Annotated in this window: 40 protein-coding genes (1 of these 40 running past the window's edge); 8 read left to right on the forward strand and 32 right to left on the reverse strand. The window is 57.1% G+C overall.

The window, feature by feature from the left end; genetic code table 11:
- Together H4J77_RS13050 and amn are read right to left on the reverse strand one after the other, a co-directional pair.
- A partial coding sequence (locus H4J77_RS13050; RefSeq protein WP_182248750.1) for a metallophosphoesterase occupies nucleotides 1-736 on the reverse strand: 736 nt, incomplete at its 3' end.
- A 187-nt stretch (nucleotides 737-923) separates the two neighbouring features.
- The gene (gene amn / locus H4J77_RS13055; RefSeq protein ID WP_123890290.1) at nucleotides 924-2,396 is read right to left on the reverse strand and encodes an AMP nucleosidase; all 1,473 of its coding nucleotides are present in this window, start codon (nucleotides 2,394-2,396) and stop codon (nucleotides 924-926) included.
- A 301-nt stretch (nucleotides 2,397-2,697) separates the two neighbouring features.
- On the opposite strand from amn, the gene H4J77_RS13060 reads away from it, so the two are divergent.
- Nucleotides 2,698-3,606: a TauD/TfdA family dioxygenase gene (locus H4J77_RS13060; RefSeq protein WP_123890292.1), complete on the forward strand. Its 909-nt coding sequence runs from the start codon at nucleotides 2,698-2,700 to the stop codon at nucleotides 3,604-3,606.
- Nucleotides 3,603-4,394 carry a 2-keto-4-pentenoate hydratase gene (locus tag H4J77_RS13065; protein WP_123890294.1) on the forward strand — a complete coding sequence of 264 codons (792 nt, stop codon included), beginning with the start codon at nucleotides 3,603-3,605 and terminating at the stop codon, nucleotides 4,392-4,394. The genes H4J77_RS13060 and H4J77_RS13065 overlap by 4 nt, the downstream gene beginning before the upstream one ends.
- 256 nt (nucleotides 4,395-4,650) lie before the next feature.
- On the opposite strand, the gene H4J77_RS13070 is transcribed toward H4J77_RS13065, so the two are convergent.
- Together H4J77_RS13070 and H4J77_RS13075 are read right to left on the reverse strand one after the other, a co-directional pair.
- Complete coding sequence (locus H4J77_RS13070; protein ID WP_123890296.1) at nucleotides 4,651-6,438, reverse strand: acyl-CoA dehydrogenase C-terminal domain-containing protein; 1,788 nt, start codon at nucleotides 6,436-6,438, stop codon at nucleotides 4,651-4,653.
- Nucleotides 6,439-6,696: 258 nt separating this feature from the next.
- Entirely contained in the window at nucleotides 6,697-8,487 is a 1,791-nt protein-coding gene (locus H4J77_RS13075) for an acyl-CoA dehydrogenase C-terminal domain-containing protein (protein ID WP_182248751.1), read from the reverse strand.
- Between the two features lie 262 nt (nucleotides 8,488-8,749).
- Here H4J77_RS13075 and selO point away from each other — a divergent pair, with 262 nt between their 5' ends.
- Nucleotides 8,750-10,180 (forward strand): protein adenylyltransferase SelO, encoded by a 1,431-nt coding sequence (gene selO / locus H4J77_RS13080; RefSeq protein ID WP_123890299.1) that lies wholly within the window; start codon nucleotides 8,750-8,752, stop codon nucleotides 10,178-10,180.
- Nucleotides 10,181-10,267: 87 nt separating this feature from the next.
- Nucleotides 10,268-12,124: an SLC13 family permease gene (locus tag H4J77_RS13085; RefSeq protein WP_182248752.1), complete on the forward strand. Its 1,857-nt coding sequence runs from the start codon at nucleotides 10,268-10,270 to the stop codon at nucleotides 12,122-12,124.
- A gap of 165 nt (nucleotides 12,125-12,289) precedes the next feature.
- On the opposite strand, the gene H4J77_RS13090 is transcribed toward H4J77_RS13085, so the two are convergent.
- The 13 genes from H4J77_RS13090 to H4J77_RS13150 form a co-directional block, all read right to left on the reverse strand.
- Nucleotides 12,290-13,564 carry a bifunctional O-acetylhomoserine aminocarboxypropyltransferase/cysteine synthase gene (locus H4J77_RS13090; RefSeq protein ID WP_123890303.1) on the reverse strand — a complete coding sequence of 425 codons (1,275 nt, stop codon included), beginning with the start codon at nucleotides 13,562-13,564 and terminating at the stop codon, nucleotides 12,290-12,292.
- A 99-nt stretch (nucleotides 13,565-13,663) separates the two neighbouring features.
- Nucleotides 13,664-14,434, reverse strand: coding sequence for a ParA family protein (locus H4J77_RS13095; RefSeq protein ID WP_182248754.1), 771 nt, complete (start codon nucleotides 14,432-14,434; stop codon nucleotides 13,664-13,666).
- 80 nt (nucleotides 14,435-14,514) lie between these two features.
- Complete coding sequence (gene hemE, locus H4J77_RS13100) at nucleotides 14,515-15,597, reverse strand: uroporphyrinogen decarboxylase (RefSeq protein WP_123890306.1); 1,083 nt, start codon at nucleotides 15,595-15,597, stop codon at nucleotides 14,515-14,517.
- A gap of 125 nt (nucleotides 15,598-15,722) precedes the next feature.
- Nucleotides 15,723-17,141: an FAD-dependent oxidoreductase gene (locus H4J77_RS13105; protein WP_123890308.1), complete on the reverse strand. Its 1,419-nt coding sequence runs from the start codon at nucleotides 17,139-17,141 to the stop codon at nucleotides 15,723-15,725.
- A 103-nt stretch (nucleotides 17,142-17,244) separates the two neighbouring features.
- The gene (gene gltB / locus H4J77_RS13110; RefSeq protein WP_182248756.1) at nucleotides 17,245-21,693 is read right to left on the reverse strand and encodes a glutamate synthase large subunit; all 4,449 of its coding nucleotides are present in this window, start codon (nucleotides 21,691-21,693) and stop codon (nucleotides 17,245-17,247) included.
- A gap of 268 nt (nucleotides 21,694-21,961) precedes the next feature.
- A complete protein-coding gene (locus H4J77_RS13115; protein ID WP_182248758.1) occupies nucleotides 21,962-23,533 on the reverse strand; it encodes an AAA family ATPase in 1,572 nt (523 codons plus the stop codon).
- Nucleotides 23,530-24,609, reverse strand: coding sequence for a 3-dehydroquinate synthase (gene aroB / locus H4J77_RS13120; RefSeq protein ID WP_182248760.1), 1,080 nt, complete (start codon nucleotides 24,607-24,609; stop codon nucleotides 23,530-23,532). The genes H4J77_RS13115 and aroB overlap by 4 nt, the downstream gene beginning before the upstream one ends.
- 174 nt (nucleotides 24,610-24,783) lie before the next feature.
- The gene (gene aroK / locus H4J77_RS13125) at nucleotides 24,784-25,293 is read right to left on the reverse strand and encodes a shikimate kinase AroK (protein WP_123890315.1); all 510 of its coding nucleotides are present in this window, start codon (nucleotides 25,291-25,293) and stop codon (nucleotides 24,784-24,786) included.
- Nucleotides 25,294-25,298: 5 nt separating this feature from the next.
- On the reverse strand, nucleotides 25,299-27,434 hold the full coding sequence (gene pilQ, locus H4J77_RS13130) for a type IV pilus secretin PilQ (RefSeq protein ID WP_182248791.1): 2,136 nt from the start codon (nucleotides 27,432-27,434) through the stop codon (nucleotides 25,299-25,301).
- Between the two features lie 56 nt (nucleotides 27,435-27,490).
- Nucleotides 27,491-28,018: a type 4a pilus biogenesis lipoprotein PilP gene (gene pilP / locus H4J77_RS13135; protein WP_123890317.1), complete on the reverse strand. Its 528-nt coding sequence runs from the start codon at nucleotides 28,016-28,018 to the stop codon at nucleotides 27,491-27,493.
- Nucleotides 28,018-28,641 carry a type 4a pilus biogenesis protein PilO gene (locus tag H4J77_RS13140; protein WP_123890319.1) on the reverse strand — a complete coding sequence of 208 codons (624 nt, stop codon included), beginning with the start codon at nucleotides 28,639-28,641 and terminating at the stop codon, nucleotides 28,018-28,020. The genes pilP and H4J77_RS13140 overlap by 1 nt, the downstream gene beginning before the upstream one ends.
- Nucleotides 28,638-29,216, reverse strand: coding sequence for a PilN domain-containing protein (locus H4J77_RS13145; protein ID WP_123890321.1), 579 nt, complete (start codon nucleotides 29,214-29,216; stop codon nucleotides 28,638-28,640). The genes H4J77_RS13140 and H4J77_RS13145 overlap by 4 nt, the downstream gene beginning before the upstream one ends.
- A complete protein-coding gene (locus H4J77_RS13150; RefSeq protein ID WP_123890323.1) occupies nucleotides 29,216-30,280 on the reverse strand; it encodes a pilus assembly protein PilM in 1,065 nt (354 codons plus the stop codon). Before H4J77_RS13150 ends, H4J77_RS13145 begins: the two co-directional genes overlap by 1 nt.
- A 185-nt stretch (nucleotides 30,281-30,465) precedes the next feature.
- On the opposite strand from H4J77_RS13150, the gene H4J77_RS13155 reads away from it, so the two are divergent.
- The gene (locus H4J77_RS13155; protein WP_182248762.1) at nucleotides 30,466-32,865 is read left to right on the forward strand and encodes a penicillin-binding protein 1A; all 2,400 of its coding nucleotides are present in this window, start codon (nucleotides 30,466-30,468) and stop codon (nucleotides 32,863-32,865) included.
- Here H4J77_RS13155 and H4J77_RS13160 read toward each other — a convergent pair.
- Complete coding sequence (locus H4J77_RS13160) at nucleotides 32,823-33,770, reverse strand: LysR family transcriptional regulator (protein ID WP_182248764.1); 948 nt, start codon at nucleotides 33,768-33,770, stop codon at nucleotides 32,823-32,825. The genes H4J77_RS13155 and H4J77_RS13160 overlap by 43 nt on opposite strands.
- Before the next feature lie 177 nt (nucleotides 33,771-33,947).
- On the opposite strand from H4J77_RS13160, the gene H4J77_RS13165 reads away from it, so the two are divergent.
- Together H4J77_RS13165 and H4J77_RS13170 are read left to right on the forward strand one after the other, a co-directional pair.
- A complete protein-coding gene (locus H4J77_RS13165) occupies nucleotides 33,948-35,624 on the forward strand; it encodes an AMP-binding protein (protein ID WP_235869741.1) in 1,677 nt (558 codons plus the stop codon).
- Between the two features lie 2 nt (nucleotides 35,625-35,626).
- A complete protein-coding gene (locus tag H4J77_RS13170; RefSeq protein ID WP_182248766.1) occupies nucleotides 35,627-38,911 on the forward strand; it encodes a carboxyl transferase domain-containing protein in 3,285 nt (1,094 codons plus the stop codon).
- Between the two features lie 6 nt (nucleotides 38,912-38,917).
- Here the strand turns inward: H4J77_RS13170 and H4J77_RS13175 are convergent, their stop codons facing one another.
- From H4J77_RS13175 to H4J77_RS13240, 14 genes are all read right to left on the reverse strand, one after another.
- The gene (locus H4J77_RS13175) at nucleotides 38,918-40,561 is read right to left on the reverse strand and encodes an amino acid ABC transporter ATP-binding/permease protein (protein ID WP_182248768.1); all 1,644 of its coding nucleotides are present in this window, start codon (nucleotides 40,559-40,561) and stop codon (nucleotides 38,918-38,920) included.
- On the reverse strand, nucleotides 40,558-42,276 hold the full coding sequence (cydD, locus tag H4J77_RS13180) for a thiol reductant ABC exporter subunit CydD (protein ID WP_310734978.1): 1,719 nt from the start codon (nucleotides 42,274-42,276) through the stop codon (nucleotides 40,558-40,560). Before cydD (H4J77_RS13180) ends, H4J77_RS13175 begins: the two co-directional genes overlap by 4 nt.
- Nucleotides 42,254-42,367: a cytochrome bd-I oxidase subunit CydX gene (gene cydX / locus H4J77_RS13185; protein ID WP_123890335.1), complete on the reverse strand. Its 114-nt coding sequence runs from the start codon at nucleotides 42,365-42,367 to the stop codon at nucleotides 42,254-42,256. Before cydX ends, cydD (H4J77_RS13180) begins: the two co-directional genes overlap by 23 nt.
- Nucleotides 42,368-42,377: 10 nt before the next feature.
- Nucleotides 42,378-43,517, reverse strand: a complete 1,140-nt coding sequence (gene cydB, locus H4J77_RS13190) for a cytochrome d ubiquinol oxidase subunit II (RefSeq protein ID WP_177412350.1) — start codon at nucleotides 43,515-43,517, stop codon at nucleotides 42,378-42,380.
- On the reverse strand, nucleotides 43,517-45,073 hold the full coding sequence (locus H4J77_RS13195; RefSeq protein WP_182248770.1) for a cytochrome ubiquinol oxidase subunit I: 1,557 nt from the start codon (nucleotides 45,071-45,073) through the stop codon (nucleotides 43,517-43,519). Before H4J77_RS13195 ends, cydB (H4J77_RS13190) begins: the two co-directional genes overlap by 1 nt.
- Nucleotides 45,074-45,370: 297 nt before the next feature.
- Nucleotides 45,371-47,032 (reverse strand): thiol reductant ABC exporter subunit CydC, encoded by a 1,662-nt coding sequence (cydC, locus tag H4J77_RS13200; RefSeq protein WP_182248772.1) that lies wholly within the window; start codon nucleotides 47,030-47,032, stop codon nucleotides 45,371-45,373.
- Complete coding sequence (cydD, locus tag H4J77_RS13205) at nucleotides 47,025-48,704, reverse strand: thiol reductant ABC exporter subunit CydD (RefSeq protein ID WP_182248774.1); 1,680 nt, start codon at nucleotides 48,702-48,704, stop codon at nucleotides 47,025-47,027. Before cydD (H4J77_RS13205) ends, cydC begins: the two co-directional genes overlap by 8 nt.
- On the reverse strand, nucleotides 48,688-49,695 hold the full coding sequence (cydB, locus tag H4J77_RS13210) for a cytochrome d ubiquinol oxidase subunit II (RefSeq protein WP_123890342.1): 1,008 nt from the start codon (nucleotides 49,693-49,695) through the stop codon (nucleotides 48,688-48,690). The genes cydD (H4J77_RS13205) and cydB (H4J77_RS13210) overlap by 17 nt, the downstream gene beginning before the upstream one ends.
- Before the next feature lie 2 nt (nucleotides 49,696-49,697).
- Entirely contained in the window at nucleotides 49,698-51,101 is a 1,404-nt protein-coding gene (locus tag H4J77_RS13215; RefSeq protein WP_182248777.1) for a cytochrome ubiquinol oxidase subunit I, read from the reverse strand.
- A 238-nt stretch (nucleotides 51,102-51,339) separates the two neighbouring features.
- Complete coding sequence (locus H4J77_RS13220; protein WP_123890346.1) at nucleotides 51,340-52,059, reverse strand: LrgB family protein; 720 nt, start codon at nucleotides 52,057-52,059, stop codon at nucleotides 51,340-51,342.
- Nucleotides 52,059-52,418 carry a CidA/LrgA family protein gene (locus H4J77_RS13225; protein WP_123890348.1) on the reverse strand — a complete coding sequence of 120 codons (360 nt, stop codon included), beginning with the start codon at nucleotides 52,416-52,418 and terminating at the stop codon, nucleotides 52,059-52,061. Before H4J77_RS13225 ends, H4J77_RS13220 begins: the two co-directional genes overlap by 1 nt.
- Before the next feature lie 248 nt (nucleotides 52,419-52,666).
- Nucleotides 52,667-53,809, reverse strand: a complete 1,143-nt coding sequence (locus tag H4J77_RS13230; RefSeq protein WP_182248779.1) for an acyl-CoA dehydrogenase family protein — start codon at nucleotides 53,807-53,809, stop codon at nucleotides 52,667-52,669.
- A 19-nt stretch (nucleotides 53,810-53,828) separates the two neighbouring features.
- Nucleotides 53,829-55,007 carry an acyl-CoA dehydrogenase family protein gene (locus H4J77_RS13235; protein ID WP_182248781.1) on the reverse strand — a complete coding sequence of 393 codons (1,179 nt, stop codon included), beginning with the start codon at nucleotides 55,005-55,007 and terminating at the stop codon, nucleotides 53,829-53,831.
- Nucleotides 55,008-55,147: 140 nt separating this feature from the next.
- Nucleotides 55,148-56,179, reverse strand: coding sequence for an AraC family transcriptional regulator (locus H4J77_RS13240; protein ID WP_123890354.1), 1,032 nt, complete (start codon nucleotides 56,177-56,179; stop codon nucleotides 55,148-55,150).
- A 99-nt stretch (nucleotides 56,180-56,278) separates the two neighbouring features.
- On the opposite strand from H4J77_RS13240, the gene H4J77_RS13245 reads away from it, so the two are divergent.
- Nucleotides 56,279-57,671 carry the 5' portion of an NAD(P)/FAD-dependent oxidoreductase gene (locus H4J77_RS13245; protein WP_182248783.1) on the forward strand. The gene runs 83 nt beyond the window's last position, so 1,393 of the gene's 1,476 nt are visible here — the first part of the coding sequence; its start codon is at nucleotides 56,279-56,281; its stop codon lies beyond the right edge, outside the window.

Consider the following 57,671-nt stretch of genomic DNA (forward strand, 5'->3'; position numbering starts at 1 on the left):
TGGCGAGATAGCGCGATGGCTTCGCGCTTGAATTCAGGGCTGTATTTTCTGCGTTTGGACATGAACACTCCTTTGGCACATTGTGCCTCTTTTCAAGAGTGTCCGCAGTAACGGGGTAGAACCCCTCTCGAATATTGCCGTAGCGCGAGCCCACCATGGTGTTATGGGTAGACACAATAATGTGATCGACCTGATCGCGATAAGTCTCAATCATTTCGCGCGTGAAGTCGTAGGTGAAGGGCAACTGCCCATAAGAGAGCGTGATAATAAGCACGTTGCCGCGGACAACGGCGTAGTTCTTGTCGCGCTGCCCGGTCATTTGAATGGCATCGGCCGGAATCAGATCGCTGACGTTGTCGTACCAATCCTGGTCAGTGCCCTTGATGTCATGATTACCCTGCAGCGGCAGCATGACAAAGTCGTCACGATAATCATCCACCACGCTGCGCCACTGCGCGTACTCTGCTGGCGTAGCCTCTTCTGACAAATCACCAACCAACAGCAGCAGATCAACATCTTGCTCGCGATAAAACTCCATCAGCGCGCGCATTGGCATAATCGACGAATTCTGACCACCGCCCTGGGTATCAGGAATGACACCAACCCGCAGCGCGGCCTGCACCGCTGGCGGCGCTGGCTGGCTGACATTTTCATCATTGTCGCTACTGCTGGAGGACAGACAACCGGTCAGCAAACCTCCGGCAGCCAAACAAATAAATCCCGTTCGAATAAACATCTTAATTCCCTTTCAGACTGCGTTTATAGAGTCTGGAAGGCTATGAGATGCGTGTGAGAGGCCCGAGACAGAGCGGTTACATTACGATGGCGAGATGTAACAGGATAATTCAAAAAGATTACTGCTCAGCGTACATTGGAGGGCAAGATCACCTTGGCACGCTCTTGCTGCGCCAGGGTGACGTATTTCAGCGAAATGGCGGCTCATCAAAACTGCGCAGCTTGCGTGAATGCAGCGAGTCCAACTGACTGCGCAACAGCTCCAGCGCATGAATGCCAATGTGCAGATGCTGGGTAACCGCGCGTTCGTAGAAGGCGCCGGCAGCACCGGGCAATTTGATTTCGCTGTGCAGCGGTTTATCCGAGACGCACAAGAGCGTGCCGTAAGGCACCCGCAGGCGATAACCCTGAGCGGCAATGGTGCCGCTTTCCATGTCGACGGCAATGGCGCGCGCCATATTGATCAGCGGACGCTCCTGCGCCCAGCGCAGTTCCCAGTTACGATCATCGTAGGTCAGTACCGTACCGGTGCGTAGCCGACGCTTGAGTGCATCACCCTGCTCGCCGGTAACCTCGGCAGCGGCCTGCTGCAGCGCCTGCTGTACTTCGGCCAGCGCCGGCAACGGAATGTTCGGTGGCAGCACGCGGTCGAGAATACCGTCGCGGCGCATATAGGCATGCGCCAGAACGTAGTCACCGATAGTCTGCGACTGGCGCAGGCCGCCGCAATGACCAATCATCAACCAGCAATGCGGACGCAGCACGGCCAAATGATCGGTGATGTTCTTGGCGTTGGATGGCCCAACGCCAATGTTAACCAAGGTGATACCCTCTGCCGGATTCTCTGCCTGCAGGTGATACGCCGGCATCTGGTAACGGTGCCAGACGACTGTCTCGATAATGGCCTGCATCTCGCCTTCCGCCATACCACGCTCAATCACCACATTGCCCGGCAAGACCATGCGTTGAAAGCGCGAGTCAGCTTGCAACATGTCCAGCCCGTGGCGAATGAACTGGTCAACGTAGCGATGGTAGTTGGTGAGCAGAATCCAGGGTTGCACGTGCCGCCAGTCGCTACCGGTGTAATGCACCAGCCGGCGCAGCGAGAAATCGGTGCGCGCGGCGTCGAATAGCGCAAGTGGCAGCGGATCGATATTTTCCCAATCGTAAAGCCCATCGGCAGTGCCGTCGTTGGCGGCCGACAAATCAGTACTCGGGAATACCCGTGCCAACTCAGCCGCGGTCACCCCTGAGGCGCCCAGCTCATCTCCCTGCTCGACCACGTAGGGATAAGGGATATTGGCTTGACTGGAGCCGACCTCAACCGTGACGGTAAAATCGCTCATCAGGGGCCGCAACTGATCCAGCAGATAACGCCGGAAGGCGGCTGGCTGGGTAACGGTAACGCTGTAGGTGCCGGGCACCTGCACCTTGGCATAGGCGCGCACGGTGCTAGGCACCTCGCCCTGGCAGTGATAGATCAAACGCAGCTCCGGATACCTGAAGGCGCAGCGACTCTCAGACGGGTGCGTACGGTCTGCCAAATACTTCTTGAGCGCCTCGCGCAAGGCACTAGTGGCCTGCTGATACAGAGCTGCTAGGCGATCAACCGCCTCTTCAGGACTGGACACTACAACAAAATCGTCTGGGCAAGAATTCATGGAGTACCTCGGCTGTTCACATGCCCCTATCTTGCCTGCTGCGACGCCTGCACGCCAAGCGCTGTGCTCAGATCGCTGAATCGCCAACTAATGCCCCGCCCACAACACGAGCGCTTTCGCGCTGCACCGACCAAGTATGCGAATGCTTTATTCGCGCACCGGCTAGCGCTGCAACAGGCACCACTCCCGAGCCTGATTGGCAGAAAAGATCATCTTATGGCAGATTCGATCATGGCTGAGCGCTAATGGTTACGGCAAGCTGGGCTAACTACCCCAACAACAAAAATATAGAGGCGAGACTATGCCCGAATTCTTCTACACCCACGCAGGCAACAATCAGGCACGTCCCAGTGAGCATTTCACCGTGACGCCGGTTGCCGGGTCACTGGGCGCCGATATTCACGATATTGACCTTAACAACCTCAGTGAGCGAGGCCAGATAGCGCTGCGCCAGGCGCTTATGGATCACGGCGTGCTCTTCATTCGCGATCAGCAACTCAGCGTTGAGCAACTGGAAGCCGTTACCCAGCGCTTCGGTGAATTTGGTACCGAGCCCTACGTCAAACCCATGCCTGAACATCCGCATGTAGTGCACGTAGTAAAAGAGGCGAGTGAGCAGACACCGGTGGTATTTGGCGGCGCCTGGCACTCGGACTGGTCCTTTCAGGAAAAACCGCCGGCCTTCACCCTGCTTTATGGCAAGGATGTTCCGCTTACAGGTGGCGACACTCTGTTCAATAATATGTATCTGGCCTGTGAGTGGCTGTCTGACACCCTGCGCAAAACCCTGCATGGGCTGGATGGCATACACAGCCCGGAATTTGGTTACGGCCCCAATGCCAAACACAACGCGGGTCTGGAGAGCATGAAAATTGTCTACGGCGAAAACGTAGACGACAATGTCCGCAGCCATCCGCTGATTACCCGTCACCCGGAAACCGGGCGCAACGTACTCTTTGCCAATCCGGTCTACACCCTTGGGATTTCCGGCATGAAAGCCGAGGAGTCACGCCCAATCCTTGATTACCTCTATAGCGTGGCACTGGCCCCGGCCTTTACCTGCCGCATGCGCTGGACGCCTGGCACGTTGGCGATCTGGGACAACCGCTGCGTCTGGCATCAACCCGTATCAGATTATTTTGGCGCGCGCCGCGAGATGTATCGCACCACCGTCGTTGGCGAGAAACCCACCCGAGGAAGCATTGCATGAATCAGTCTGTGAATAACCACGCCATCGCCGCCGAGCTGCTACTGGCTGCCCGCGCTGAACGCGCGCCCCGCGCAGCAATAGCCGAGACCCACCAAATCGCCAATTTGCAGCAGGCCTATTCGGCGCAACAACATTGGCAGCGTCTAAGTCTTGCGCAGGGTGACAGCGTCAGAGGTTATAAGCTCGGCGTCAGCAACCCGGCAGTGCAAGCCAAGCTCGGTTTGCCCGGTCCATTGCAGGGCGTATTGATGGCCAGCGGTCTGCGCCAAGCGGGGCAAGAGCTGAACTACCGTGACTTTATCGCGCCACGTGCCGAAATCGAGGTAGCGATGGTATTTGCGCATGAGCTGACTGATCCCGAGCTGGACAGAAGTCAACTGATCGCGGCGCTACAAACCGTCGTGCCCGCCCTTGAGATCTGCGACTCAGCGATCGCAGGCTGGCCCACCACAATTTTTGACGCCGTAGCAGACAACCTCTCTTCCGGCGCATACGTGCTGGGCAACCAGCAGAACGTGCCCGGTGCGCTGGACCTAAGCCAACTGATTGCCACACTGGAAATCAATGGCGAGCAGGTTGCCGAGGGCAATACCGGCAGTGCAATGGGTGACCCGCTAGAGGCGTGCCTGTGGCTGGTGCGCGACCGGCTGAAGCAAGGCATAAGCATCAAGACCGGCGACATCATCCTGACTGGCGCCTTGACCGGACTGCATCCGATTGCCGCAGGAGATCAGTTGACGTTGCGTATGGGCGAGCTGGGTGAGGTGAGCTGCAGCTTCAACGCTTGAAGCTGAGATTGTAGTGCAGAAAAGAAAAAACCCCGCCGAGGCGGGGTTTTGCAGAATAGTTCCTGATCATCCGTAATAGCAGTGCCTCCGAGGCACTATCCCTATTCCCTGTTGTTTGAGTCGCTTCCTGCGATGCTCCTAGCGCGATTGATACTACGCAGGTCCGCAGGAAGTGCCCATAAGCCATTGTCATCACAGCGTGTAAGCATTTGCTTACATTTAGTCGACTCTGCAGTTAGCCGGCAGAGTCGATCGCTCAGAACTGCACCGCGTCCAACTCGTACAAGGACTCACTGCCCGCGTTGACCGACTCACTCAGCGAGTGAATGCGTGGTAGCAAACGCTGGAAGAAGAACTTGGCAGTGCCCAGCTTGGCGCTATAGAAACCGATTTCATCCGCCTCTGCCTTGGATAGCGCAACCTTGGCCATCTTGGCCCACATATAAGCGTAAGCGGTATAGCCAAATACATGCAGATACTCGACCGAAGCCGCGCCTACTTCGTTCGGGTTGCTCTTGCTGCGCTCAATCACGCCAGCGGTCAGCTCTTCCAGATTAGCTATCGCCTTGGCCAACGGCTGAACAAACTCGGCCATGGCGTCTGCGGAATTTTCGGTAACGAAATTGCGGACTTCCTCGGCAAATACCTTGAAGAAAGCGCCGCCATTGGCAACCGTCTTGCGTCCCATCAAGTCGAGCGCCTGAATGCCGTTGGTGCCTTCGTAGATCTGCGCGATACGCACGTCACGCACCAACTGCTCCTGGCCCCACTCACGAATGTAGCCGTGGCCGCCAAAGACCTGCTGGCCGTGCACACAGTTCTCCAGACCGACGTCGGTAAAGAATGCCTTGGCTACCGGCGTCAGCAGCGCAACCAGATCCTCGCCTTTCTTTTTCGACTCTGGCTCATCAGCATACTTGCTGATATCCAGTTGCATGCCCACATAGGTAGAGAACGCACGACTGCCTTCGGTCATGGCTTTCATGGTCAGCAACATACGGCGCACGTCGGGGTGGACGATGATGGGATCGGCCGCCTTTTCTGGCTGCACGGCACCCGTTGGCGCCCGGCTCTGGATGCGCTCGCGAGCATAGTCAACCGCGCTCTGATACGACGCTTCTGAGCAGCCGATGCCCTGAATACCAATAGACAAACGCTCATAGTTCATCATGGTGAACATGGCATTAAGGCCTTTATTGACCTCCCCGACCAGATAACCACGGGCAGAATCAAAGTTCATAACGCAGGTAGCTGAACCCTTGATGCCCATCTTGTGCTCGATGGAGCCGCAGTTGACCGGATTGCGCTCGCCCATAGAGCCGTCTTCGTTGACCAGGAACTTGGGCACCAGGAACAGAGAGATGCCCTTGGGACCCGCCGGCGCGTCGGGCAATTTCGCCAGCACCAGGTGAATAATATTCTCGGTCAGATCGTGCTCACCGCCGGTGATAAAAATCTTGGTACCGGTCACCAGGTAGCTGCCGTCCGCTTCGGGCACGGCCTTGGTGCGGATGATACCCAGGTCAGTACCACAGTGCGGCTCAGTCAGACACATGGTGCCAGACCAGATGCCTGCGTACATGTTCGGCAGGTAAGCCTGCTTCAGCTCTTCACTGCCGTGGGCATCAAGCGCCAGACAGCAACCGGCGGTCAGAGCCGGATAGAGTGCAAAGCTGTTGTTGGCACCGTAGACCATTTCCTCGACCTGCACACCCAGCGTCTTGGGCATGCCCAGTCCGCCGTACTCGGGGTTGCCGCCCAGGCCAACCCAGCCACCTTCGGCATAGGTTTTGAACGCGGCCTTGAAGCCGCTTGGCGTAGTGACTTCACCGGCATTCCACTGCGCACCTTCCTCGTCGCCACTGCGGTTCAGCGGAGCAATGGTCTGCGAGGTGATCTTGCCGGCTTCCTCGAGCATGGCATCGGCCGTTTCCGCATCGATGGCACCGTCCAGTCCGGGCAGGCTCTGCCACAGAGCATCGGCCTCAAACACTTCATTGAGCACGAAACGGATATCACGCAAGGGGGCTTTGTAGTCAGCCATCAAAATCTCCTCATCAACAGATTTGTCCGGAACATACCGGAGCAGAGCAAGGATTGTATCCCGGCAACGAAAAAACCTGTAGCGTCTTTTTATGACTTTTTGCAAAGAATCAGTCACGCGCCTGACAAACCATTCTTCAACCACTCAATCGCAACGGCTCGATGGCATCGGCTGCGCCTGAGCGCCAGCCAGAAGACGAAAAAAAGCCCCGAACCAGTCGGGGCTTTTTGTTTACCGCTTAGCGCTTACAGCGAAGCTTCAGAACTGCTCGGCAGTCATATCCATCAGGCTGTCGGCACCGGAGTTCAGCGCTTCAACGTGAGCCTGAGCGCGCGGCAGCAGGCGCTTGAAGTAAAAGCTCTGCGTAGCCACCTTGGCTTTGTAGAAATCCTCTTCAGAGGTGCCGGCGGCCAGCTGCTGCTGCGCCACAATGGCCATCTTCAGCCACATGAACGCATGGATCACATAACCCGAGAACATCAGGAAGTCCATGGAGCAAGCGCCCACTTCTTCCCGGTTCTGCATCGCGCGACCAGCGATGCTTTGCGTGATCTCGCCCCACTGTGCATTCAGCTGGTTCAGCTTGGCCAGCTCGCCAGCGAACTGGCTGTTGCCCTCGTTAGCCTGGCAAAACTTGTGAACCTGTTTGGTAAAGGCAGACAGCAACTTGCCTTGGCTACCCAGCACCTTGCGACCCAGAAGGTCCAGCGCCTGAATACCATTGGTACCCTCATAGATGGGCGCGATGCGGCAATCACGCATCTGCTGCTCCTGGCCCCATTCACGAATGTAACCATGGCCCCCAAACACCTGCATACCCAGGCTGGTTACTTCCATGCCGGTTTCGGTCATGAACGCCTTACAGATTGGCGTCAGGAATGCCAGCTGGGCATCAGCATTGGCGCGCTCACCTTCGTCTTTGGAGTAATGAGCCTGGTCGAGCAGTTGCGCGGTGTAGTAGGTCAGCGCGCGGTTGCCTTCATTAAAGGCTTTCATGGTCAGCAGCATGCGACGCACATCAGGATGCACGATGATCGGGTCAGCGGCTTTCTCTGGCTCTTTAGCGCCAGTCAGTGAACGCATCTGCAAACGGTCTTTGGCGTATGCCAAGGCCGACTGGTAAGAGGCTTCGCCATGACACAGCCCCTGCATGCCGGTACCCAGGCGCGCGTGGTTCATCATGGTGAACATGCAGTTCAAGCCCTTGTTGGCTTCGCCGATCAGATAACCAGTGGCGTCATCAAAGTTCATGACGCAAGTGGCGGATGCCTTGATACCCATTTTGTGCTCAATGGAACCGCACTTCAGGGTATTACGCTCGCCTTTCTCGCCGTTGGCATCGAGCAGGAACTTGGGCACGATGAACAGTGAGATACCTTTGGTACCGGCAGGCGCGTCGGGCAGTTTGGCCAGCACCAAATGGACGATATTCTCGGCCATGTCATGCTCACCGCAGGAGATAAAGATCTTGGTGCCGGTAATTTTGTAACTACCATCGGACTCGGGTACTGCCCGCGTCTTGATCAAGCCCAAATCGGTACCGCAATGCGGCTCGGTCAGACACATGGTGCCAGTCCAGGTGCCGGGAGTCAGCTTGCTTAGATACTGATCCTTCTGCTCCTGCGTGCCATGTGCACTGATGGCCGCGGAACAACCGTGGGACAGACCCGGATACATACTGAAGGCATAGTTTGCCGAGGCAACCATTTCACTGATCACCAGGCCCAGCGAGAAAGGCAAGCCCTGGCCGCCGTACTCGGTAGAGCCAGTCATGGAGCCCCAACCGTTATCGACATACTGTTGGTAGGCTTCTTTAAAGCCTTTGGGCGTGGTGACGACGCCATCATCGATATGGCAACCTTCTTCGTCACCAGTGCGGTTCAGCGGCGCAAGTACTTCGCCAGCGAACTTGCCACCTTCTTCAAGAATGGCGTTGACCAGATCCGGCGAGGCATCTTCTAGACCGTAGGCCTCATAACTGGCGGCAAAATCGAGCACTTCATCCATAACGAAGTGCATGTCACGTAAAGGGGCTTTGTATTCGGGCATGTCGGCTCTCCAAGTGCAGCCGGACCATACCGGCGGCAGCTATTCATACAGGTGTTTGAACACTAGGGATCTGCAGCCACCAGGTCAAGCTGCGGTAGGGACCATTATCTCGCTTGATGCTAGGCCATAACACAGGACCAAGCACCCTGATTGCGCCTGACTGATGAACCTTAAAGCGCCAAGTCCCTTGCGGTCGCAGAGCAAGACCCCCTAGCATGGTCACCTCGTTTTCCAGCCTGCGCCTGACGCAGAAGGATCTATCTTGGCTTCACTTGCGGACCTGCAGTTCGACAACCGCTTCGCCCAACTGGGCGACACTTTTTCTACTCGAGTTACGCCGGAACCGCTGCAAAACCCGAGGTTGGTGATCAGTAGCCCCAGCGCCATGCGTCTAATCGACCTGACGCCAGAAGAAGCCAATAGCGAGCTATTTACCGAACTCTTCTCCGGGCACAAGATCTGGAGCAGCGCAGAACCACGGGCAATGGTTTACTCCGGCCATCAGTTCGGCGGCTACAACCCCAAGCTGGGTGACGGCCGGGGCCTGTTACTGGGCGAAGTACTCAATCAGGCCGGCGAACACTGGGACCTGCACCTCAAGGGCGCGGGCAGCACCCCCTATTCGCGCATGGGCGATGGCCGCGCAGTGCTGCGCTCATCAATTCGAGAATTCCTTGGCTCGGAAGCGCTGCATGCGCTCGGCATACCCACCAGCCGCGCACTCTGCGTCACCTTGGGTGACAATCCCGTTTACCGCGAACGCGAGGAGCGAGCAGCCATGCTGCTGCGGCTATCACAGTCGCACATTCGCTTTGGTCACTTCGAATACTTTTATTACACCCGCCAGCATGATGCCCTCCGCGAGCTGCTTAACTTTACCCTGCGTACTTGCTACCCAGAATGCCTCACAGACGCACAGCCAGAACTGGCTATGTACCGTGAAGTGCTGAAACGAACCGCTGAGATGATTGCCTGGTGGCAAGCCTACGGCTTCTGCCACGGCGTGATGAACACCGACAACATGTCGATTCTGGGCATTACCTTCGACTTTGGCCCCTACGCCTTCCTCGATGCATTCGACGTACGCCACGTCTGCAATCACTCCGACCATGAAGGCCGTTACGCCTTTCATCGCCAGCCCGCCATAGCGCAATGGAACCTCGCCTGCCTGGCGCAGGCACTAACTCCCTTTATTGATGTAGAAACCCTGAAGACCGAAGTCGCCAGCTTTATGCCGACCTTTGAACAGCACTATCTGGAGCTGATGCGACGGCGACTGGGGTGGGCAGATGCCCAACGCGGAGATGGCGATCTTATAGAACAACTACTGCAGCTGATGCAGGACAGCGGGAGCGACTTCACTCTCTGCCTGCGCCTTCTGGCAGAAGACAGTACAGCGCTGCGCGATCACTTTGTTGACCGTGACGCCTTCGATCGCTGGCATGCCGAGCACTTGCACCGCAGGGGTGGCAACGCAGAACAGGCCGAAGCCTTGCAGGCCAACCCGATTTACCTGCTACGCAATTACTTGGCGCAGAACGCGATTGCTGCCGCTGAGCAAGGTGACTTCACTGAGGTCAGGAAGCTGCACGACCTGCTGACAACGCCCTTTACCAGGCAGACCGACGCCGAAGAATACGCTGCAGCTCCACCGGACTGGGGCAAACACCTGGAGATCAGTTGCTCATCCTGAAGCTGGTTAAATAGACACCGTTTTTTATTCTTTTTAAGCATATAAAAATCAGTTTTTGTACTTGGACAAACTTAAGAATCCCTCTTAATGTGGCGCCCATACGGGTTCCGACAGGTGGAGCCGAATACCTCACACGAGATTCAGGTAACCATGAGCTGGGATTCGCTGCCATTGATTGGCGTCGCACTACTACTGTGCTGGGTGTTTTACTCCTTTGCACGGGAGAAGTTCAGCCCCGATGTGGTGGTCGGGATTGCTGTCGCCGTACTACTGGTAAGTCAGCTGTTATCACCCGCCGATGTTCTGAGTGTGCTGTCCAACAGCGCACCCATCACTATTGCCTGCATGTTTATCTTGTCCGGCGCGCTGGAACGCACCGGTTGCGTAGAAACCCTGGGTAACTGGTTGTCGCGCATGGGTGGCGGCAGCCCGTGGCGCACCCTGTTCAGTCTGATGATGACAGCGATGCTGCTATCCACCTTCATCAACAACACGCCAGTGGTCGCCATCCTGACGCCGGTCGCCATTGCACTGGCCACGCAGGTTGGCAGCAAGCCATCGAAGATGCTGATCCCATTGTCCTACGCCACTATATTGGGCGGCACCATGACCATGATCGGCACCTCGACCAACATTCTGGTGGATGGTGTGGCTCGGCAAATGGGCATGGAGCCCTTCGGCATGTTCGACATTACCCTGCCCGGCGCCATCCTGGCAGCCATCGGCATGGTCTTCATTCTGCTGATCGGTTATCGACTGCTGCCCGAGCGCGAGAGCCTTTCGCGTCAGTTACGTCCGGATCAGGCGCGCACCTTCATGACCGAGCTGCTGGTTCCGCATGACTCGCCAGTGGTCAATCAAACCATCAGCCAGGCCAGCCTTAACGGCAACAGCGGCATCAGCGTACTAAAGATATTCCGTGGCGATGAGGAGTTATCCACTCCGCTAAACGACACCCTGCTGCACGCGGGCGACCGCCTGGTGCTGCATACCACCATGCGCGATTTTGTTGAATTGCGGCAAAACGGCCTGCTCGCCTTTAACCGCGAAGACAGTGCCAACTTTGAAACCATCTCGACCCGTGATGTGATGCTGGCAGAGGCTATAGTTGGGCGCAATTCGCGATATAGCCACCGCCCCATGCGCGACCTCAACCTGACCGCCCGTTACGGTATTCACGTATTAGCGATTCACCGTCAGAACGAGAACATTCAGAACAACCTGGATGAGTTCCAGCTGCAGTTTGGCGATGTCATGCTGGTAGAAGGCACGCCCGCCCAGATCAAGAAATTCGCCGACAACGGCGAATTAATCAGCCTGAACTCGGTGCAGGAGCGGGCTTACCGTCGCAACAAGGCACCGATCGCGATAGCCGCCGTGGTTGCGGTGATGGTGCTGGCCGCGCTGAAGGTCATGCCGATAGAAGGCCTGGCCATGATCGCGGCCGCGCTGGTGGTTGCCACCGGCTGCCTGGATACCGAAGACGCCTACAAGGCCATCGACTGGCGCATTCTCACTCTGATCTTCGGCATGCTGGCCATCAGTATCGCCATGAACAAGGTCGGGCTGGTCGATACGGTGGTCAGTCATGTGATGACCTTAGCGCCGTTACTCGGTCCGCTGTTCATGCTGTCCTTTATTTACTTGCTGACGTCAGTGCTTACCGAAGTGATCAGCAACAACGCGGTGGCCGTGCTGGTCACACCCATCGCCATTGGTGTCGCGCAGCAGCTGGGCGCGGACCCTCGCCCCTTTGTGGTGGCGGTGATGTTTGCGGCCAGTGCCAGCTTTGCGACGCCCATTGGCTACCAGACCAATACCTTCGTATACAGCGCCGGTGGCTACCGCTTCAGCGACTTCATGCGCATTGGTGTGCCACTCAACCTCATCATGTGGGCCACTGGCTCGCTGATCATCCCCTTGATCTGGCCTCTGTTCCCATAAGGGTCGCGCTGGCGCGTGCAAGCTGCAAGCTGCAAGCTGCAAGAAGCGTGGATGCTGCCGCGCGGTCGTCCAGGGGTTTCTACCAACGTATGCGCTACCTAGAACCAAAAAAACCCGCAGGTCGGAACCCGCGGGTTTACTTCTAGCTTCTAGCTTACCGCTCGCCTAGCGCGAGGCGTCCAGCGCCTGCTGCAGGTCAGCCAGAATGTCATCGATGTGCTCGATACCGATCGACAGCCGCACCATATCGCGCGGCACACCCGCCTTGGCGAGTTCCTCATCATCAAGCTGGCGATGGGTCGTTGAGGCCGGATGACAGGCCAGAGATTTGGCATCACCGATGTTGACCAAGCGTACCACCAACTCTAGCGCATCGATAAAACGCGCTCCTGCTTCCTGTCCGCCCTTGATGCCAAACGACAGCACTGAAGCAGGCTTGCCGCCCATATAACGCTGCGCCAGCGCGTGCTCGGGATGGTCCTCCAAACCCGCGTACTGCACCCAAACAACCTGGTCATGGTCTTTCAGGTACCGTGCTACCGCGATCGCATTGTCGCAGTGCCGCTCCATACGCAACGCCAGCGTCTCCATCCCCTGCAGAATCATGAAGGCATTGAAGGGCGACAGAGCGGCGCCCATGTTGCGCAACGGCACAACCCGGCAGCGGCCAATAAAGGCAGCAGGACCAAAGGCCTCGGTATAGACCACACCGTGATAGGACGGATCAGGCGTATTCAGCAAGGGAAAACGCTCTGCCTGCTGCGTCCAGGGGAAGCTGCCACCGTCAACCACGATGCCGCCCAGTGTGGTGCCGTGGCCGCCCATGTACTTAGTCAACGAGTGAACCACGATATCGGCGCCGAACTCAAACGGACGACAGAGCGCTGGCGTCGCGACCGTGTTGTCCACAATCAGCGGCACGCCATGCCGATGGGCAGCGTCAGCCAGTGCCTGAATGTCCAGAATATTGCCCGAGGGGTTACCGATTGATTCGCAGAACACTGCCTTGGTACGGCTATCAATCAATTGCTCCAGCGCCGCCACATCGTCATGCGCCGCAAAACGCACCTCGATACCCTGACGCGGTAGCGTGTGGGCAAATAGGTTATAGGTGCCGCCATAGAGCTTGGCCACCGAAACGATGTTGTCGCCCGTCTCCGCCAGGGTTTGAATGGCCGCAGTAATAGCTGCCATACCCGATGCCATAGCCAGTGCGCCCACGCCGCCTTCCAGCGCAGCAACGCGCTGCTCCAGCACGTCGTTGGTCGGGTTCATGATCCGCGAGTAGATATTACCCGGCACTTTCAGGTCGAAAAGGTCGGCCCCGTGCTGAGTATCATCAAAAGAGTATGAGGTAGTTTGGTAAATAGGTACGGCCACCGCATGAGTGGTGGGATCGGGGGTGTAACCAGCGTGTATGGCGAGCGTTTCCAGTTTCATGGCGCTGTCCTTGTTATGAAGTCCAGCACCGAGCATGCAGAAGGTAACGCAATCGGTCAATCAAACTACCGTTGCGTTATGGCACGCCAAAACCGACGCTTACTGGCCTTCGATATGATCGTGCAAGGCAATGAACTGTTGCGTCAGCTTATGCCGGCCATCGAGAAAGATCAGCGGCGTAGCTGCCTGGTGCGACTCGCGCATACGCACCGAGCTATTGAGATAAACCGGTAATACCGGCAAACCTTCGGCTATGAGCTCGTCCAGAATCTGCTGTGGCAAAGCGGCACGCGGCTGAAACTGATTAACTACAATACCTTCTACCTGCAAGTCTTCGTTATGCTCTTCACGCACATCTTCCAGCTCCGCCAACAGCCCGTAAAGCGCCTGCCGCGAAAACGCATCACAGTCGAACGGGATCAATACACGATCTGCGGCAATCAGTGCTGACATGGTGTAGAAGTTGAAGGCGGGAGCGGTATCAATGTAGATACGCTCATAACTGTCCTTCAGATCCTTGAGCAGCTTGCGCAACTTCTGAATTTTGTAACGTGACTCCAACTTGTGCTGCAGGTCGGCCAGCTCAGGACTACCGGGCATCAACCATAGGTTTTCGAAGGGCGTTTCCACCACGAACTGCTCGGCTTTTTTGCCAAACAGTCCGCTGGTCAGGGTTTGCGTAAAGAACTCGGCGATGGTGGTGTCGATATCCGCCATGCCCTCACCAAGCAAGTAATGGCTTGAGTTGGCCTGCGGATCCAGATCGATGACCAGCGTCTTGTATCCTGCCGCCGCGCTTACTGCGGCCAGGTTGCAGGCAATACTGGATTTACCGACACCGCCCTTCTGGTTGAATACCACCCTGCGCATACGCCTCTCCTTGTTCCGATAGCCTGTTGGTGAACAACCGGTTCAGTATCTGGCCCGGCGGGCCAGATACGCAACCTTTCTCAGCCTACGATAGCAGCCGGATCATGATAAATAGCTGACATTTCGTGCACTGCCTCAATAAAGGCACCCGCATGCGCCGGGTCTACCTCAGGCGTGATGCCATGGCCCAGGTTGAATACATGACCATTACCCTTGCCATAACTGGCCAGAATACGCGCCACTTCAGCGCGGATGGCCGCAGGCTTGGCATAAAGCACGGTCGGATCCATGTTGCCCTGCAGGGCTACCTTGGCACCAACGCGTGAACGAGCTACCCCCATATCCATGGTCCAGTCCAGCCCCAGTGCATCCGCGCCAACATCGGCAATGCTCTCCAGCCACAAACCGCCGTTCTTGGTGAACAGGATAACGGGCACTTTACGGCCATCATTCTCGCGAATAAGACCGGCGACAATCTTGCGCATGTATGCGAGCGAGAACTTCTGATAGGCATCGGACGACAGATTGCCGCCCCAGGTATCGAAAATTTGCACCGCCTGAGCGCCAGCCATGATCTGGCCGTTCAAATAACTGATAACCGAATCAGCCAGCTTGTCGAGCAGCAGATGCATGGCTTCAGGTTGATCGTAAAGCATCGCCTTGGTCTTGCGAAAATCCTTGGAGGAGCCGCCCTCAACCATATAGGTCGCCAGCGTCCAGGGACTGCCAGAGAAGCCAATTAGCGGCACCCGACCATTCAACTCGCGGCGAATTGTACGCACGGCACCCATTACATAACCCAGGTCTTTCTCGGGATCGGGGATCGGCAACGCCTCGATGTCCGCCGGGGTATCGATAACCTTGCGGAAGCGCGGACCTTCGCCGGTCTCGAAATAAAGACCCTGACCCATTGCATCGGGAATGGTCAGAATGTCGGAAAACAGAATGGCGGCATCCAACGGATAGCGCTCCAGCGGCTGCAGGGTTACCTCGCAAGCCATATCCGGATTGGTGCACAGTCCCATGAAATCACCTGCGCGTGCGCGCGACTCACGGTACTCAGGCAAATAGCGCCCGGCCTGCCGCATCATCCATACCGGCGTGACATCGACCGGCTGACGCTGCAGGGCACGAAGAAAGCGATCATTCTTGAGTTCAGTCATGGGGTAGTTATCCAGTTACCATATCAGCGGGCATTGTACCGGGAATGCGGACAAAGATCAGGCGCCCTGAAATAACAAGGGCGCCCTGAGGCGCCCTTGTTGAACTGCGATGGATAAACAGCTGATTACAGCTCGAGATATTCGAGAATACCTTCAGCAGCCTGACGGCCCTCCCAGATGGCGGTCACGACCAGATCAGAGCCGCGAACCATATCACCACCAGCGAAGATCTTGGGGTTGGTCGTCTGGAACTTGTACTGACCTTCCTCAGGCGCGACTACGCGGCCCTGGCTATCGGTACCCACTTCCTTCTCGGAGAACCAGTCTGCAGGACTGGGACGAAAGCCAAAGGCGATGATTACCGCATCTGCTGGCAGCACTTCTTCCGAGCCAGGGATCGGCTCAGGACTGCGACGGCCACGTGCATCGGGCTCACCCAGGCGCGTTTCTACAACCTTGACGCCTTCGACCCGATCTTCACCGACGATGGCGATAGGCTGACGGTTGAACAGAAACTTGACCCCTTCGTCCTTGGCGTTCTTCACTTCCTTTCGCGAGCCCGGCATGTTGGCCTCGTCGCGCCGATAGGCACAGGCGACCGAAGAGGCACCCTGGCGGATCGAGGTGCGATTGCAGTCCATCGCAGTATCACCACCACCCAGCACCACTACTTTCTTGCCTTTCAAGCCAATAAAGTCTTCCGGCGCTTTCTCAAAACCCAGGTTGCGATTGACGTTGGCAACCAGGAAGTCCAGCGCGTCGTGTACACCTGGCAGGTCTTCGCCCGGGAAGCCGCCCTTCATGTAGGTATAAGTACCCATACCCATAAAGACCGCGTCGTACTCCTCAAGCAGGTCGTCAATACTGACGTCCTTGCCGATCTCGGTGTTCAGGCGAAACTCGATGCCCATACCCTCAAAAATCTCGCGACGCCGCGACATGACCGTTTTTTCCAGCTTGAACTCGGGAATACCAAAGGTAAGCAGACCACCGATTTCAGGATAGCGATCAAATACCACCGGACTCACACCAGCTCTTGCCAGCACATCTGCACACCCGAGACCCGCCGGACCAGCACCGATGATGGCGACGCGCTTACCGGTAGGAACAACCGCGGACAGATCGGGACGCCAGCCCATCGCGAATGCAGTATCAGTGATGTACTTCTCGACGTTGCCGATAGTCACCGCACCAAAACCATCATTCAGCGTGCAGGCACCTTCACAGAGGCGGTCCTGTGGGCAAACCCGACCACAGACTTCCGGCAACGTATTGGTCTGATGCGACAGCTCGGCCGCTTCCAGGATGTTGCCTTCAGACACCAGCTTCAGCCAGTTGGGAATGAAGTTGTGCACAGGGCACTTCCACTCACAATAGGGGTTGCCGCACTCCAGACAACGATGTGACTGATCCGCAGCCTCTTCCGGCTTGAACTGCTCGTGGATTTCTACGAACTGAGTCTTGCGCGTGCGCAGCGCGCGCTTTTTCGGGTCTTCACGACCAACATCGATAAACTGGAAGTCGTTACTTAAACGGTCTGCCATATCTAAACCTCATCAGTGCAGCGCAACCATTACCTGTGGCGCTGCCGAATCTCTATCGCTGACCGGGCGGCACGGGCTGCCCGGTCGCAGGTATTCCCGCTGATTACTGCGGGTTGGCTCTGGTGCTGGTCAAGAGCGCGCGCAAGCTGGCTGCCTTAGGCTTGACCAACCAGAAGCGACGAATAAAGTCGTCCAGGTTGTCCAGCACCTCAGCACCCCATGGGCTGCCCGTCTCGGCTACATACTCGGTCAGCACCTGCGTCAAATGACTGCGGTAGACTTCCATTGACTCGCTACTGATGCGATGCAGCTCGACCAGCTCATGGTTCAGCTTGTCAAAGAAACTGTTGTCACGATCCAGTACGTAGGCGAAACCACCCGTCATACCCGCACCAAAGTTGTGACCAGTACTGCCTAGCACACAGACCATGCCGCCAGTCATATACTCACAGCAGTGATCACCGGCACCTTCAATGACTGCGTGGCAACCGGAGTTGCGCACCGCAAATCGCTCACCCGCAATACCGGCAGCAAACAGCTTGCCACCGGTCGAACCATACAGGCAGGTATTGCCGATAATAGATGTATGCTCGGAGCGGAACGGACTGCCCTGTGGCGGCACTATGACCAGCTTACCTCCGGTCATGCCCTTACCGACATAGTCGTTGGCATCACCTTCCAGGTACATGTTCAAGCCACCGGCATTCCACACACCGAAACTCTGACCCGCAGTACCCTTGAAGCGATAGGTAATAGGCGCACTGACCATGCCCTGGTTGCCATGCACCTTGGCGATCTCGCCCGAGACGCGTGCGCCAATGGAGCGATCGCAATTGGTCAGCCTCATCTCAAACTCACCACCGGTGCGCCCATCGATACAGGCACGCGCCATTTCGACCATCTTCTCGGCGGTCTCGCCCTTGTCAAAAGGCGGATTGCGCGGCTGCATGCAGAACTGCGGCTTATCGGCCGCCACATCCTTGCTGAACAGCAGCGGCTCAAGATCCAGGTTCTGCTGCTTGCTGGTGCTGCCTGGCAGAATCTCCAAAAGATCAGTACGACCAATAAGCTCTTCCAGAGAGCTCACACCCAGCTTGGCTAGCCATTCACGGGTTTCGGTAGCGACATAGGTGAAGTAATTCATCACCATCTCGACAGTACCAATATAGTGGTTGTCACGCAGGTGCTCATTCTGTGTTGCGACACCGGTTGCGCAGTTGTTCAGGTGACAGATGCGCAGGTACTTACAACCCAGCGCGATCATCGGGCCGGTACCGAAGCCAAAGCTTTCGGCGCCAAGAATGGCTGCCTTGATCACATCAAGACCGGTTTTCAAGCCACCGTCTGTCTGTACCCGAACTTTGCCGCGCAGGTCATTACCACGCAGCGTCTGATGCGCTTCAGACAGCCCAAGTTCCCATGGCGAACCGGCATAACGAATGGACGTCAGCGGCGAAGCACCAGTGCCGCCGTCGTAACCGGAGATGGTAATCAGGTCAGCGTAAGCCTTGGCCACGCCCGCGGCGATAGTGCCAACACCAGGCTCGGATACCAGCTTGACCGACACCAGCGCAGCCGGATTAACCTGTTTCAGGTCAAAGATCAGCTGAGACAAATCTTCGATGGAATAGATGTCGTGATGCGGCGGTGGCGAAATAAGTGTGACGCCAGGCACAGCATAACGCAGGCGAGCAATCAGCTCGTTTACCTTACCACCCGGCAACTGACCACCTTCGCCGGGCTTGGCACCCTGCGCGACCTTGATCTGCAGCACATCGGCGTTAACCAGATACTCAGGCGTCACACCAAAGCGTCCGGACGCAATCTGCTTGATACGCGAGGTACGCTCGGTACCGTAACGCGCAGGGTCTTCACCCCCCTCACCGGAGTTGGAGCGAGCGCCAAGACGGTTCATTGCCTCGGCAATGGCCTCATGCGCCTCAGGCGACAAGGCTCCGAGCGAGATACCCGCCGAGTCAAAGCGCTTGAATATCTGCTCAAGGGGCTCAACTTGGTCGAGCGCGATCGGCGCCTGATCATCACGCACTTTCAGGAGGTCACGCAGCGACGCCACCGGGCGGTTGTTTACCAAAGCCGCGTATTCAAGGTACTTATCGTAGCTATCACCCTGCACGGCATCCTGCAACGCACGTACCACATCAGGGTTGTACGCGTGGTACTCACCACCGAAGACAAATTTCAACAAGCCACCTTGCTGAATCGACTTGCGTGGATTCCAGGCTTCCTTGGCCAGCAGTAGCTGTTCATCCTGCAGGTCGCAGAAACGCGCGCCCTGAATGCGGCTGGCGACACCCTTGAAACAAAGGTCAACGATCTCATCGGCCAAGCCAACGGCTTCAAACAGTTGCGCACCCCGGTAAGAGGCGATGGTCGAGATACCCATCTTCGACAGGATTTTCAACAAGCCTTTTGAGATACCTTTGCGGTAGCTCTTGAAGACCTCGTACAAATCGCCGATGACCTCACCGGTGCGCAGCAGGTCACCCAGCACTTCATACGCGAGGTATGGATAGACTGCAGAGGCACCAAAACCGATCAACACCGCATAATGATGTGGATCACGCGTGGTCGCCGTCTCAACCAGGATGTTGCACTCGGAACGAATACCGACCGCGGTCAAATGGTGGTGCACAGCACCCACTGCCAGTGCAGCGTGCACTGGCAGTTTGCCCGTTTCAATTAAGCGGTCACTGAGCACGATGAGTGACTTGCCTTCACGTACTGCGGCTTCAGCCTGCCTGGCGATATCACTTACCGCATCGCCCAGCGGCATGGACTCGTCCACGTTGAGATCGATCGTGTGTACAGAGAATCCAGGGCGCTCCAGATGCATCAGCGTGCGCCACTTCGCAGGCGAAATCACAGGAGAGCTCAGGATCGCACGGTTAGCGTGATCAGCAGTCTCTTCAAAGACATTACGCTCAGCGCCAAGACAGGTCTCAAGGGACATGACAATGGCTTCGCGCAGCGGATCGATAGGCGGATTGGTCACCTGGGCAAACTGCTGACGGAAGTAGTCATAGACCGAGCGAACCCGGCTGGACAATACCGCCATCGGGGTATCGTCGCCCATGGAACCAACCGCTTCCTGACCATTCTCGGCCAACGGACGCAGTACCTGATCACGCTCTTCGAAGGTGACCTGGAACATTTTCATATACTGCTTCAGACGTTCGGCGCCCAAAAAGTCGGAGCCGTGATCGCGGTCATCAAGCTTTGCCTGAATACGCAGGGCATTTTCTTTCAGCCACTTGCGGTAGGGGTGGCGCGATTTGAGGCGATCCGCAACATCATCGGTATGCAGCACTTCACCGGTTTCGGTATCGACTGCCAGAATCTGACCAGGACCAACGCGGCCTTTACTGATCACGTCTTCAGGCTGGTAATTCCACACGCCGATTTCTGAGGCGAGCGTGATGTAACCGTTCTTGGTTACAACGTAGCGCGCAGGGCGCAGACCGTTGCGGTCGAGCAGACACACTGCATAACGACCTTCGGTCAGTACGATACCCGCCGGACCATCCCAGGCCTCCATGTGCATGGAGTTGTATTCATAAAATGCACGCAAGTCGGCATCCATGGTCTCTACGTTCTGCCATGCGGGCGGAACAACCATGCGAATGGCGCGGAACAAATCCATACCACCAGTGATCAATAACTCAAGCATATTGTCCATGCTTGAGGAGTCGGACCCGGTGGTATTGACCAGCGGAGCCAGACTTTCCAGATCAGGCATCAAATCGTTGGTGAATTTGTTACGACGTGCATGAGCCCAGTTGCGGTTAGCGGTGATGGTATTGATCTCACCGTTGTGCGCGACCAGACGGAATGGCTGTGCAAGCGGCCACTTTGGCAAGGTATTGGTAGAGAAACGCTGATGGAACACGCTGATGGCGGTTTCCATGCGGTCATCGCCCAAATCCGGATAAAACTTATCCAGATCGGCCGGCATCATCAGGCCTTTGTAGGAGATAACTTTGTGCGACAGACTACAGACGTAAAAATTGCTATCGGCCTGCATGGCGATTTCCGCCTTGCGACGCACATAGAATAGCTTGACGCCAAACTGCTGCTCGTCGAGGCCATCACCGGAAACGAACAACTGCTCAATGCGCGGCATGCTGCTCAGCGCCAGTGGCCCCAATACCGTCTGGTCAACGGGCACCTCACGCCAACCCAGACTGGTCAGCCCTTGATCCGCAAGCGCGTCGGCAAATGCCTGCTTCGCAGCAGCGGTTGCCGCCGCATCGGCGCCCATAAAGACCATCCCGACAGCGTATTGCTCGGGTAGCTGCACGGACAATTGCTCCTGCGCCACTGCGCGCAGAAAACGATCAGGCTTCTGAATAAGCAGACCACAACCGTCACCGGTCTTGCCGTCGGCATTGATACCGCCACGGTGTGTCATGCATGTCAGGGCTTCAATAGCCGTCTGGAGTAAGTGATGACTGGGCTGACCTTCCATGTGGGCAATCAAGCCGAAGCCACAGTTATCCTTGAACTGATCAGGCTGGTATAAACCTGCTTTCATAGGCACGCTCTCAAAAAGCTATTGAATTCAAGCGCTTACAAGAATCAAAAAAGCATTGATCTGGCCAGGCGCCGGACAAAAGGGGGGTAATTGTACACAGCGACATACCTGGCCACAATTTTTTTTGAGGCCAGCATGCCGCATTCGCATATTCAAATGTCGTAAATAGGCAAGTTTGCGCTTTACTATAGCGCTAATTCAAACACTGATCCAAGCCCTCTTCAGCGAAGCAGAGACGCCATCAAATCGACGTCTCTGCCCTCTGAAATCAACGCAGCGACTTTTGGATATCGCCGAAACTGCGCGGCCAAGGTTTACTGTTGCGCAATGCCTGCGGCAAGCCAGCAATTCCGTCCTGAGCGGCTTGGCGGCCGCCATAGCTACCTTGAGTAACAACGAACCACGGAGCACCCTGATGGGTTGTTTCGAAGTAACCAATATCATTTAGCTGCGCGTGCGCTTCAACAAAGCTGACCGCCGACTGCTCGGCGCGCGTCCCCAATAGCTGAATCGCATAGCGGCTGGCGGCCTGCTCTCGATACCACGGTGTCTGACGCGCGCCTGTGCTGCCTTGAGCTACCGAGCTTGCCTTGGGCGGATCGTTGCTCGCAGCAACAGCAGTAGCCGCAGGACTCGCTGGAGCAGGCAACGCTGGAGCAGCGACCGGAGCGACCGGTGGGCTGCTCGCTGCAGACTCAGCAGCGCTTGTTGCCGCAACCACTGGCGGCGGCGACTCTGGCTCTGGCTCTGGCTCTGGCGCGGGGGCAGCTTCAACTACTTCTGGAACATCAGCATCATCAGTTTCTGCAACGGGAGAAGGCGAAACACCTGTCGCCATATCACTACCCGCAGGCAGCGGTGCAGTTGGCGGCACGGGACTCTCAAGCTCAGCATCCCCATTCAAACGCACTTCCGGGATAGGCTCAGGCAACGCCAAAACAGTCGTTTCCGGTTCTTTGGGCTGATCGCCCATGTACCATGCAACGCCCACACCCAGCGCTACCAAGGCCAATGCGGCCAAAGTACCAATCGGCAGCCCACCGCGCTTGGCCCGCTCGGCAGCAGCCAGAGGTGCTTGCTCCATGGATTCGAGCATAATCCGACGACCTGCTTCATTAATAGCGCCCGGCCAGCCTCCCGACTGATCATGGACAGCAGCAATCTGCTCATCTGACAGCAACTCAATGCCTTGACCAGCCCCTTCGAGGCGCTGCCCGAGGTAATCGCGAGTCTCATCCAGATCAAGCGGCTGCAGCGCAGCAAGGTGGAACGCACTGTCTTCCGGAGATGCCTGCAACGACTCTAATGCAGGCGCGATTAGCTCTGCATCCGCAAACAAAAACACGCGAGGGGCGGTCTGACCCGCTTCGGCGATTTCAGTAAGCATACTGAGAGCAGATGGCTCCAACGCTTCCGCATCGTCAATAACCAGATAAAGCTGAATACCTACAGCGTCGCTAGACTGCGACTTATCCAACAGGCTTCCAACATCACGGCCGTCGGCATTGACCGCTTGGCAGACATAACCCAGCAAGGCATCTTCAGCGGAAAATTCGCGCGCAGACAGCACAACGCATTGCACGCTCTCCTTGTTACTGCTGGCGACCAAGGCTTGGCGTAACAAGGTTTTGCCACTACCTTCTGGCCCCGTAACCACGAGCATTTGGCTACTATAGCGAGCCAGATGATGCAGCTCTGCTAGAACGGGCTTGCGCTTCGGCGTAAAGAACTTGAAGCCCGGCGTACGAGGAGCAAAGGGATCGTGGCTGAACTGATAATAATCCAGCAACCGGTCGATTTCGTTCATTGAGGTGAAACCCTCTTCCTTGTTTGACGTCATTCTGGCGACATCGCCAAGCAGTCTGATAGTGCCGTTGTATCAAAATCCGCGGTTACGATCGCGTCGCCCAGCCCCTTAAGCAGAACCAAGCGTAGCTGCCCATCCAGCACTTTTTTGTCTACCGCCATAAGACGCCTGAAGTCTGCTGCCAACATGCTTTGGGGAGGTGTCACCGGCAAGCCCGCCGAGGCAACTATATCTTTGCCGCGAGCAAGCTCGTCAGAACCAATCCAGCCCATACGCGCAGAAAGATCCAGCGCCATGACCATCCCAGCACCTACCGCCTCACCGTGTAACCAAACGCCATAGCCCTGATGCGTTTCGATGGCATGGCCAAAGGTATGCCCAAAATTCAGCAGCGCGCGCACACCGCCCTCTCGCTCGTCTTCCGCCACCACCTCGGCTTTAATCGAACAGGAGCGCTCAATCGCCTCAGTCACTGCACCGGGATCAAGCGCACGCAGGCGCGGCATATTGGACTCTAGCCACGTCAAAAAATGAGCATCACGAATAAAGCCGTATTTGATGATTTCCGCCAAGCCCGCGCTAACCTCACGCGGAGGAAGCGTTTGCAAGCTGGCGGTATCGATCAATACCGCTTGGGGCTGATAGAAAGCACCAATCATGTTTTTGCCGGCAGGGTGGTTAATGCCGGTTTTCCCGCCTACTGACGAGTCAACTTGAGATAGGAGAGTCGTGGGTATCTGAATGAAATCCACACCTCGTTGATAGCACGCAGCGGCAAACCCCGTCATATCACCTATTACGCCGCCACCTAATGCAATCAAGGTAGTCCTGCGATCATGTCTGTCAGTCAGCAGCGCATCAAATATCTGCTGCAGGGTAGTCCAGTTCTTGAACGCCTCGCCCGTAGGCAATATTACTCTGGTGATCCTGTAACCACTCAAAGCCGATTCCAGGGCATCCAGGTAAAGAGGCGCGACCGTATCGTCGGTGACGATACAAACCTGCTTGCCCTTGATGTGCGACGCCAAAAGACCAGGCTTTTCAAAAAGGCCCGACCCTATATAAATAGGATAACTACGGTCACCAAGATCGACATTCAAACACTGCATCCAACTTCTCCCTCTAGCGTTCGCGAAGCATACAACATACGGCCTTCGCGCGGATATGCCGCCCACGCAAAAGCCTTTAAAGCGAAGAAATCAGATCAGGGAGAAGTGAGCTACTTAAAGGGCAATGCAATCAATCAAGCACGAAAGGCATCCAGCCCGCACACCAGGTGCGAGCTATCCCTCCAGCAACTTGGTCACTATGGTGTTGACTACGTTTTTGGGGCCACGCTGATCTGTCTCTATCACCAGGTCAGCTATATCCATATAAAGCGGATCGCGCTTGGCCATCAGGTCACGCAAAACGCTCTCCGGATCGCTAGTCTGCAACAAGGGACGTTGCCGATCTTTAGCTGTGCGCTGCAATTGCTGTTCGACGCTGGTACGCAGGTAAACCACTAAGCCATGTGCCGCCAATGCAGAGCGATTTGCATCACGCATAACGACGCCACCGCCGGTAGCGAGCACTATCCCGTCTTCTTGCACGAGCTCGGCGATCATAGCCTCTTCACGCTGCCTGAAGCCTTCTTCACCTTCAACATCAAAGATCCAGGGAATATCCGCACCCGTTCGCACCTCAATCTCACGATCAGAGTCCTTGAACGGGTATTTGAGTTCCTTGGCAAGAAGACGCCCGATGGTGCTTTTACCTGCCCCCATCGGGCCTACCAGAAAAACGTTATTCAAGCCCATTATCTTGCAAGGGTAATGGCGCCGTTGTTAATAATGCGCGGAGTGAGGAAGATCAACAGCTCGCTTTTACTTTCTGCAGTCACATCGCGACGGAAAGCTCTTCCCAATATCGGCAAATCGCCAAGGAAAGGAACTTTTTCCTGCGAAGTTTGTGTATCGCTGCTAAAAACACCACCGATTACGATCGTCTCACCATCAGCTACTAGGACTTTCGCATCGACCTCATTCTTCCTGATGGTCGGAACACCATTAACCTGGTTGGTAAAATCAGGCTCATCCTTGGTTACTACCACTTCCATGATTACCTGATTATCTGGCGTAATCTGAGGCGTCACCTCAAGTGATAACACAGCTTCTGCAAAAGAGGTGGTCGTTGCACCGCTTGAGCTAGCTTGCTGGTAAGGGATCTCTGAACCTTTGAGGATCTTTGCCGTCTCCTTGTCGGAAGTCACAACTTTAGGCTGAGAGATGATCTCACCATTACCGGTGCTCTCCATCGCTGAAAGCTGCAAATCGAGAATAGCATTGTCAGTGATAAAGCCAATGCCAATTCCTGAGGTGGCGCCAATCACACCCATATCTACAAAGGGTGAATTCGGATCTCGTTCAGCTACACCGTAGTAACCGCCTGTACTCGTGCCTTCAGGAGCAAAATCTGGAGCATCACCGATAGATGTTTGAGTATCTTTACCGAATGCATTAAATCGGCTACCCAGATTCAAGCTCCCTCCCCAACGAACGCCGAGCGCCTTATCAAAACCGACACTCGCTTCAACAATACGAGCTTCGATCATTACCTGTCGGACAGGAATATCCAACTGGGTGACAATACGGCGCAGCTCGTCAAGCTTGTCCTGAGTTTCCAACGCGATGATGCTATTCGTACGCTCATCAACGGTTAGCGAGCCTCTCTGGCTATCCACGTCCTGCCCAGTTACAGACTGAAACAAGTCCGCAATTTTTTGAGCATTAGCATAGTTCACCTGAATTAACTCACGACGCAGCGGAGCCAACTCTGAAATCTGCTTCTGCGACTCCAGCTCCTGACGCTCGCGAGCGGCAATCTCGTCAGCTGGCGCAACCAGTAATACATTACCTATTTGGCGCTTATCCAAGCCCTTGGTTTTCAGAACCAAATCCAATGCCTGATCCCAAGGCACATTCTGCAGGCGCAAGGTAATGCTTCCCTGCACAGTGTCACTGGCAACCAGGTTCAAATCAGTAAAGTCCGCAATCAACTGCAACACCGAGCGAACCTCAATATCCTGAAAATTCAGCGACAACTTCTCACCCGAGTAAGTGAAGGAGTCAGCACGGCGCTGATCCACTTCTGCACGAGTAAGTGGCTTAAAGCTAATTGTCAGGCGACTATCCGTTTGATAAACCAAGTGCTCATACTGGCCAGTTGGCTCAATAACGATACTGGCATTGTTACCGTTGCTGGACGCGTTGATAAAGTTAACCGGCGTAGCGAAGTCCTTAACATCCAACTGGACTCGCAACTCATCAGGCAAGCGAGTATTTGGAAAGTTAAGCTTGACTCGCCCACCCTGCTCTTCAACATCCACACGGATTGAGGGATCGGTCAGATCAACGATAACGTTACCTTCACCTTCAGCGCCGCGCTGAAAGTCCAGGCTGCTAATGGCACGCCCCGAAGACGCTGCGCTGGAGACCGCAGGCTCAGATTCAGCACGCCAATTGCCATTGCGCGCGATAGCTGTTTCGGAGGCGGAGGCATTCGTGGAGGTTACAGGAGCGCCACCCACCAGCACGAACAGGCTATTGCCTTCAGCACGCGTTGTGTAAGGTGCCAAATCGGCCAGATTGATAATCAGACGAGTACGATCGTTCGCCTCTACGACGGTAACGCTGCGGGCGTTACCCAGTCCCAATTCACGATTACGCTCACCCAACTTGTTCTTAACACCCGGCAAATCCAAGGCGATACGAGCTGGTTCGTCAATGGTATAACCTTTAGGCGACCCGTTAACCGGTTCATCAAACGTCAGCTTCAGCTCAACGCGATCACCCGGCAGAGACGCAACGTCCATCTTCTGTAAATCTGCGGCCAGGGCCAATGGGCTCAGCAGCGCGAGTGCGGCTGCCAACGATAGTTTTCTGGTTAGAGGCATTTGCTTGCGTTCCACGCGTGACTGTTTGCAGTTCATATTATCTCTCCCTGGTTGACCTATCCGCGCTCAGGCAAGCTGAGAGTCCGCGGGCGCTCCAACCAACCCCCTTCACCGTCCGGCACGATCTCGACCACGTCGACCCGGTTATCCTGAATCCCCGTAATGCGGCCATAGTTACGCCCCAGATAGTCACCAACCTTGACTCGATGCACACTTCCAGCACCCTGAATAAGGGCCTGCATGCCGTTGTTATTGCTCAAAGTACCAACCATTTCGAAGCTTTCAATATTAAAGCCTTCAAGAAACTGCTTTACGCGATTCTCGTCCGGCTTAATGTCCTGAGAGCCACGCTGACGCTGGGTTAGATCTATGCGAATGGGCGGCTGAAAGGGACTTCTCAAAGAAGCTGCGCTGTAAGTGAAAGCCTCATAGGGCTCAAAGCGCGGTAAAGGCTCGATTTTCCCGGCTGGTCTGGCACGCGTTTCATCCATAAAGCGCTGCAGATCAGCAAACTCATTACCACCACACCCCGCCAAACCAAATATGGCGAGAAGCGATATGCAGGTTAGGTTCTTGTTAATCATTATTCTTGGCCTCCTGCATCATTGTAGCGATAAGTCTTGGCCACAATATTCATTGTCAGAAGGTCTGGATTGTCCGCACTAATCGGCTCGATCACAAAGTCATTGAGCGTCACGATGCGGGGCAAACCTGCAACACTGCTAACAAAAGTCGCGAGATCATGGTAACTGCCCCGAACCACGATATTAATTGGCAGCTCAACGTAAAACTGTTGTGCCACTTCAGGCTGTAGAGTAATCGACTCAAACTCCAAGCCGCTATTGAGGCCCATCTGTGTAATATCCTCCAGCAGACCAGGAACCTCACTGTCTTTCGGCAACTGCTTCAGCAAGCCGCTGAACCGCTCCTCGATTTCTGCCAGCTGCTCCTTATAGGCTTCCAGATTGGCGGCACGAAACGACTTATCTTGATACTCCTTGCGCAGCGTAACCTCTTGCGACTCTACCCGCTCCAGGCCTGACTGGAGGTCTTTCAGATGAAACTGATAGCCCAACAGCAGCAGCACGACAAACACCAGCACACAAACAATCACCTTGAGTGCGCCGGGCCAGGAACCAATGTTGTTGAAGTCCAGGTTATTTAAATCAACCTTCTTCAAGCTCTCAATCGATTGCGAAAGACTCATGGCTGCTGTTCTCCCTCAGCGGCACTGGCACGCGGCTCAGTTTGCTTCACTGTCAGCTCGAAGACGTTAGCCTGATCAAGCGCTCCAGAAGTAACCGCTCGCACTGCCGTCAAGTTTGGTGAAACCAGCCAATCAGAGGCATCCATCTGACGCATCAATTTGGATACACGACTATTGGACTCGGCACCACCTTGGATGCTTACAGAAGCCCCCTTCATGGCGACAGATGTAAAATAGACGCCGTCCGGCAAGGTCCGAGTCAACTCATCAAATACCCTGACGATAATGGGACGATTGCCCTGAAGATCCTGAATGATCTTCATGCGATCCAGCAACTGAGTACGGCGGGCCTGCAACTCTTCGATTTCCTTGATACGCGATTCCAGAAGAGTGATCTCCTTCTGAAGAAAAGCGTTGCGGGCTTTCTGGTGCTCAATTTTGCCGTTCAGGTGACGATCACCGAGGAAGACCAAAGCGCCAGCAAAGACGACTACCAGCGCGAGAATGGTCAAAAACTCCTTTTTTCGTTCTTCCCTTAGCTGCTCGCGCCAAGGCAAAAGGTTAATGCGAGCCATTAGTCAAAACTCCTCATTGCCAGACCACAGGCAATCATCAATGCAGGCGCATCATTACTCAGCGCCACAGCATCAACCTTGTTCGACAGGGTCATGTTTGCGAATGGGTTGGCAACCAGGGTTGTTGTGCCGATCTTCTGCTGAACCAACTGATCAAGACCTGGGATAGAGGCAGTACCACCCGCGAGCAGGATGTAGTCCACGTCGTTGTATTGACCGCCAGCGAAGAAAAACTGCAGCGAACGAGAAACCTGCTGCACCACTGCGTCCTTGAACGGACCTAGCACTTCACTTTCAAAGTCGTCAGGCAGGCCGCCCTGCTTCTTGGCCAAGCCTGCTTCTTCCTGCGACAAGCCATATCGCCGCTGAATTTCGTCGGTCAGCTGCTTACCGCCAAATAGCTGCTCACGGGTATAAATGATCCGCCCTTGACTGAGCACACTCAACGTCATCATGGTAGCGCCGATATCAATCACGGCAATGGTCAGCCCATCATCACCAGCATCGAGCTGATGGATAACCAGCTCACATGCCCGTTCCATCGCATAGGCCTCGACTTCCACCACTTTGGCGGTCAACCCGGCTAGCGCCAGCGCAGCTTCGCGAATATCAACATTCTCTCGACGGCAGGCTGCCAGCAGCACTTCTTCGCGCTCGGCATTACGAGGGGAGACACCTTGAACTTCGAAATCGATAGCGACTTCATCGAGCGGATAAGGAATGTACTGATCAGCCTCGAGCTTGATCTGCTCTTCCATCTCATCCGGATCCAGACCAGCATCCATCTCGATGGTTTTGGTGATCACGGCCGAACCTGCCACAGCGACGGCAGCCTGCTTCAACGAGGAGCGAGAGCGCGCGAGCACTTTCTCCAACGCCTGGCCAACGCCTTCGAGTTCGACAATATTTTTCTCAACCACCGCGCCGGATGGCAAAGGTTCAACCGCGTAGGCTTCGACCTTGTAGCGGTTGCCTGAGCGACTAAGCTCGAGCAGCTTCACGGTTGTGGAGCTGATATCGATACCCAGAAGCGTATTCGCTTTTTTCTTTATGAGCCCTAGCACAGCCAATTTCCTATCAGCATCCGACACTTACGGACGGTTTATGTTTTCCTACATTAAATAACAGTACTTGTACAAGCGCAAATAGCTAAATCAAAAAAAATACGCTTATAATGCACCCTGCTACACCCTTCGAAGAGCAGCCATACTGCTAACTTTCTAATTATTCAGGGAATTCCGCATCCCTTATGCGTTTATTAAAATTTATATTCTGGTCACTTTTAGCACTAGCTTGCACCCCAGTAATGGTGCTTAGTGGCGTCGCACTTTATCTCAGTCCGGCTTTACCAGACGTAGACACCCTTCGGGACGTTGAGCTGCAGACACCACTGCGGATATATAGCACAGATAATAAGCTGATTGCAGAGTTTGGTGAGATGCGCCGCTTCCCAATTACCTACGATGAGGTGCCGAGCACATTTGTGCACGCTCTACTGGCCGCCGAGGACGATAATTTCCTTCATCACCATGGCGTTGACCCAGCAGGCTTGGTACGCGCTGCTGCAGAGCTTATACAGACCGGCCACATTCAAACCGGTGGCAGCACTATCACCATGCAGGTCGCCAAAAACTACTTCCTGTCCAGCAACCGGGTATTCTCGCGCAAGCTGAACGAGATCCTGCTGGCACTGCAAATTGAGCGCAACCTGACCAAGCAGGAAATCTTTGAGCTCTACGTCAATAAGATCTACTTGGGCAACCGTGCCTACGGCATCGAGGCTGCAGCACAGGTCTACTACGGCAAGTCCATCAGCGAGTTACCGCTCGCAGATCTCGCCATGATTGCCGGGCTGCCCAAGGCACCGTCACGATATAACCCGATATCCAATCCTGAGAGGACTAAAGAGCGACGGGACTGGATTCTGCGACGAATGCTTACGCTGGGCTACATTGACCAGGCCAGTTACGAGACCGCAGTAGCCAAACCCATCACCGCAAGCAACCATGGTGCTAATCCGGAAATGGAAGCGCCTTACATTGCTGAAATGGCCAGACTGGAAATGGTTGAACGTTTTGGCGACGAAGCCTATACCCAAGGCTACAACGTTTATACTACGGTCAGCAGCGAGATGCAGGACTTGGCCAACCACGCGCTACGCAGCGGCCTGCAGGAATATGACCAACGCCATGGCTACCGGGGACCTGAGGCGCGAAATCCAGATATCACCCTGGAACAGGGCGTCAGCCTGCTTAACAACTACCAGAGTCTTGGCGGCCTTGAGCCTGCGCTCGTTAGCGCCGTCAATGACAATGATGTAGAACTGGTATTTCGCCGTGACCCGCCTGGGACCATTGCCTGGGATGATATGAAGTGGGCTCGGCCTTATTTGAGCGCCAACGGCATGGGGCCTCGCCCCGGCAAACCAGCCGATGTGCTCAAGCCCGGCGATATAATCCGCGTTAGCTCGGTTGAGGGTGAAAATCAGTATCGGCTCGCTCAACTGCCCAAGGCACAGAGTGCTCTGGTGGTACTTGGCCCGCAGGATGGCAGCATCAAAGCGCTCATTGGCGGCTTCTCATTTGTCGAGAGCAACTACAACCGCGCAACCCAGGCCCGTCGGCAGCCCGGCTCCAGCTTCAAGCCATTCCTTTATTGCGCCGCGCTGGACAATGGCTACACACCCGCAAGTCTGGTTAACGATGCCCCCCTGGTTTTCGTCGACGACTATCTGGATTCCATTTGGCGCCCAAAAAACTCGGGTGGCGATTTTCTTGGCCCGATCCGTTTGCGCGAAGCCTTGTACCGTTCACGTAACCTGGTATCCATCCGCCTACTGCAGGACCTTGGCGTAGACCATGCCATGACCTACATAGAGCGTTTCGGTTTCTCCAAGTCGGAACTGCCGCGCCACCTTTCAGCCGCCCTCGGCACATCCGAGCAAACGCCACTGCAAATTGCTCAGGGTTACACCACCTTCGCCAACGGCGGTTATGCGGTTAAACCCTACCTGATCGATCGTATCGAAAACCGCTACGCTGAGCTGATCGACTATGCCCGTCCGGCCGTTACACCAGCGCAAATGGAGCAGGAGCAAGCCAGACTTGATGCGTATTATCTGCGCAAGCCCGAAGGCCCGGCACCCGAAGTTGAAAAAGCAGAGCGCGTAGTAGATGGGCGCACTGTTTACCAGCTCAACAGCATGCTGCGCGATGTCATCCGGCGGGGTACGGGTGTGCGTGCCCGTGCACTGAACCGTAATGACCTGGCGGGCAAGACGGGTACCACCAACGAGCAAAAAGACGCATGGTTCTCCGGCTTCAACCCGGGGCTGGTGGCAACGGCATGGGTTGGCTTTGACCAACCAAGCACATTGGGACGTCGGGAGTTTGGCGGCACTGCGGCATTACCAATCTGGATGAAGTTCATGGGCCCTGCACTGGAAGGCGTTCCAGAGGAAAGGCTACGCATGCCCAGAGGCATGGTTACGGCGCGCATCGACGCCGACACAGGGCGCAGCGCACCGCCAGGCAGCAGAAACGCGTTCATGGAAATATTCAAGCAGGAAGACGCACCACCACCATATAGCGAGCTCGGCTTGGGTGGCTATGGCAGCGGCGGCGCCTCTACCCCGCTTGAGCTGTTCTGAGATAGCGTCAACAGTTGCTGACGTAGCCAGCGATTAACCGGATCGTGCTCCGCGGCCTCATGCCAGTAAAGGTTGAGGCCGATGGAAGGCAATGGCAGTGGCATGTCCAGTAATCGCGTACCCAGCGCTGCGTTAGTCAGCTCGGCATGCCGCCTGGACATCGTCAGTAACAGATCGCTCTGTGCAACCACCAGGCTCGCCGCCTGATAGTTTTGGCAGCGGTGAACTACTCGTCGCATCAAGCCCATATGCCCTAACGCCAAATCCTCGTAAGACAACCCTCTACGCCATGAGGCCACCGCAATATGCTCGGCGGCCAGATAACGCTCAGTAGTCAGATCGCCCTCAAACCCGGGGCCTGCAACCACGCATAAAGGTTCAGCCAGCAACTGCATCTGCCGCAAGTTGGCGTCAACCGGACGTGCTATCTGCACCGCCAGATCAATCCGCCCCGCTGCCAGCTCAAGCTTCAATTCAGACCAGCGCAAACCCGCCGTACGCACCTTGCATCTGGGCGCACAGCGTTGCAGATGAGCCAGCAGGGGTGGCAATAAAACCAGCTCCAACTGCTCTGGCAGGCTCAAAGTGAACGTGCGCTCATCCCGCAGCGGGTCGAAGTCCTGTAGCCCATCAAGACTGCGCTGCAGGCGCGCAAGGCTGTCACTGATTACTGGCGCCAGGCGCAGGGCCAACGCCGTGGGTGTCACCCCGCGCCCTTCACGCACAAACAGCGGATCACTGAACTGCTCGCGCAAGCGCGCCAATGAGTGACTCACTGCAGATTGACTGACATGCAGAACCGCTGCGGAACGCGTCAGACTGCGCTCACGAAAAACCACCTCGAAGACCCGAAACAGATTCAGATCCATGCGCGCAATCGATGGAATAGCATTCATTTCATTCATAACAAGAAGCCTTTAAACCCGGATGAAGCACAATGAAGACGATTAAAACGACAACATATGAAGCTTATTCATGATTATAGATGAATAAGCTTCGCTTCATACCAGCGCCTCTAAAGCCTAAGCTGCACAACACAACAATTAATAACCGAGGGCAATAAGATGCAGGAAATCGATTACTTGACCACTTTACGCGCCCTGCAGCAGGCCGCATGGCCCTCCGACGCGCCCACCGAGCCGGTATATCCATTGGGCGAGCAACCGCTGACTCGTTACCTGCAACACTGGGCAAAAAAGTCACCGAATAAAACCGCCATTCATTTTTATGGCCATCAACTCAGCTACGCCGAACTGGACGACCTGAGTAATCGTTTTGCCGCCCTGCTGTATCAACAAGGGATTAATCCTGGCGACCGGGTTGCGGTGTTCATGCCCAACTGCCCGCAGCTGCACATCGCCTTCTACGGCATCCTCAAGGCCGGCGCCATTCATGCGCCCGTTAGCCCGATGGCCAAGGGTATGGAGTTGAGCTATCAGCTAAACGACAGTGGCGCCAATGCCATCGTTTGCTTTGATCAGTTATTACCGGTCGTGCGCGACATTCGGGCAGAGACCAGCCTGCAGTTGGTGATCAGCACCAGCCTGTCCGAACTCTGCCCGGCCCAGCCGCCCATCCCGGTGCCCGATCTGCTGCAGGCGCCCAAACTGCCGATCACCGATAGCATCGACATGCTGCCTGCCCTGCAGACTATTGCACCGGCAGACAACCTGCCCGAATTGAACCTCGATGATATCGCTGCGCTGAACTACACCGGCGGCACCACCGGACTGCCCAAGGGCTGCATTCATACCCACGGCGACATGCTCTACACCTGCGCCAGCTTCCTGCCGGTTGCACTCGGGCTTGATGCGGAGCGCATCAGCCTGAACTTTATGCCCGAGTTCTGGATTGCCGGTGAAAATGCCGGCCTGCTCTATCCGGTCTTCGCCGGTACCACGCTGGTACTGCTGGCACGCTGGGATGCCCTGACCTTCATGAGCGCGGTGCAACACTACCGCGTCAAGCAGACCGGACTGCTGGTCGATAGCGCCTCCGAGGTGCTCGATCACCCGCAGGTTAGCGAATTTGATTTAAGCTCGCTGGAAACGACCAGCTGCGTCTCTTTCATCAAGAAGCTGACGCCCGAGTATCGACAGCGCTGGCGCGCATTGACGGGCTGCACCCTGTTTGAAACCAGCTTCGGAATGACCGAAACCCATACCTGCGATACCTTTACTGCAGGCCTGCAGAAAGATAATTTCGATCTCAAATCGGCACCGACTTTCGTTGGCCTGCCGGTGCCCGGCACCGAGTTCAAAGTCTGCGATTTTGCCACTGGCGACCTGCTGCCACTGGGTAGCGAAGGCGAGCTGTGCGTACGCACACCTTCACTGCTAAAGGGCTACTGGAACAAACCCGAGGCCAGTGCCGAGGCGCTGCGCGATGGCTGGTTGCATACGGGTGACAGCGGCGTGATTACCGAACAGGGTTTCATTCGTTATCTTGGGCGGCGCAAGGAGATGCTCAAGGTCAACGGCATGAGCGTATTCCCCAGCGAACTGGAAGCCATGCTTGGCCAGCACCCGGACATCCTTGCTTCAGCGGTGATCGGCAGACCTGATGAGCAGCGCGGGCAAATGCCCGTGGCCTTCATTATCTGCAAGCCCGGCAGCAATAGCAGCGCCGAATCACTGCACGCCTGGTGCAAGTCCGCCATGGCCATTTTCAAGGTGCCGGAGATCCGCCTGGTGGATACATTACCCATGACGGCGACCGGCAAGGTCAAAAAACAGGAACTACAGGATTGGATCAACTAAGCATGCCATTCAACAGCGTACTGATCGCCAACCGCGGCGAAATCGCCATCCGCCTTGCCCGCGCACTGGCAGAGATGAATATCACCAGCGTCGCGGTCTACGCCGAAGACGATGCCGAATCGCTACATGTACGCCGTGCCGACTCAGCCATCGCCCTCACGGGCCAGGGCGCCGCCGCCTATCTGGATATGGAGCAGTTAATCAGCGCTGCCAAGGCGCAGGGCTGTGATGGCATTCACCCAGGCTACGGTTTTCTCAGCGAAAACGCCGAGTTTGCCCGCCGTTGCCAGGCCGCGGGCATCACCTTTATCGGCCCGGCGCCTGAGGTACTCGAGACCTTCGGCGATAAGGCCAGCGCACGGCGACTGGCATTGCAGCAGGGTGTGCCACTGGTACAAGGCACCAACGAACCCACCTCACTGGAGCAAGCGCGCGAATTTATGCAATCACTCGGTGAGGGTGCTGCAGTGATGCTCAAGGCGCTGGCGGGTGGCGGCGGACGTGGCATGCGCGCGGTGCGTCATCTGGATGAACTGGACGAAGCCTTTGCCCGCTGCAGCTCGGAAGCCAAAAGCGCGTTTGGCAATGAGTCGCTCTATATCGAGCGCCTGATTACCCGTGCCCGGCATATCGAAGTACAGGTCATCGGCGACGGCGAAGAGGTTAGCCATCTCTGGGAGCGCGACTGCACCCTGCAAAGGCGCAATCAGAAACTGCTGGAAATCGCCCCCGCCCCATCGCTCGACGCCGGTGTCCGCGAGCAACTGCTGCTTGCGGCCAGAACCCTTACCCAAGCCGTCGGCTACCGCGGTCTGTGCACTGTAGAGTTTCTACTGGATGAAGACGCGGGCGACTTTGTGTTTATGGAGGCCAACCCGCGTATTCAGGTAGAACACACGGTCACCGAAGCCGTCACCGGCATTGATCTGGCACAAACCCAAATTCGTCTTGCCGCGGGCGCCAGCCTTGCCGAACTGGGACTGCAGCAGGCGCAGATACCCGCCGCATCAGGCTTCGCCGTACAGCTACGGGTTAACCTGGAGAGCATGGGTGAGGACGGTAGCGCACGCCCCGCAGGTGGCACCTTGAGCGCCTACGAGCCGCCCAGCGGCCCCGGCGTACGTGTAGACGGCTATGGCTATAGCGGCTACACCACCAGCCCTCGCTTTGATTCGCTGATCGCCAAACTGATTGTGCAGGCCGATGACGACTACGCTGGCGTGCTGCGCCGCGCCTACCGCGCTCTCTGCGAATTCCGTCTGGAAGGGGTGAGCAGCAACCTGCAGTTTCTGCAAAACCTGCTGCAGCATGCAGCCGTCAAGGCCAACGATGTCAGTACCGGCTTCATCGAGGCGCATGCTTCGGAGCTGACCGCAAACCAATCCAGCGCGCACCCACATCGCTACTTCAGCGCCGGCAAGACGGCAGGCACCGAGCAGCAAGAGGCGATAGCCGCTCCCGCAGGAACCGAGCCGCTCAAATCCCCCGTGCAGGGTGTACTGGTCAGCCTGGATGTGGCCATTGGCGACGCCGTCGCCGCCGGCCAGCAGGTCGCGGTACTCGAAGCCATGAAGATGGAGTTTGTGGTCAAGGCTGAACAGAGCGGCATTGTTCGTGCGCTGGCGATCGAGCCCGGCGCGGGTCTATTTGAGGGCAGCGCCCTGCTCTACCTTGAGCCTGCCGAGGTGGCGGCTGACCAACAGCTGAGCGAAGAAGCCATTGATCTGGAGTACATTCGTGCGGATCTACACGAAGTACTGGAGCGACAGGCTGACCTGACCGACGAGCGCCGCCCCAAAGCAGTCGCCAAGCGCCGTAAGACCGGCCAGCGCACCGCGCGGGAGAACCTGGCGGATCTGCTCGACGACGGCAGCTTTATGGAATACGGCGGCTTTGCCCTGGCCGCGCAGCGCATGCGCCGCAGCCACGAAGAGCTGCTGGAGATGAGCCCGGCTGACGGCCTGATCACTGGCATTGGCACCATCAACGCCGCGCAATTTGGCGCTGAAGCCGCGCGCTGCATGGCCCTGTCCTACGACTACACGGTATTTGCCGGTACGCAGGGCGTCACCAACCACAAGAAAACCGACCGCATGCTGGAGCTGGCCGAGCAATGGCAGCTGCCGCTGGTGTTCTTCACCGAAGGCGGTGGCGGTCGCCCTGGCGATATCGACAAGGTCGGCGTGGCTGGCCTGGATTGCACCACCTTCATGCGCATGGCGCGCCTGTCCGGCATGGTGCCGACCGTGGGTGTGGTATCCGGCCGCTGCTTTGCCGGTAACGCCGCGCTACTGGGTTGCTGCGACGTGATCATTGCGACCGAAAACGCCACCATTGGCATGGCTGGTCCGGCGATGATTGAGGGTGGTGGCCTGGGCCGCTTTACTCCCGAGCAAGTCGGCCCGGTCAGCATGCAGAGCCCTAATGGCGTGATTGATGTGGTAGTGGCGGATGAAGCCGCCGCCACTCAGGTGGCCAAGCAATACCTCTCGTACTTTCAGGGCGACACACCTGACTGGCAGTGCGCCGACCAGCGCGAGCTACGCCACCTGATACCGGAAAACCGTCTGCGTGTGTATGACATCCGCCAAGTCATCGACAAGCTGGCCGACGCCGGCTCGGTACTGGAATTACGCCGACAGTTCGCGCCGGGGCTAATTACCGCGCTGATCCGTATCGAAGGCAAACCCTTCGGCCTGATTGCTAATAACCCCATGCATCTGGGTGGCGCTATCGATGCGGTGGCCGGTGACAAGGCGGCGCGCTTCATGCAGCTGTGTCAGGCGCATGGGCTGCCCATGGTATCGCTGTGCGACACCCCCGGTTTCATGGTCGGTCCAGACGCCGAGCAGCAGGCGACTGTGCGACATGTCTCGCGCATGTTCGTCACCGCTGCCAGTCTGAGTATCCCGTTCTTCACTGTGGTTTTGCGCAAGGGCTACGGGCTGGGCGCACAGGCGATGGCCGCCGGCAGCTTCCACGCGCCGCTGTTTACCATCGGCTGGCCAAGCAGCGAGTTCGGCGCCATGGGACTCGAAGGTGCGGTGCGGCTGGGTTATGCCAAGGAACTGGCAGCGCTGGAAGATCCCGAAGAACAGCAGGCGTTTTTCGACAAGATGGTGGCTGAGCTATACGCCCGCGGCAAGGGCATCAGCATGGCCAGCTTCCTGGAAATAGACGCCGTGATTGATCCACTGGAAACGCGTGACTGGCTGCTGCGCGGCCTCAACGCCGCGCCTGCTGAATCACGCCGCAAAGGCACTCGGCCGTTCGTGGATACCTGGTAATCCGGCTTAGTTCATCGTCAGCTGCAGCCGCTGAGCCTGTTCCAGCTCCAGCGGCTGATGGCTGACAATCACCAGCATGCCGCTCGCCTGGCGCCGCAACAGCGCGGCCAATACCTGCTCGCGGGTAGCGGCATCCAGGCCAGCAAAGGGCTCATCCAGCAACAACAACGGGCGCTGCGCCAGCAGCAGTCGCGCCAGCGCAATGCGCCGCGCCTGTCCGCCGGAGACTTGCGCGCCATACTCGCCCAACGTGGTGTTCAACTGCGCCGGCCGAGCACGCGCCCAATCCGCCAAGGCGACATCCTCTAGTACTTCCCAGAGTTCGTCGTCTGTGGCCACGGGCCGTCCCAAACGCAGGTTTTCTGCCAACGTCATATCGAATATGTCCAGCTGTTGCGGCAGGTATCCGATGACGGAGCGCCACTGCCAGTGCTCGTATGCCTTGCCGTTCAACAAGCGCTCGCCACTATAGGCCAGCGGTTCGCCGGCCAGCACCTCCAGCAGGGTAGACTTGCCACAACCGGAGGGGCCGCTCAGCAATAGTACGTCGCCCGCCTTCAGCTGCAGATCAACCTGGTGCGGACCGCTCAGCGCTCCTTCGTGCCGTGCGCTCAAACCACTCAGACTCAATCTGCGCAATTCAGTCAGTGCTGCCGCGCCCTGCTCTGTCTGTCTAGCCGGCTCGCTGGTCAATTGGTTAAGCCGGTCGCGTGCGGCCTGGCTCAACCCCAATGCAATAAAACTCTGCGCCAGCGGCAACAGCACCTCCGTCAAGCCCAACAGCCCCAGCACCGCCGCCAACAACAAAGGCAAACTAAGCTCGCCAGCCTGCACCAGCAAGCCGCCTTGCCAGAGCATACCCAGCAGACTCAAGGACAAGCCAAGCTGTTGCCCCGCAGCAATCAGGCTGCCCCATTGCTGCTGTCGCAGGCGCTGCGCGCTGAAGCGCTGATCTTCACCAGCAAACACCGCCTGACGTGCCGACCAACGCTGCCAAAGCAGCAGCGGGGTCAGCATCTGCAGATTATCCAGCAACAGAATGCGCCGCTGCTCGGCGAGCCCGACGTCGGCCCGTGCCAGTCGAGCAGCGTGCCGCCCCGCCAGCAAGGGCAACAGCAACCAGGCCAGCAGCACACCCGGCAGCGCAGTCAACGCCAGCAAAGGCGCCAATAGATAACAGCCACCCAGCAACACCGCGGTTAACAGCGACGCCCAAAACCAGGGCGCGACCACCCGCAGGGGAAAGAAGTCGAGCAGATCAATATCCGCTACCAGACGATGCATAGCGCTGCTGGAGCGGGTCACTGAGCTGTGACCGCGTCCCGCGACACGGGCGAACAGGCTGATGCGCAAATCCTTTAGCAAGCCGAGTGCTGCGTGGTGCGATGCCAGCCGCTCGGCGTAGCGTCCACCAGTGCGCACAATGGCGCAAAGACGAATCAGTGCCGCCGGCCGAAAATAGTCAAAGCCGTAAGCCGCTGTAGTGGTCAAACCCGCCAGTGCCGCCGCGCTGATAAACCAGCCGGATATTGCCAGCAACGAGATGGCAGCAAACAGGGTGCAGCCCCCCAGAAACAGCGCCAGATTCCACTCACCCATACGACTACGCAACAAGCCGCGCAGCCGTATCGAGTTCAGTTTCCGATTCATGCTGTCACCTGCGTTACGCTGGGCGCATCCAGACTGACGACCCGGTCCACCCACTCCAGGCCACCGAGTTCATGACTGACCAACAGCACAGTGCGCCCCTGACTGAGGCGCTCCAGCAACGCGTTGATATGCGCAGCTGTTTGCGGATCAAGGTGGGCTGTAGGTTCGTCCAGCAGCCAGACCGGTGTGTCACGCAGCAACAGCTGCGCCAGTGCCAATCGGCTCAGCTGACCACCCGACAAACCCAGCCCACGCTCACCCATGGGCGTTTGTAGCTGCAAGGGTAGCTGGCGGATAAGCGGCCAAAGGGCGACCTGATCCAGTACCGCGACCAATTGCGCGTCGCTGGCTTCGGGGGCCGCCAGACGCAGATTGTCTGCCAGATTGCCGTGCAGGAGTTGTGGCTGCTGTGACAGGAAGCCGAGCTGTTGATGCCAATCTGCGCGCCGCAGTGTCAGCAGCGACTGCTGATTGATGCGAATCTCACCGCCGTAGGGTAGAAAACCGAGCACGGCCTGCAGCAGGCTGGACTTGCCACTGCCGCTGGCGCCCTGCAGCACTACTCGCTCACCCGCAGCCAGCTGCAAGTTGAAAGGTGCCAGGCGCTGGGCTATGTCGAGCTGGTGAAACGCCAATGACGGCGCCGCACTCAACTGCAACGGCTGCTGCCCCGGATGCTGCCAAACCTGCAGCTCTAGCAGCGGCATTAGCTCGGTCAGTGCGGCCTCGGCTTCGGCCTTGGCGTGATAGTCCGAGCCCAACTGACGCAACGGGTTATAAAACTCGGGCGCCAACAGCAGAATGAACAAGGCGCCCTGGTAAGGCACCGGAATACTGCCCTTGGCCCAGGGCAGTATGCCCAGCAGACCTAGGCCCAGGTAAAGCGCCACCAGCGCGATAGCCAACGCAGAGAAGAACTCCAGTACCGCACCAGACAAAAAGGCCATACGCAGCACGCCCATGGTGCCGGCACGGTAGTGCTCGGCCGCCTGGGCAACCTCAGCCTCGGCTTGCGGTACCGCCTGCAGATGCTGAAGCGTCTTCAAACCACGCAACAAATCCATAAAGCGGCCACTCATACGCGCCAGGGCAACAAACTGCTTCTGGCTGGCAGCGGCGGCCGCCTTACCCAACAAAACCATAAAAAGCGGCACCAGCGGTGCCGTAACCAGCATCAGGATGCCAGCCAGTGGGCTGTAATAGAAAATGCAGAGCAGCAGCGTAAGCGGCACCAACACCACCAGATAGCGCTGCACGTGATAGCGGCTGATATAACCATCCAGCGCATCAACCTGCTCCAGCAGGCGGCTGCCCAACACAGCATCGGCGCCCAGCGCCTGCCTTCCTGGCCCCAGCGCCGCCAACTGTGCCAACAACTGTTCACGCAGTCCGCTACGCGCTCGCAGGCTGGCCTGCTGACAGAGCCGTTCGCGGCCATACTGCAACAGCGGGCGCAGCAGCAGACACAGCAGCAACCAGGGCAGAAGATCGCGCAACAGACTGACGTTCAGCGCGGCGGCGCCTAGCTGCTGCCACGCCACTAGCCAATCGGAGAACAATAGCGCCAGCAACCAGCTTTGCCACACCAGTAGCAAGGCCGAGAGATATCCCAGCATCAGCGCAGCGTTCAGCAGTGGCTTGTGCGGCGCCAGCACCTGACGCAGCCAGTGCTGTACGCCGCCGCGAGAGGCCTCAGTCGGTCTGATCTTCTTCACCCACGTAGCCGTTGAGTTCCAACCACATCGCGTTGACGATGGCGAAAGACGAAGCCAGCAGCACACCCAGAATCCAAGCGAAATACCACATTGCGTTCTCCTTAATACATGCTGTGAGTGTTGTCGCGAATTTGCTGTTCATTCAGGCGGCCGCGCATCACGAAATAACCCCAGGCGGTGTAGGCCAGAATCAGCGGTACAAACACACAGGCCACCACAAACATGATCGATAACGTGGTTTCACTGGCGGTAGCATCCCACATGGTCAAACTGTGATTAGGCATCAAGGATGACGGCATAACGAAGGGGAACATGCTGATGCCAGTGGTAACCAGCACCATCGCCATCGCCAAAGCCGAGCTGACAAAGGCCGACACGTGCCAGGTCAAGCGACTGAACAGCGAGCACAATACGAAGCCGATAACACCCAGCGCCGGCACCAGCCACAGCAGCGGTTGCTTGCCATAATTGTTGAACCAGGCACCCGATACCACTTCCACTACCTTGTCAGTCGTATGGTTGGCACCGTTGGTGTCAATCACACTGACCACTTGGTAACCGTCGACCCCCAGCCACAGCCAGACACCGCCGAGCACAAAGAGTACGGCACAGGTCAGCGACAGCAGACTGGCGATGCGCTCGCTGCGCGCCTTGATTTGCCCTTCGCTCTTGAGTTGCAGATAGGCTGCACCGTGATTGACGAACATCAGCAGGCTCAGTACGCCGGCCAGCAACGCAAAGGGATTGAGCAAGCCCAGCAGATTGCCGGTGTAGTCCAGTCGCAACAGGTTATCGAACTGGAAGGGCACGCCCTGCAACAGGTTGCCAAAGGCGACACCGAAGATCAGCGCTGGCACAGCAGAGCCCAGCGTCAATAGCCAGTCCCAGCGGCTGCGCCACTGCTCATTGTCGATCTTGGAGCGATACTCCAGCGCCAGCGGGCGCAGGAAGAGTGCAAATAGCGTCAGCATCATGGCCAGATAGAAGCCACTGAACGAAGCGGCGTAGACTGTCGGCCAGGCGGCGAACAGCGCGCCGCCTGCCGTCACCAGCCAGACCTGGTTGCCATCCCAGTGTGGGGCTATGGTGTTAATCATGACACGGCGCTCGTCGTTGTTCTTGCCCACGACCTTGAGCAGTGCTGCCACGCCCATATCAAACCCGTCGGTGACCGAAAAGCCAATCAGTAGCACACCAATCAGCAACCACCAGATAAACCGCAGCGCTTCATAATCCATGATCAAGCCTCCTGTACATGGGTGGTTTCAAGGTCATAGCGACCGGTATGCAGGCTGGACGGGCCCTTGCGTGCATATTTGGTCATCAGCCATACCTCGATAATCACGAAGATGGTGTACAGCACAGCGATGGAAATCAGCGTGAACCACACTTCGCTAACCGACAGACTCGACACCGCCAAATGGGTTGGCAGAATTTCACCAATGGCCCAGGGCTGGCGGCCGTATTCGGCAACAAACCAGCCGGTCTCACAGGCAATCCAAGGCAGCGGCAGACTGAATATGGCGAACTTGAGCAGCCACTTGGGTTTATCCGGAGTGCGCCGCGCGCTATGCCAGAAGGCGCAAGCGAACAGCAACAACATCAGCATGCCGCAGCCCACCATCACACGGAAGCTCCAGAACAGCGGCCAGACCTTGGGCACGGTCGCCTCTACTGCCGCCGCGATTTCTTCCGGGCTGGCGTTAAGCACATCGTCGGTATAACCACTGAGCAGCAGACCAAACCCGAGGTCATCGCGCACCGCGTTAAAGGCCTCCAGCGTGGTCGCAGATTTGTCGCCGGCACGAATACGCTGCATCAAATCGTAAGCTTGCTGCCCACGCACGATTCGCTTCAGGTTGTTCTCTTTGATCTCACGCAGGCCGGGCACCTGCTCGTCCAGCGAGCGAGTCGCAATCAAGCCCAGTACCGCAGGAATCTTGACGGCATAATCGGTGTGCTGCGTTTCCTCGTTGGGCAAGCCAAACAGGGTAAAGGCAGCAGGCGCTTCCTGGGTTTCCCACTCCGCCTCGATTGCGGCCAGCTTCACTTGCTGCACCTCACCGACCTCGTAGCCCGACTCGTCACCCAAGACGATGACCGACAATACGCCGGCCAGACCAAACGCGGATGCAATGGCAAAACTGCGACGGGCAAACGGCAGATCACGCCCCTTGAGCAGATACCAGCTGGAAATGGCCAGCATGAAAATGGCGCCGGTGACATAGCCAGCCGAAACGGTATGTACAAACTTGACCTGCGCGACCGGATTCAACAGCACTTCCGCGAAGCTGGTCATTTCCATGCGCATGGTTTCAATATTGAACTCGGAGCCAATCGGGTATTGCATCCAGCCGTTGGCGATCAGGATCCATAGCGCCGACAGGTTGGTGGCAATCGCCATTAACCAGGTCACCGCCAGATGCTTGACCTTACTCATGCGCTCCCAGCCAAAGAAGAACAGACCAAAAAGCGTGGACTCAAGAAAGAAAGCCATCAAGGCTTCGATCGCCAGAGGCGCGCCAAAGATGTCGCCGACATAATGCGAGTAGTAGGCCCAGTTCGTACCAAACTGGAACTCCATCGCCAAGCCGGTGGTTACGCCAAGAGCAAAGTTGATACCGAACAACTTGCCCCAGAACTGGGTCATATCGCGGTATATCTGTTTGCCGGTCATCACATACACCGACTCCATAATGGCCAGCAAAAAAGCCATCCCCAGCGTCAGCGGTACGAACAGAAAGTGAATCATGGCAGTCAGGGCAAACTGCATTCTGGAAAGATCAACAATGTCCATCTGCATGCTCCGTAGCAGTGCGGAAATTCAGGAAGGGCCGTCAGAGCAGGTTGGTACTCCGGCAAGCCCCCGGCACAAAGCCGTCTCAGGGCAAACGTGGAGCCTTGACTGTTTTGTCAGCCGCGGGCTGGGCGCGAGTGCGCAAGCCTTTGCACATTGAGTGCCGGATCACAGTACAGCGCGCTCGCAGCTGGCTAATTGACATGCATCAACAATAGCTACTAAGCCGCTGCGACGGGGGGTCGCAGTGGCTTAGTAGCAGGCATTAAAGATCAAGAGAAAAAGACAAGAGACGAACTAGCCGCCGAGCAGCACTACGCGGTCAGACCGGGGCAGCAGTGCAGCGTCATGCCCCAGAAACAAGGCAGTGCGACCCGCCAGCCAAGGCTCCAGGCGCGCACTGACGCGGTCTCGGGTAGCGGCGTCGAGACCACTGAATGGCTCGTCGAGAATAACCATCGGCGCGTCCTTGAGCAGCACGCGCGCCAACGCCAGGCGACGCCCCTCACCACCGGACAACTGTTTACCCGACTCACCCACCCAGGTATTCATACCGGCTGGCATTGCATCGACCAGATCCGCTAGATCTACCAGCTCCAGCACTGCCCAAAGCTGCTCTTTGGTGGCTGCCGGGTTACCCAGCAGCAGGTTGGCACTGATGCTGTCGTGCAGCAGTTCAGTCTGCTGCGTCAGATAACCAACCCTGGCTCGCCACTGCTCCAGCGAAAGCGCCTGCAGCGATACCCCGCCTGGGTCAGCAGCGCCCGCACTGACCATGCCGGAGTCCGGATCGATCAAACGTGATGCCAGTGCTGCCAGCGTGGACTTGCCAGCACCCGAGGGCCCGATCAACGCTAGGCGCTCGCCGCAGTGCAACACCAGATCAAAATCCTGCAGACCGGCGTGCCGAACGCCTACGTCCCGCCAATGCAGTGTTAGCTCGGAAGGCACGGACGCAGGATCAAGCGGCTCGACCAGACGACTGCTCATAGCTACCTGCTGATTCAAGCGCGCCGCAGCAGCGCGCGTAGCGCCGCCCTGAGCGAAGGCCGACGGCAGGCCGGCAAAGCCCTCGCTCAGGGCCATCAGCGCCAGCGGGATCATCACCATCACCGGCCCGGATAACACACCAGCGGCATAAGCCTGGATCGTGCCGAACAGGCACACAGCTACCGTGCTCATTACTCCCAGTGTTGCCAGTGCTTGCCCGCAGGCAACACGCCCCTGCAGCACGAGCTGTTCGCTCAGCATCTGCTGGCTGGCTGCCAGCAAGTGCTGTCGATGTCGCTCAATGGCGCCCGCCGCCGCCAGCTCTGCCTGCCCCTGCAGTTGCTCTACCGCCAGCACGCGTAACGCGTCCAACTGCTCCACCCGTCGCGCGCTGTAGTGCAAACCCAAACGCGCCATACCCAGGGTCAGCGCAAGCAACAAGGACAGCAGCATTGCCCCGGCAATGAGTGCCAGCGACACATGGAAGACTGCGATCAAGCCGCAGACCAGCACAATGCCGAGCAGCGCCACCAAAGGCGGCGCCAGCAAGCGCAGGTACAGCGTATCCAGCGTATCGATATCTGCCGTCAGACGGTTTAACCACTGCGCAGCGCGCAGGCGACTGAGGGTCGCGCCATCAAGCAGCGTCAGCGCAGCAAAATGCCGACCGCGCAAATCTGCCAGCAGGCTGAGTACCGTGTTGTGGTTGTAAACGCGCTCTGAGTAGCGCGCCACTGTGCGGGTCAGCGCGAAGAAGCGTATACCGCTACCCGGCATGTAGATATCAAACATCACCTTCTGCCCTGCCGCCCACAACAGTGCAGTCACCCCGGTTGCGGTAATAAACCAGCCAGATAACGCCAGCAACCCTATCGCGCTAAAGAGCGTCAGCGCCATCAGCAAGGCGCCCAGCAACAGCCGCATACGCCGCTGCATCATCAAGGCCAGCCAGGGCTTCAACTCAGACATCTGCCAGGCGCCCCTTTTCCAAGTGGTAGCGTCGACTGGCCAGCGCCATCAAGCTCGGGTGATGCGTAGCGATGACCAGCGTTCTGCCAGACGCCGCCAGCGCCCTTAGCGCTACAATGACCGCGCCCTCACTATGCTCATCCAAACTGGCCGTAGGCTCGTCCAACAGCACCAGCGGAGCATCAGACAGCCACACCCGTGCCAATGCCAAGCGTTGCGCCTGCCCGCCCGAAAGGCCTCGCCCGCCTTCGCCCAGCAGCGTGTCCAGTCCCTGTGGTTGCGCGGCCAACAGAGCGCTCAAGCCGACCGCCTCAATCGCCTGCAACAGCACAGAGGTATCCGCTTGCGGTGCAGTCAGACGCAGATTCTCGGCCCAACTTCCCTTGATCAAAAAGGGTTGCTGGCCTAACCACGCCAGCGGCTGCTGACCGGGCGACTGCCCAAACAGACTGATAGCACCTGTCGTCGGCGTGACGAAGCCGGCAAGACAATGCAGCAGGCTCGACTTGCCTGACCCGGAAGGACCAACCAACGCGACCACTTCAGCACGGCGGATATCCAGTGAAACCTGGTCCAACGCCCGATCTCGGCCCGGATAGTCTAGCGACAGACCGCTAATCTGCACCAGGCTATCATCGGAACCGGACACGACCATTTGCGGACGCGCCACACTGGCGGCTTCTACCTGTAATGCAGCCATGCCATCGGCTGCGCCAAGCGCGGCCGCGCGATCGTGATAGGACTGCGCCAGACTGCGCAGTGGCTGGAAGAACTCGGGCGCAAGTAGCAGGATCAGCAAGCCGGAGAACAGCGTCAACTGCCCCGCTGGCCCGTAATCTATATAACCGAGCAAACCGAAGCCGATGTACATCGCCACTACTGCAATCGCCACCGAGGCAAAAAACTCCAGCACGGCAGAAGACAGAAATGCCACACGCAAGGTGCGCATGGTTACCGAACGATAACGCTCGGCCGCGTCCCGAATCGAAGCTGTGGCCGCCCCGGTCTGACCAAACAGCTGCAGACTGGTAAGACTACGTACTCGATCAAGAAAATGCCCGGCCAGCCGCCCAGCCTCCAGCACGTGCTGCTGACTGATCTTTTCCGCACTCATGCCAATAAGCGCCATAAACAGAGGGATCAGCGGTGCCGCCAGCAACAGAAACAGCGCCGCGAGCCAGTCAAGCCAGAACACCAGCAGCAGGATCAATAAAGGAGACAGCAGTGCGAGCCACTGCTGCGGAAGATAACGCGCGTAATAACCATCAAGGGCTTCGACCTGCTCGACCCATTGATTGGTCAGCATCGCACTGGAGCGATCGGCCAAACGCACCGGACCAAGTAACGACCAATCTGCAGCCAACTGCTCACGTACCTGCTGTCGCACCCTGGCACTGGCATGTTGGCCGCAGCGCTCCTGAGCGGCCTGAGCAAACGCGCGTAGTATTATCGCCAGCAGCAAACCGCCTGCCGGCCAGAACAAAGAAGTAAAAGGGAGCCCAACAATCAGGAGTGCATGCACCAGCCAGGCGATCAAACCCATCTGTACAATGATGGCGAGGGTCTGCAGCACCCCCGCCAGCACCGCTGCACGCAGCAAGCCCCTGACAGCCAGCCCCTGCTGCCGCAGCCAGCTGCGACTGCGGCGACCAGACTCAGTGATAGCCTTCACCCACGCGCACCTTGCCGCGGAAGATCCAGTAGGTCCAGGCCGTGTAGGCGAGGATGATCGGAATTACAAACAGCATCCCAAGTAACAGGAACAGCTGTGATCCCGGCGCCGAGGCGGCATCCCACAAGGTGAAATTGGGCGGAATAACGTAAGGCCAGCGGGTCCACAGCAAGGCAAAATAGGTAGAGAAAAACATCGCCATGGTGGCCAAAAACGGTACCACTTCCTTGCGTTTACGCAGCCCACTCCATATCTGATAGGCAAAGAACAGCGCCAGCAGCGGGAATATCCAGATCCAGCGCACCATAGAGAACCAGCGCTCATAGGCACTTGGGTCCACCGACGGCGTCCAGATACTGATAATGCCAAACACACCTAACACTGCAGCCAACAACCAGGGCGCAACCCGGTAGGCCCACTGCTGGATATAACCTTCGGTTTTCATGATCAGCCAGGTGCTACCCAGCAACGCGTAGCCTGCCATAAGGCCTACACCGGTCATCACGGTAAAAGGCGTAAGCCAGTCAAAGGCGCCACCAGCGTAAACCAACCCTTCGGTTTTATACCCCTGAATATAGGAGCCAACCACCACGCCCTGGGCAAAAGCAGCCAGATAGGAGCCGCCGGCAAAGGCCCAGTTCCACAGATAGCGTGAGGTTTTCGCCTTGAAGCGAAACTCGAACGCCACACCACGGAAGATCAGACCCGCGAGCATCAAAAAGACGCCAATGTACAAAGCCGGTAGCAGGATCGAGTAAACCAGCGGAAACGCCCCGAGCAGGCCAGCGCCACCCAGCACCAGCCAGGTTTCGTTGCCATCCCAGACGGGCGCTACCGAGTTCATCATCACGTCGCGGGCATCTTCATCCGGGGCAAACGGAAACAGCATCCCGACGCCCAGATCGAAGCCATCCATCAGCACATACATGATCACCGCGAAGGCAATAATCATCGCCCAGATCATCGACAGATCAAAGATTTGCGATTCCATGCTCAGGCCCCCTTGTGTTCGAATGTCACGTCACTACCCGACAGCGGACGTGAGGGCCGATGCACATCATCGTCCTCCTCGCCATGCAGAGCGTCGACTTCCAGACCGTCTTGCAATACGCGCATCAGGTAATACAGGCCTGCACTGAAGATCATCAAGTAAACCGTGATGTAGCCCAGCAGGGTAAACAGCGCCATACCACCCGTTAGTGAAGGCGTAACCCCCTCAGCGTGCGTCATCATTCCATACACCAACCATGGCGATCGGCCGGTTTCGGTGACGACCCAACCCGCCAGCACCGCAATGAAGGGCGTGATACTCATCAGCCGCAGGCCCTGCAAAAACCAGGGCGTCTGCCAGTAACGCTGCTTATAGCGCAGCAGCAAACCAACAAAAGCAGTGGCAATCATCAGCAGCCCCAAGCCGACCATCACGCGGAAACCCCAGAAAACCAGCGACACCTCGGGTTGCTCAGCCACAGGTACGTCCTTGAGCCCAGGTACCACACCATCAATGTCGTGGGTCAGGATCAGGCTCGCCAGCTTGGGTATACCAATCTCGATGAGATTGCTTTGGCTTTCCTTGTCTGGCCAGGCAAACAGCAGCAATGGCACGCCCGATGAGGTCTCCCAGTTGGCCTCCATCGCCGCAACCTTGGTCGGTTGATGCTCAAGGGTATTAAGACCATGGAAGTCGCCGACCACCGCCTGCGTAGGCGCAAGAATCAGAATCAGCCACAGGCACATGGATAGCGCTTTGCGGTTCACTTCAACCTCGCGGCCGCGCAGCAGATACCAGGCACTCACCCCCGACACCACAAAGGAGCCCGTCAGGAACGAGGCAAGCACCATGTGCGCCAAACGATAGGGGAAGGATGGATTGAAGATCGCCTCACTCCAGGAAGTCACGAAAAACACGCCATCGCGCAGCTCGACGCCGGCTGGCGTATGCATCCAGCTGTTGGCAGAGAGAATCCAGAAGGTCGAGATCATGGTGCCCAGCGCCACCATGCAAGCGGCAAACAAATGCAATCCTTTGGGTACCCGGTTACGACCAAACAGCAATACGCCGAGAAAGGCGGCTTCCAGGAAGAAGGCAGTAATTACTTCATAACTGAGCATCGGCCCGAGAAAGTTGGCCGCAGCGTAGGAGTAGTTACTCCAATTGGTACCGAACTGGAAGGACATGACGATACCCGACACCACGCCCATGCCGAATACCACCGCAAACACCTGCACCCAGAACTTGGACAAGCGCTCCCAAACCGGGTTACCGGTCTTGAATGAAAGCATTTCCAAGAAGGCGATGAAGGTCGCGAGACCAATACTGAACACCGGAAAGATGGCGTGAAAGGACACGACGAACGCAAACTGCATGCGTGACAACAGGAGAGGATCCAATTCCATGCGTACTGCTCCTTCTGGGAATTATGACGCCGGTTATCCGTTTAACAGAGTGTGGTAAGCGACAGGGACTCTGGCTGTGACTCCGCAACAGACTGGAATGTTCCAGATTGCAGTTTGCTTGACATAGATCAATAAAGGAACGGACCAATTGCCGCAGGCAAGCGCCTGATATGTATCAGACGCAATCAGGATCGGGAGCGATCACTTACCCAACAAAGCTGGCCAAAACATCTCTGACTCAAAGCATAGTCCATAACGAGACGGCGAGCGGTAATAACAGCGCGGTCGCCATCCCCATCAGACTCATCGATAAGGCCGCAAAGGCGCCAGCCTCCTCACCTTCTTCCAGTGCTCGCGAGGTACCTACCGCGTGAGCGGTCATCCCCATCGCCATACCCCAGGCGGCAGGATGATCGACCCCACAGATACGCAACAGCCAAGGGCCGAAGATCGCACCGAGCACGCCGGTAAACATCACAAAGACCGCTGCCAGCGCGGCAACGCCGCCAATTTGCTCCGCAACCAACATGGCAATGGGCGAGGTTACAGACTTGGGTGCCAAGGTCATCATGATCATGGGCTCAGCGCCCAGCAACCAGGCCAGCAAAATCGCCATCAGAGTAGCAAAGGCACCGCCCACCAGCAGACACACCACCACGGGCCAGAAGAAACTGCGAATCCGGCGCAGGTTGAGGTACAACGGTATAGCCAGAGCGACAGTCGCAGGCCCCAGAAGCACCAGCAACGGTGAGACAGCGTCCCGATAATGTGCGTAATCCTCGCCCGCCAGCCAAATCAGCAGCACCAGCACCGGCGTGGAAACCAGCACCGGGTGGAATACTGCCAGCTTGGTCCTTTCATACAATGCCAGCCCGAACTGGTAGGCCGCCAGCGTCATGCCGACCCAGAACAGAGGATGACTGAGAATGGCCGCCCAGGCCTCTTGCAGGCTACCCATCACGAATCATCCCTGCCCTGCTGCCGCAGGATCATGCGTTGCATCAACCAACCACAAAACGGCAAGCTGATCGCCAGCGAAATGGCCAGGGTGAGCAGGATTGCGGTCGCGTCCGCCGCGATCTCGGCGCCATAGGCCATGATCCCGACGGCTGGCGGTACCAGAATCAGAGGCAGATATTTCAACAAGCCGCCGGCCGCCAGGCTAATAGACTCACTCACCTCTCCGCGCAGGCAAAGATAAGCCACCATCAGTACCATACCGATGATAGGCCCCGGCAAAATAGGCAACAGCAGGACATTGAGTCCTGTCCCCAGCAGCTGAAAAAAGATCAGCCAGGTCATTCCGCGTAACAGCATGGTCGGGTCCTTCAAGCCAAAGTGCTAGCAAGGTTAACCAGTCAAGCGCGGGGTGCCTAGCCCTGCCTTCGTAGTAATTGGTAAACGGCAGGATGCCCAACCAGAGCAGCAGCACCCAAAAGACAAAAATGGTCAGACCAATATTAAAGAACCCCGCACCAAATCATCAATGCGGGGTTCCTCAGGTTTTACCAAGGCACCAGCATAGCTGGCCTGGCGCCGGGACTCGAGCCTATGCTGTATTTTGCTCAATAACCTCGCAGCAGGGCGAAACGGTTGGCGTGATAGCGAAAGTCACCAAACAGGGCTTGCACGCAACGCGCGCGCTTCATGAACAAGCCGATATCAAACTCATCGGTCATCCCCATGCCGCCGTGCATTTGCACCGCCTCGTTAGTCGCCAGCTCAGCCACTTCGGATGCCTTGGCTTTGGCCAGACTCACCAGCATGGAGGCATCTTCATCGCCTTCATCCAGCGCCATCAGCGCTTTCAGTACAACCGATTTGACCAGCTCCAGCTCGCTGAACAAATGCGCGCAACGGTGCTGCAGCCCCTGGAAAGAACTAAGCGTTACCCCAAACTGCTTACGTTCCTGCAGGTAGGCCACAGTGCGCTCAAAGGCTTCCAACGAGAGGCCCAGCAACTCGGCGGCCAACTGCCCATTGACCACATCCAGTGTCAACTCCAGCGCGTCGAAACCTTTACCAGCCTCGCCGAGCAGATCGCTCGCTGCGACCGCTACATCGGTAAAGGTAACCAGCGCCGCATTGCGACTGTCAGCCATGCTGACACGCTCGACTTTAACGCCGGCAGCCGTGCGATCGACCAGCAACAGGCTGATGCCGTCGCGCTCGCTATCGGCACCACTACTGCGCGCGGAGACGATCAGTTTGTCGGCAACATGGCCATCGATCACAAATTGCTTGCGACCATTGAGGACAAAACCATCGCCCTTGGACTCCAACCGGGTACTGACCTGCGAGGGGTTGTGCCGAGGCGTCTCATCCACAGCCAGCGAGAGTAACAACTCACCGGCAGCCACCTTGGGTAGCAGCGCGTGCTGTTGATCGTTGGAGCCCGCCAACAGCAACGCAGCAACCCCGCCCACAGCAGTCGAAAGTAAGGGCGAAGCGCTGAGATTGCGACCCGCCTGCTCAGACACCTGACCCATACCGACGTAGCCAAACTGCGAGCCGCCCAACGCCTCGGGAATAAGCGTGCCGACAAAGCCCATCTCAACCATACCCTGCCACAACTCACGGGAGAAACCGGTTGCGTCCTCATTATCGCGCAAGGCGCGCAACTGACTGACCGGCGCACTTTCATACATAAAGCGCTTGGCCGCATCCTTGAGCATTTGTTGTTCTTCGTTCAATACCAATGCTGACATGACGTAATCCTCTAACCGGTTACTGGAGCCCAAGAATGTTGCGGGAGATGACGTTAAGCTGAACCTCGCTCGTGCCACCCTCAATCGAGTTGCCCTTGGAGCGCAGCCAGTTACGCGCAATCGCACCCTCGCGGTGTGCCTCTCCTTCCCAGACGAGTCCGTCGCTACCATGCAGCGCCACCAGGAGCTCCTGCCGACGCTTGTTCAGCTCAGTGCCGTAGTACTTGAGCATCGCCGATGCGGCACCTACGCCCTGCCCCGCCTTGGCTTCATCAACCACTCGTTCGGCGGTCAACTCAAAGGCTTTGGCATCCAGATCCCAATGCGCGATTTCACCGCGCAGCATATCGTCCGCCAGCTTGCCGCCATCCAGGCCAATACACTCCACCGCAATCTGCGCCAGTGTCTTCTGTCCTGAGGCCGTGCGGCCCATCCCGCCGATCATCTCGCGCTCATGGGTCAGCAGGTATTTAGCGATCGTCCAACCTGCGTTGATCTCACCCACCACCTGACTCTTTTCAACTCGCACGTTGTCCAGGAAGGTCTCGCAGAAAGGAGAGCTACCGGAGATCAACTTGATGGGTTTGGTGCTGACGCCTGGTGTGGTCATATCAAACAGCACCAGGCTGATGCCCAGTTGCTTCTTGGCATCCGGGTTGGTACGCACCAGACAGAACATCCAATCAGCCTTATCAGCGTAGGAAGTCCAGACCTTCTGGCCATTAACAATAAAATGATCACCCTCATCAACCGCACGGCTCTGCAGGCCGGCAAGATCGGAGCCGGCGCCCGGCTCGCTGTAACCCTGACACCAACGAATCTCGCCGCGAACGATTGGCGGTAAATGCTGACGCTTAAGCTCCTCAGAGCCAAACTTGAGAATGGCCGGGCCAATCATCCACACCCCAAAGCTCGACAGCGCAGGACGCGCGCTGATCCGCGCCAGCTCCTCGCGCAGCACCTTGTGCTCTTCCTGCGAAAGACCGCCACCGCCATACTCGGTCGGCCAGTCTGGCGCGGTCCAGCCCTTGGCAGCCATGCGCTCCAACCAGAGCTTCTGGTCTTCACTGGCAAACGTGAAGTTGCGACCACCCCAGCACTGGTCACTTTCCTTGGTCATCGGCTTACGCATACTCAGTGGGCAGTTTTCATCCAGCCAGGCACGGGTTTGCTGGCGGAAGGCATCAAGATCGGCCACAGGTACTCTCCTTAATGTTGGATAGGAACAGAACACAGTAATCAACAAAGATACTCTTAGCAGCGCTCTGGGTGAGCCGCCTTTGGTCGGCGGAATGGGTAACCATTAGCTGCACTGATGACAGCGCTGAGGCAAAACCGTCAACCGACACTGCGCTGTTGACGGTATCGGCGCGGGGGCATGCCCTTCCATCGCTTGAACGCATGTATGAAGTTGGATAACTCACCATAGCCCAGTCGCTGGGCTATGGCTTCCAAGGGCATTCCTTCAACGGCCAGCAGTTCTTCGGCCAGCGCCTGCCGACTTTCATCCAGCAACTGACGGAAGCTGACTTGCTCTGCCGCCAGCCGTCGCCGCAAGGTGCGCTCGCCAATGTTCAGACGTGCAGCTAATTGCGGCATATCCAGCACCCGTCCGGGCCGGCTGAGCAGAAGCTCACGGACTTGCGCTGCCAAGCCGCCACGCGACCGGTAGCTCTGCAGCAGTTGTCGGCACTGCGCCTCACACAGCTGCGCCGTTGCCGCGTTAGCACCCGCTAATGGCAAGTCGAGCAGTCGCTGGTCGAGTTCAATCCGGTTATGCGGTCGAGCGAAACGCGGCTCACAGCCCAGCGCCTCACAATAAAGCACTCGCTCTTGCGCTTCAGGTATCGGCAAACACAGCTCTACCGCAGCAAAGGGCGATTCCTGCCCGGTGAGCTCGCGCTGAATCAAGGCAATGGCGGCGCAATCACGCAATAGCACAAAGTCGTGTAACGCCTTTGGCAGCACTTGAGCATCAAGCTGCAGAAAAGCGCGATCAGCCTCGACATGCAACTCTATCCGGCTGAAGGCAAAAGTGAGGTCAAGATAGCGCAGCCCCAGATCCAGCGCCTCGCGAAGGCTGCCGCTGCTGAGCAAGGCGTATCCCCAAATTCCGTAGTGCGACAAACGATAACGCTGCCCGGCAGCGAGGCCCAACGCTGGCTGATCTGATAAACCCTCCAGCAGGTTCGCGATGAGCTGTAACTCCTGACTGGCATTTGCTTCCTGCTGAGGATTGGCCAACGCTAAAACACTCAACCCAGTGCCTTGCAGACACTGATCCAGCGATAGGCCATTATCGGTGCCGAACTGAGCCAAAAGTTGCACGCTGGTAATACGGCTATGCGCTGGCCAAGAAAGTGTTTGCATGCTGGGAGCCTGTCCGAAATTCACAGTTTTATGACCGACTATGCCATAAACGCAACGCCATACAAGCGCTAAGATGGGCGGCAGCAACAGGAGAAAACAATGCATAAGAAAAATCACTCCAACACCGTACTCAGCGCCATCATTATTGGCAGCGGCTTCGGCGGCATTGGTATGGCGATACAGCTGGACCAGGCAGGCATCAGCGACTTTCTGATCATCGAAAAAGCCAACGACGTTGGCGGCACATGGCGCGATAACGACTACCCCGGCTCCGGCTGCGACGTGCCATCGCACCTCTACTCCTATTCGTTCGAGCCTCGCACCGACTGGCCCCACAAGTACGCACGCCAGCCGGATATTCACGCTTATATAAAACACTGCGTCAGCAAATACGGCCTGCGCTCAAGGCTGCGCCTGGGTTGCGAGATACAAAGTGCCCGCTTCGATGAGGGCCAAGGGCTCTGGTGCCTGACCAGTATCGACGGCGAAGAATTGCGCTGCCGCGCCCTGATCACTGCTTGCGGCCAACTTAACAGGCCAGTGATGCCCGAGCTCGACGGGCTTGAAGACTTTGCCGGGCCCGCCTTCCATTCCGCGCGCTGGCAGCATGACGTAGATCTAAGCGGCAAACGCATAGCGGTCATCGGAACGGGGGCATCCGCGATTCAATTTGTGCCGCAAATAGTGCCATTGGTCGCCAGCATGTCACTGTTTCAGCGCAGCGCGCCCTATGTCCTGCCCAAAGACGATCGACAATATGACGATAAGAAGCGCGCTCGCCTCTCACGCTTTGCCTGGCTGCATCAGCTCGACCGCGTCTGGCAGTACTGCACCCACGAAGTCCGTGCTCTGGCGTTTGTCTACTTCCCGGCACTGGCGAAACGGGAGGAAAAATCGGCCCTCAAGCACATGCACAAGCACATCAAAGACCCGCACAAACGGTCGGCACTTACGCCTGATTACCCCATGGGCTGCAAACGCGTACTCATCAGTAATAACTACTACCCCGCTATGGCGGATGACAAGGTGACGCTGGTAACCGAGGTCATTGAGAGAGTCGTGGCGGATGGCGTGCAGACCCGCGATGGCCAAACTTACCCGGCCGACGTATTGATCTACGGGACCGGTTTTGCCGCCACCGAGTTTCTCTCACCGATGCAGATTACCGGCCTGCACGGACAGGATCTGAACCAAACCTGGCAAAGCGGCGCCGAGGCCTACAAAGGTATCTGCATCAGCGGCTTTCCCAACCTGTTCATGCTTTACGGCCCCAACACCAACCTCGGGCATAACTCGATCATCTATATGCTAGAGAGCCAGTTCCGCTACATATCCCAGTGCCTGCAAACGCTAAAACGCCGTCGGCTGCGCTATATCAACGTCAGAACTGAAGCACAGTCGAGCTACAATCAGCGCATTCAGCATGCCGCCAAGCGCACCGTTTGGGCACAAGGTTGCAGCAGCTGGTATCTCACCGCCGAGGGCAAGCAAA

It is taken from the genome of Pseudomonas sp. 5Ae-yellow, assembly GCF_014077575.1.
GTDB classification, from domain to species: domain Bacteria; phylum Pseudomonadota; class Gammaproteobacteria; order Pseudomonadales; family Pseudomonadaceae; genus Halopseudomonas; species Halopseudomonas neustonica.

What these genes read in the sequence shown, in the direction of transcription:
- amn (WP_123890290.1), bottom strand. Translation starts at nt 2,396, where the DNA reads ATGAATTCTTGCCCAGACGATTTTGTTGTAGTGTCCAGTCCTGAAGAG.
- H4J77_RS13060 (WP_123890292.1), top strand. Translation starts at nt 2,698, where the DNA reads ATGCCCGAATTCTTCTACACCCACGCAGGCAACAATCAGGCACGTCCC.
- H4J77_RS13065 (WP_123890294.1), top strand. Translation starts at nt 3,603, where the DNA reads ATGAATCAGTCTGTGAATAACCACGCCATCGCCGCCGAGCTGCTACTG.
- H4J77_RS13070 (WP_123890296.1), bottom strand. Translation starts at nt 6,438, where the DNA reads ATGGCTGACTACAAAGCCCCCTTGCGTGATATCCGTTTCGTGCTCAAT.
- H4J77_RS13075 (WP_182248751.1), bottom strand. Translation starts at nt 8,487, where the DNA reads ATGCCCGAATACAAAGCCCCTTTACGTGACATGCACTTCGTTATGGAT.
- H4J77_RS13085 (WP_182248752.1), top strand. Translation starts at nt 10,268, where the DNA reads ATGTGGCGCCCATACGGGTTCCGACAGGTGGAGCCGAATACCTCACAC.
- H4J77_RS13090 (WP_123890303.1), bottom strand. Translation starts at nt 13,564, where the DNA reads ATGAAACTGGAAACGCTCGCCATACACGCTGGTTACACCCCCGATCCC.
- H4J77_RS13095 (WP_182248754.1), bottom strand. Translation starts at nt 14,434, where the DNA reads ATGCGCAGGGTGGTATTCAACCAGAAGGGCGGTGTCGGTAAATCCAGT.
- hemE (WP_123890306.1), bottom strand. Translation starts at nt 15,597, where the DNA reads ATGACTGAACTCAAGAATGATCGCTTTCTTCGTGCCCTGCAGCGTCAG.
- H4J77_RS13105 (WP_123890308.1), bottom strand. Translation starts at nt 17,141, where the DNA reads ATGGCAGACCGTTTAAGTAACGACTTCCAGTTTATCGATGTTGGTCGT.
- gltB (WP_182248756.1), bottom strand. Translation starts at nt 21,693, where the DNA reads ATGAAAGCAGGTTTATACCAGCCTGATCAGTTCAAGGATAACTGTGGC.
- H4J77_RS13115 (WP_182248758.1), bottom strand. Translation starts at nt 23,533, where the DNA reads ATGACGTCAAACAAGGAAGAGGGTTTCACCTCAATGAACGAAATCGAC.
- aroB (WP_182248760.1), bottom strand. Translation starts at nt 24,609, where the DNA reads ATGCAGTGTTTGAATGTCGATCTTGGTGACCGTAGTTATCCTATTTAT.
- pilQ (WP_182248791.1), bottom strand. Translation starts at nt 27,434, where the DNA reads ATGCCTCTAACCAGAAAACTATCGTTGGCAGCCGCACTCGCGCTGCTG.
- pilP (WP_123890317.1), bottom strand. Translation starts at nt 28,018, where the DNA reads ATGATTAACAAGAACCTAACCTGCATATCGCTTCTCGCCATATTTGGT.
- H4J77_RS13140 (WP_123890319.1), bottom strand. Translation starts at nt 28,641, where the DNA reads ATGAGTCTTTCGCAATCGATTGAGAGCTTGAAGAAGGTTGATTTAAAT.
- H4J77_RS13145 (WP_123890321.1), bottom strand. Translation starts at nt 29,216, where the DNA reads ATGGCTCGCATTAACCTTTTGCCTTGGCGCGAGCAGCTAAGGGAAGAA.
- H4J77_RS13155 (WP_182248762.1), top strand. Translation starts at nt 30,466, where the DNA reads ATGCGTTTATTAAAATTTATATTCTGGTCACTTTTAGCACTAGCTTGC.
- H4J77_RS13160 (WP_182248764.1), bottom strand. Translation starts at nt 33,770, where the DNA reads ATGAATGAAATGAATGCTATTCCATCGATTGCGCGCATGGATCTGAAT.
- H4J77_RS13170 (WP_182248766.1), top strand. Translation starts at nt 35,627, where the DNA reads ATGCCATTCAACAGCGTACTGATCGCCAACCGCGGCGAAATCGCCATC.
- H4J77_RS13175 (WP_182248768.1), bottom strand. Translation starts at nt 40,561, where the DNA reads ATGAATCGGAAACTGAACTCGATACGGCTGCGCGGCTTGTTGCGTAGT.
- cydX (WP_123890335.1), bottom strand. Translation starts at nt 42,367, where the DNA reads ATGTGGTATTTCGCTTGGATTCTGGGTGTGCTGCTGGCTTCGTCTTTC.
- H4J77_RS13195 (WP_182248770.1), bottom strand. Translation starts at nt 45,073, where the DNA reads ATGGACATTGTTGATCTTTCCAGAATGCAGTTTGCCCTGACTGCCATG.
- cydC (WP_182248772.1), bottom strand. Translation starts at nt 47,032, where the DNA reads ATGTCTGAGTTGAAGCCCTGGCTGGCCTTGATGATGCAGCGGCGTATG.
- cydB (WP_123890342.1), bottom strand. Translation starts at nt 49,695, where the DNA reads ATGGAATCGCAAATCTTTGATCTGTCGATGATCTGGGCGATGATTATT.
- H4J77_RS13215 (WP_182248777.1), bottom strand. Translation starts at nt 51,101, where the DNA reads ATGGAATTGGATCCTCTCCTGTTGTCACGCATGCAGTTTGCGTTCGTC.
- H4J77_RS13220 (WP_123890346.1), bottom strand. Translation starts at nt 52,059, where the DNA reads ATGGGTAGCCTGCAAGAGGCCTGGGCGGCCATTCTCAGTCATCCTCTG.
- H4J77_RS13225 (WP_123890348.1), bottom strand. Translation starts at nt 52,418, where the DNA reads ATGCTGTTACGCGGAATGACCTGGCTGATCTTTTTTCAGCTGCTGGGG.
- H4J77_RS13230 (WP_182248779.1), bottom strand. Translation starts at nt 53,809, where the DNA reads ATGTCAGCATTGGTATTGAACGAAGAACAACAAATGCTCAAGGATGCG.
- H4J77_RS13240 (WP_123890354.1), bottom strand. Translation starts at nt 56,179, where the DNA reads ATGCAAACACTTTCTTGGCCAGCGCATAGCCGTATTACCAGCGTGCAA.